General features: G+C 69.5%; 43 protein-coding genes and 8 pseudogenes. 21 read left to right on the forward strand and 30 right to left on the reverse strand.

Translation table 11 applies throughout. The features are described from left to right. Window positions 1-168 precede the first annotated feature (168 nt). Window positions 169-1,257, reverse strand: a complete 1,089-nt coding sequence (locus ABZ934_RS30360) for an alcohol dehydrogenase catalytic domain-containing protein (RefSeq protein ID WP_361319246.1) — start codon at window positions 1,255-1,257, stop codon at window positions 169-171. Window positions 1,258-1,669: 412 nt separating this feature from the next. On the opposite strand from ABZ934_RS30360, the gene ABZ934_RS30365 reads away from it, so the two are divergent. Both ABZ934_RS30365 and ABZ934_RS30370 read left to right on the forward strand, forming a co-directional pair. After that, window positions 1,670-1,975 (forward strand): chaplin, encoded by a 306-nt coding sequence (locus tag ABZ934_RS30365; RefSeq protein ID WP_361319248.1) that lies wholly within the window; start codon window positions 1,670-1,672, stop codon window positions 1,973-1,975. An 839-nt stretch (window positions 1,976-2,814) separates the two neighbouring features. Beyond that, on the forward strand, window positions 2,815-3,048 hold the full coding sequence (locus ABZ934_RS30370) for a hypothetical protein (protein ID WP_361319250.1): 234 nt from the start codon (window positions 2,815-2,817) through the stop codon (window positions 3,046-3,048). A 136-nt stretch (window positions 3,049-3,184) separates the two neighbouring features. Here ABZ934_RS30370 and ABZ934_RS30375 read toward each other — a convergent pair whose 3' ends face one another. Both ABZ934_RS30375 and ABZ934_RS30380 read right to left on the reverse strand, forming a co-directional pair. Beyond that, window positions 3,185-3,409 carry a hypothetical protein gene (locus ABZ934_RS30375; RefSeq protein ID WP_361319252.1) on the reverse strand — a complete coding sequence of 75 codons (225 nt, stop codon included), beginning with the start codon at window positions 3,407-3,409 and terminating at the stop codon, window positions 3,185-3,187. 441 nt (window positions 3,410-3,850) lie between these two features. Further along, complete coding sequence (locus ABZ934_RS30380; RefSeq protein WP_361319254.1) at window positions 3,851-4,288, reverse strand: hypothetical protein; 438 nt, start codon at window positions 4,286-4,288, stop codon at window positions 3,851-3,853. Between the two features lie 534 nt (window positions 4,289-4,822). On the opposite strand from ABZ934_RS30380, the gene ABZ934_RS30385 reads away from it, so the two are divergent. Further along, window positions 4,823-6,022 (forward strand): protein kinase, encoded by a 1,200-nt coding sequence (locus tag ABZ934_RS30385; RefSeq protein ID WP_361319256.1) that lies wholly within the window; start codon window positions 4,823-4,825, stop codon window positions 6,020-6,022. A 283-nt stretch (window positions 6,023-6,305) separates the two neighbouring features. Here ABZ934_RS30385 and ABZ934_RS30390 read toward each other — a convergent pair whose 3' ends face one another. From ABZ934_RS30390 to ABZ934_RS30400, 3 genes and pseudogenes are all read right to left on the reverse strand, one after another. After that, a complete protein-coding gene (locus ABZ934_RS30390; RefSeq protein WP_361319258.1) occupies window positions 6,306-6,509 on the reverse strand; it encodes a cold-shock protein in 204 nt (67 codons plus the stop codon). A gap of 222 nt (window positions 6,510-6,731) precedes the next feature. After that, window positions 6,732-6,929: pseudogene (locus ABZ934_RS30395) on the reverse strand (IS5/IS1182 family transposase); the annotation flags it as partial. A gap of 311 nt (window positions 6,930-7,240) precedes the next feature. Next, window positions 7,241-7,438 (reverse strand): annotated as a pseudogene (locus ABZ934_RS30400) (response regulator); the annotation flags it as partial. Between the two features lie 150 nt (window positions 7,439-7,588). On the opposite strand from ABZ934_RS30400, the gene ABZ934_RS30405 reads away from it, so the two are divergent. Then, a complete protein-coding gene (locus ABZ934_RS30405) occupies window positions 7,589-7,960 on the forward strand; it encodes a hypothetical protein (protein ID WP_361319260.1) in 372 nt (123 codons plus the stop codon). Window positions 7,961-8,190: 230 nt separating this feature from the next. Here the strand turns inward: ABZ934_RS30405 and ABZ934_RS30410 are convergent. Then, a pseudogene (locus tag ABZ934_RS30410) lies at window positions 8,191-8,810 on the reverse strand (transposase); the annotation flags it as partial. Window positions 8,811-9,444: 634 nt separating this feature from the next. Here ABZ934_RS30410 and ABZ934_RS30415 point away from each other — a divergent pair. Next, entirely contained in the window at window positions 9,445-11,223 is a 1,779-nt protein-coding gene (locus ABZ934_RS30415; RefSeq protein ID WP_361319326.1) for a phosphatidylglycerol lysyltransferase domain-containing protein, read from the forward strand. Between the two features lie 483 nt (window positions 11,224-11,706). On the opposite strand, the pseudogene ABZ934_RS30420 reads toward ABZ934_RS30415, so the two are convergent. The 7 genes and pseudogenes from ABZ934_RS30420 to ABZ934_RS30450 all read right to left on the reverse strand — a co-directional run. After that, window positions 11,707-12,129, reverse strand: a pseudogene (locus ABZ934_RS30420) (hypothetical protein); the annotation flags it as partial. Beyond that, window positions 12,126-14,783, reverse strand: a complete 2,658-nt coding sequence (locus ABZ934_RS30425) for an FtsX-like permease family protein (protein ID WP_361319262.1) — start codon at window positions 14,781-14,783, stop codon at window positions 12,126-12,128. The pseudogene ABZ934_RS30420 and the gene ABZ934_RS30425, both read right to left, overlap by 4 nt. Next, the gene (locus ABZ934_RS30430; RefSeq protein ID WP_361319264.1) at window positions 14,780-15,490 is read right to left on the reverse strand and encodes an ABC transporter ATP-binding protein; all 711 of its coding nucleotides are present in this window, start codon (window positions 15,488-15,490) and stop codon (window positions 14,780-14,782) included. The genes ABZ934_RS30425 and ABZ934_RS30430 overlap by 4 nt, the downstream gene beginning before the upstream one ends. Beyond that, complete coding sequence (locus ABZ934_RS30435; protein WP_361319266.1) at window positions 15,487-16,167, reverse strand: ATP-binding cassette domain-containing protein; 681 nt, start codon at window positions 16,165-16,167, stop codon at window positions 15,487-15,489. Before ABZ934_RS30435 ends, ABZ934_RS30430 begins: the two co-directional genes overlap by 4 nt. Then, window positions 16,167-16,772, reverse strand: a complete 606-nt coding sequence (locus ABZ934_RS30440) for a hypothetical protein (protein WP_361319268.1) — start codon at window positions 16,770-16,772, stop codon at window positions 16,167-16,169. The genes ABZ934_RS30435 and ABZ934_RS30440 overlap by 1 nt, the downstream gene beginning before the upstream one ends. Window positions 16,773-16,958: 186 nt before the next feature. Next, entirely contained in the window at window positions 16,959-17,144 is a 186-nt protein-coding gene (locus tag ABZ934_RS30445; RefSeq protein ID WP_361319270.1) for a hypothetical protein, read from the reverse strand. A gap of 348 nt (window positions 17,145-17,492) precedes the next feature. Next, entirely contained in the window at window positions 17,493-18,428 is a 936-nt protein-coding gene (locus tag ABZ934_RS30450) for an SDR family oxidoreductase (RefSeq protein WP_361319272.1), read from the reverse strand. A 600-nt stretch (window positions 18,429-19,028) separates the two neighbouring features. Here ABZ934_RS30450 and ABZ934_RS30455 point away from each other — a divergent pair. After that, window positions 19,029-19,215: pseudogene (locus ABZ934_RS30455) on the forward strand (gamma carbonic anhydrase family protein); the annotation flags it as partial. A 154-nt stretch (window positions 19,216-19,369) separates the two neighbouring features. Here the strand turns inward: ABZ934_RS30455 and ABZ934_RS30460 are convergent. After that, window positions 19,370-19,741, reverse strand: coding sequence for a hypothetical protein (locus ABZ934_RS30460; RefSeq protein ID WP_361319274.1), 372 nt, complete (start codon window positions 19,739-19,741; stop codon window positions 19,370-19,372). 225 nt (window positions 19,742-19,966) lie between these two features. Here ABZ934_RS30460 and ABZ934_RS30465 point away from each other — a divergent pair, with 225 nt between their 5' ends. Together ABZ934_RS30465 and ABZ934_RS30470 are read left to right on the forward strand one after the other, a co-directional pair. After that, window positions 19,967-20,902, forward strand: coding sequence for a hypothetical protein (locus ABZ934_RS30465; protein ID WP_361319275.1), 936 nt, complete (start codon window positions 19,967-19,969; stop codon window positions 20,900-20,902). Window positions 20,903-21,360: 458 nt separating this feature from the next. Then, window positions 21,361-21,576, forward strand: a complete 216-nt coding sequence (locus tag ABZ934_RS30470) for a transposase (RefSeq protein WP_361319276.1) — start codon at window positions 21,361-21,363, stop codon at window positions 21,574-21,576. A gap of 139 nt (window positions 21,577-21,715) precedes the next feature. Here the strand turns inward: ABZ934_RS30470 and ABZ934_RS30475 are convergent, their stop codons facing one another. Beyond that, window positions 21,716-22,735 (reverse strand): Ku protein, encoded by a 1,020-nt coding sequence (locus tag ABZ934_RS30475; RefSeq protein WP_361319278.1) that lies wholly within the window; start codon window positions 22,733-22,735, stop codon window positions 21,716-21,718. Between ABZ934_RS30475 and ABZ934_RS30480 the strand changes: the two genes are divergently transcribed. Further along, window positions 22,718-23,152, forward strand: a complete 435-nt coding sequence (locus tag ABZ934_RS30480) for a tyrosine-type recombinase/integrase (protein ID WP_361319280.1) — start codon at window positions 22,718-22,720, stop codon at window positions 23,150-23,152. The genes ABZ934_RS30475 and ABZ934_RS30480 overlap by 18 nt on opposite strands. A 15-nt stretch (window positions 23,153-23,167) precedes the next feature. Then, entirely contained in the window at window positions 23,168-23,446 is a 279-nt protein-coding gene (locus ABZ934_RS30485; protein ID WP_361319282.1) for a hypothetical protein, read from the forward strand. A gap of 36 nt (window positions 23,447-23,482) precedes the next feature. Here ABZ934_RS30485 and ABZ934_RS30490 read toward each other — a convergent pair whose 3' ends face one another. Next, window positions 23,483-23,878: a hypothetical protein gene (locus ABZ934_RS30490; protein ID WP_361319284.1), complete on the reverse strand. Its 396-nt coding sequence runs from the start codon at window positions 23,876-23,878 to the stop codon at window positions 23,483-23,485. Between the two features lie 350 nt (window positions 23,879-24,228). Here ABZ934_RS30490 and ABZ934_RS30495 point away from each other — a divergent pair, with 350 nt between their 5' ends. Continuing rightward, window positions 24,229-24,768 (forward strand): YrhB domain-containing protein, encoded by a 540-nt coding sequence (locus tag ABZ934_RS30495; RefSeq protein WP_361319286.1) that lies wholly within the window; start codon window positions 24,229-24,231, stop codon window positions 24,766-24,768. Between the two features lie 69 nt (window positions 24,769-24,837). On the opposite strand, the gene ABZ934_RS30500 is transcribed toward ABZ934_RS30495, so the two are convergent. Further along, entirely contained in the window at window positions 24,838-25,425 is a 588-nt protein-coding gene (locus ABZ934_RS30500) for a hypothetical protein (protein ID WP_361319288.1), read from the reverse strand. 258 nt (window positions 25,426-25,683) lie between these two features. Here ABZ934_RS30500 and ABZ934_RS30505 point away from each other — a divergent pair. From ABZ934_RS30505 to ABZ934_RS30525, 5 genes and pseudogenes are all read left to right on the forward strand, one after another. Then, window positions 25,684-26,201: pseudogene (locus tag ABZ934_RS30505) on the forward strand (IS5 family transposase); the annotation flags it as partial. A gap of 117 nt (window positions 26,202-26,318) precedes the next feature. After that, complete coding sequence (locus tag ABZ934_RS30510) at window positions 26,319-26,837, forward strand: MarR family transcriptional regulator (protein ID WP_361319290.1); 519 nt, start codon at window positions 26,319-26,321, stop codon at window positions 26,835-26,837. A gap of 146 nt (window positions 26,838-26,983) precedes the next feature. After that, a complete protein-coding gene (locus ABZ934_RS30515; RefSeq protein ID WP_361319292.1) occupies window positions 26,984-27,448 on the forward strand; it encodes a hypothetical protein in 465 nt (154 codons plus the stop codon). A 113-nt stretch (window positions 27,449-27,561) separates the two neighbouring features. Continuing rightward, a complete protein-coding gene (locus ABZ934_RS30520) occupies window positions 27,562-28,416 on the forward strand; it encodes an NmrA family NAD(P)-binding protein (protein ID WP_361319294.1) in 855 nt (284 codons plus the stop codon). A 486-nt stretch (window positions 28,417-28,902) separates the two neighbouring features. Then, window positions 28,903-29,220 (forward strand): hypothetical protein, encoded by a 318-nt coding sequence (locus ABZ934_RS30525; RefSeq protein WP_361319296.1) that lies wholly within the window; start codon window positions 28,903-28,905, stop codon window positions 29,218-29,220. Window positions 29,221-29,467: 247 nt separating this feature from the next. On the opposite strand, the gene ABZ934_RS30530 is transcribed toward ABZ934_RS30525, so the two are convergent. The 3 genes from ABZ934_RS30530 to ABZ934_RS30540 all read right to left on the reverse strand — a co-directional run bounded on the left by ABZ934_RS30530 (window position 29,468) and on the right by ABZ934_RS30540 (window position 32,335). Beyond that, window positions 29,468-29,662 carry a hypothetical protein gene (locus ABZ934_RS30530; protein WP_361319298.1) on the reverse strand — a complete coding sequence of 65 codons (195 nt, stop codon included), beginning with the start codon at window positions 29,660-29,662 and terminating at the stop codon, window positions 29,468-29,470. Between the two features lie 474 nt (window positions 29,663-30,136). Further along, on the reverse strand, window positions 30,137-31,549 hold the full coding sequence (lpdA, locus tag ABZ934_RS30535; RefSeq protein ID WP_361319300.1) for a dihydrolipoyl dehydrogenase: 1,413 nt from the start codon (window positions 31,547-31,549) through the stop codon (window positions 30,137-30,139). A 210-nt stretch (window positions 31,550-31,759) separates the two neighbouring features. After that, entirely contained in the window at window positions 31,760-32,335 is a 576-nt protein-coding gene (locus ABZ934_RS30540; protein ID WP_361319302.1) for a hypothetical protein, read from the reverse strand. A 465-nt stretch (window positions 32,336-32,800) separates the two neighbouring features. On the opposite strand from ABZ934_RS30540, the gene ABZ934_RS30545 reads away from it, so the two are divergent. Then, the gene (locus tag ABZ934_RS30545) at window positions 32,801-33,229 is read left to right on the forward strand and encodes a hypothetical protein (RefSeq protein WP_361319304.1); all 429 of its coding nucleotides are present in this window, start codon (window positions 32,801-32,803) and stop codon (window positions 33,227-33,229) included. Window positions 33,230-33,870: 641 nt separating this feature from the next. Further along, on the forward strand, window positions 33,871-34,224 hold the full coding sequence (locus tag ABZ934_RS30550; RefSeq protein WP_361319306.1) for a DUF5958 family protein: 354 nt from the start codon (window positions 33,871-33,873) through the stop codon (window positions 34,222-34,224). On the opposite strand, the gene ABZ934_RS30555 is transcribed toward ABZ934_RS30550, so the two are convergent. From ABZ934_RS30555 to ABZ934_RS30580, 6 genes are all read right to left on the reverse strand, one after another. Then, a complete protein-coding gene (locus tag ABZ934_RS30555; protein WP_361319328.1) occupies window positions 34,106-34,537 on the reverse strand; it encodes a CAP domain-containing protein in 432 nt (143 codons plus the stop codon). The genes ABZ934_RS30550 and ABZ934_RS30555 overlap by 119 nt on opposite strands. A gap of 406 nt (window positions 34,538-34,943) precedes the next feature. Then, window positions 34,944-35,207, reverse strand: a complete 264-nt coding sequence (locus tag ABZ934_RS30560; protein WP_361319308.1) for a hypothetical protein — start codon at window positions 35,205-35,207, stop codon at window positions 34,944-34,946. Between the two features lie 37 nt (window positions 35,208-35,244). Next, window positions 35,245-35,694 carry a hypothetical protein gene (locus tag ABZ934_RS30565; protein ID WP_361319310.1) on the reverse strand — a complete coding sequence of 150 codons (450 nt, stop codon included), beginning with the start codon at window positions 35,692-35,694 and terminating at the stop codon, window positions 35,245-35,247. Window positions 35,695-36,141: 447 nt separating this feature from the next. Beyond that, complete coding sequence (locus tag ABZ934_RS30570; RefSeq protein WP_361319312.1) at window positions 36,142-36,285, reverse strand: hypothetical protein; 144 nt, start codon at window positions 36,283-36,285, stop codon at window positions 36,142-36,144. A gap of 385 nt (window positions 36,286-36,670) precedes the next feature. Continuing rightward, window positions 36,671-37,195, reverse strand: a complete 525-nt coding sequence (locus ABZ934_RS30575; protein WP_361319330.1) for a peptidylprolyl isomerase — start codon at window positions 37,193-37,195, stop codon at window positions 36,671-36,673. An 859-nt stretch (window positions 37,196-38,054) separates the two neighbouring features. Then, window positions 38,055-38,636: a TetR/AcrR family transcriptional regulator gene (locus tag ABZ934_RS30580; RefSeq protein ID WP_361319314.1), complete on the reverse strand. Its 582-nt coding sequence runs from the start codon at window positions 38,634-38,636 to the stop codon at window positions 38,055-38,057. A gap of 57 nt (window positions 38,637-38,693) precedes the next feature. Between ABZ934_RS30580 and ABZ934_RS30585 the strand changes: the two genes are divergently transcribed. Next, window positions 38,694-39,173, forward strand: coding sequence for an SRPBCC family protein (locus tag ABZ934_RS30585; protein ID WP_361319316.1), 480 nt, complete (start codon window positions 38,694-38,696; stop codon window positions 39,171-39,173). A 628-nt stretch (window positions 39,174-39,801) separates the two neighbouring features. Then, window positions 39,802-40,066, forward strand: a pseudogene (locus tag ABZ934_RS30590) (NAD(P)-dependent oxidoreductase); the annotation flags it as partial. Here ABZ934_RS30590 and ABZ934_RS30595 read toward each other — a convergent pair. Then, complete coding sequence (locus ABZ934_RS30595) at window positions 40,063-41,583, reverse strand: serine hydrolase (RefSeq protein WP_361319318.1); 1,521 nt, start codon at window positions 41,581-41,583, stop codon at window positions 40,063-40,065. The pseudogene ABZ934_RS30590 and the gene ABZ934_RS30595 overlap by 4 nt on opposite strands. A 163-nt stretch (window positions 41,584-41,746) precedes the next feature. On the opposite strand from ABZ934_RS30595, the pseudogene ABZ934_RS30600 reads away from it, so the two are divergent. Beyond that, window positions 41,747-42,629, forward strand: a pseudogene (locus ABZ934_RS30600) (helix-turn-helix domain-containing protein). A 153-nt stretch (window positions 42,630-42,782) separates the two neighbouring features. Here the strand turns inward: ABZ934_RS30600 and ABZ934_RS30605 are convergent. Together ABZ934_RS30605 and ABZ934_RS30610 are read right to left on the reverse strand one after the other, a co-directional pair. Further along, window positions 42,783-42,959 carry a hypothetical protein gene (locus ABZ934_RS30605; protein ID WP_361319320.1) on the reverse strand — a complete coding sequence of 59 codons (177 nt, stop codon included), beginning with the start codon at window positions 42,957-42,959 and terminating at the stop codon, window positions 42,783-42,785. A 167-nt stretch (window positions 42,960-43,126) separates the two neighbouring features. Next, the coding region (locus ABZ934_RS30610) for a tetratricopeptide repeat protein (RefSeq protein WP_361319322.1) at window positions 43,127-43,787 on the reverse strand (661 nt) is incomplete at its 5' end.

The raw sequence follows: 43,787 nt of genomic DNA on the forward strand, positions 1-43,787 counted from the left end.
GGCACGGGCCCGCTCAGGGCGACTGACGGGATGAGCCTCGCCGGCCGGCCCCGTAAGGTCTGGTTGCTCTTCGCGGGCAACGGCACCTACCACGGCACCGGCCCCACGCCCCGCCGCCGCGCCCGACGGCCACCGGAGCCCGTTCAGAACCGGTCCCGGGAATGCCCCTCACGTCCGCTGGGTTCTCGATGGGTTCGATACCGCCAGATCGTCGTGCCGCGACTCACCCAGCACGACCTTCAGCGCGCCCGTCTCCCCCGCGTGGGAAAACACCTCATAAGCTTCTTGCATCTGACGCAGCTCGAAGCGATGGGTGAGCAGCGACGATGTCGGCAGCCGGCCCGCTGCCAGCATGCGCAGCAGCATCGGTGTGGAGTAGGTGTCCACCAGCCCGGTGGTGAGGGTGATGTCCTTGGCCCACAGGTCCTCGAGGTGCAGGGTTGCCGGTTTGCCGTGGACGCCGATGTTCGCGATCCGTCCGCCCGGGCGGACCATGCGCGTGCACATCTCAAATGCCTCCGGCAAGCCCACGGCCTCCATGACGACATCCGCACCGAGGTCGTCGGTCAGGTCGTCCACCAGCCGTTCCGGCTCCTCGGCGGCGCTCACGGTCGCTTCTGCACCGAACTCGCGGGCCTTCGCCAGACGGGACGGCCCGAGGTCCACGGCGATGATGCGGGCCGGCGAGAAGAGCCGGGCCGTGGCGATGGCCGCGAGCCCGACGGGGCCGGCGCCGACCACGACGACGGTGTCCCCGGGCCGCACGTTGCCGTTCAGTACTCCCACTTCGTAGGCGGTGGGAAAGATGTCCGCCAGCAGGACGGCGTCGGCACTGTCGACCGTGCTCGGCAACGGGTACACGGAAAGGTCGGCGAACGGTACCCGGACGTATTCGGCCTGGGTGCCGTCGATGCTGTGGCCGAGCACCCAGCCGCCGCCCCCGCGGCACTGGCCGTAGCGGCGCTCGCGGCAGAACCGGCACCGGCCGCACGACGAGATGCAAGAGATCAGCACCCGGTCGCCCGACCGCACCGAGCGGACGTCACCGCCGCTCTCCACCACTGTGCCCACGGCCTCGTGACCAAGCACCCGACCCGGAACGACTTCCGGTAGGTCACCCTTGACGATGTGCAGGTCCGTACCGCAAATGGTCGTAGCGTCCACGCGCACGATCACGTCGGCGGGATCCCTGATCGCAGGATCCGGCACGTCCCGCCACATAGTGCGCCCCGGCCCCTGGAAAACGAGTGCCTTCATGACGCCACCTCTTCTTGTTGTCCCGGGCTCCGGCAAGGGTCAGCTCATGCTGCCTCCATCGCGGGGTTCGCAGACAGGGCCGGACGGTCCCCGGCATGGGCCTGACAGACCCGTCCATGCCTGCCGCGAAAGTGTGATGGGGGATGCCGGGGGCCTCTCTCGGCGACGGTTGAACTCGGTTCAGGCACGAATTCGGTGAAGTGGATCGTGCTGCCGTGCGCCGGTGACGCTCCGTCATTCTGGGCGCCATTCTTTGACCGTGCCCGGGCTGCGCCTGGCCCGCTGAGACCGGAGAGGTGGTCCGGGTCACCGATCCGGCCCAACCGTCGTAACCGGCTACCTGCCCGTGCTGTTTGAAGGGTCGCACGTGCCGTACTCCCTGCGGCAGGTCCACAATCATGAGGAGATCTTGATGTCGCGTATCGCAAAGGCCGTAGCGGTTACCGCCTCAGCCGCCGCCATCCTCGCCGGCGGCGCCGGCCTGGCGGCCGCGGACGCCACGGCCGACGGCGCTGCCATTGGCTCCCCCGGCGTCCTGTCCGGCAACATCGTCCAGGTGCCCATCCACATCCCGATCAACATCTGCGGCAACACCGTCAACGTCGTCGGTGCTCTCAACCCGGCCTTCGGCAACGTCTGCATCAACAAGAGCGGCGATGACAAGGAAGACCACTACAAGGCCGAGCACCACCACAAGGACCAGCACGGCGAGTACTGAGCACCACAGGCCCCCGACCCGCCGGCAGCCACAGCGCCGGAGCCGACAGAGCACACGATCCTCCGAACCAGCCGCACAGCACACCCCCTGAGCGCTCCGGCCTCCCCCACATCCTGGGAAGGCCGGACCGCCACCCCACACGGCGCACACTCGACACCCCAGAAGGGGGACTCTCCCCGCAACATGCCACGGTGACCCCGACGGCGTCACCACGGTCGGCGGGCACGCGTACCGCTCTCGGGGACGGAATGGGGCGAGAGAAGCCCGACATGCCAAGACCGGCCATGGGTCATCGAGGCGAAGCTGCGCGTACCCGCCCCCGCTGGCGGCCACCCGCACCGGCACCCCTGTGGGAACGGTGATCTTGTCGTGGGCCAGGAGCCAGGCGACCACCGCGCGCCGGTCGAACTCCGGATGCACGTCCGTACCACCCACCGCGTCGGGAAGTCCGGGTGCCGGCGCGCCAGCACGCCCACCGCCGCCCGACCCACCCGAGCGATCCGCCCCACCCCCGCCAGCACCGTGTCCCGGCCCCCGGCGGGCGATTGGCGGCGAGTGGCGAGGGTCTGGGTGACGTTGTTGGCGAGCCGGTCCCACCGAGTCACAGGTAAGTGCCTCACGGGGATGGTAGGGGTGCGGCGGTGCGCGGGGGTGGGTTGAGGAAGGTGGGAGGTGGGCAGGCCCAGTCCAGGGTCCTGTTGTGCACCGCCTTGTAGAACTCGGCCCGGTCCGATGGGCATGGCCTCGACGGCGTCAACGCGGGCGTGGGGAACGCGGTGTCGGCGGTGCTGTGGGCCGGTGGGGCGACCGGATGGCACTCGGCCTCGTACGCCCCGCCCGTGCACTCGACGGTCGATTCGCCACCGCATGCCGATACACCGATCATCAGCAACGCCGTCACCACGACCGTGGCGGTACACGCCCGTTCGGTGCACGACGTAGAACGACTCCTCATGACCTTCTGTCCCCCTCTTCTCCTGCCCCTGGTGCAGGCCCTTCCCGAGCAGGCCACCGAATGTCTGAAGTCAATACGGCAGGCGCAAGCAGAGGGCTGCCCGGACCGCCTCGGGTGAGCGGATACATCCTGCAGAAAGGAGCCCGGTTCGCCTCCGCCAACGCAGGTTGCCTCACTCGGGGTGACACATCATGAGCGGTACACACCTGTACCGCGGGCCCCGAACGTGTTGGATACGCGGGCGGCTCCCGACGTTATGCCGCCTTCGTGGGCCAGCGTGTCCCGGCCTGCTTGACCTTACGGTCGCCGACAGCGAACGAGGCGTACACGTCGTCTTTCACCTGCAAGGTGAACTGCAGGCCGTCGTCAGCACGGATCCTCATCAGGTAGTCGGTGCGCATGCCGGTGGTCAGCGTGACGCGCTGGACCGAAAGGGCGATCACCTCACCGGCGAACTGGCTGTCCACCTGCTGGTTCACTTGTCCAGCGAAGATCCACAGGAGCAGAGCGACGGGCCGCGTACCCAGCACCAAGAAGATCCACATTGCTCTCCCGCCTGCCGCCCGCGGCGGGGACGACCGCCGCGCTTGTTGAGCGTAACGCCGATATGCAGCGCCGCCCAGGGTAGGGACTGCTTTCAACCGCGCGCCCACCGCGAAGTAATCGTGCCCATGTACAGCCACCTCGACAAGACAAAGACCGTGCCCGCCAGCCGAAGAAGGCCAACAAGTCCCGCAGCAAGGCCAGGTGTCAGGTGTGGCTGACTCTGCGGGACAGCCCGTACGCCGGCATTTTCCGCACGACCTTCACGGAGCCGCGTCGGGCACGAGCACCACCCGACAGAGGCCGGGCTCGACTTCGAGCGGACGCGATCGGGTGAGAAGTTCATCCGTCCCCTGACCGTCGATCAGGGCTTGAGGCTAAGCCTCTCCGGGGGTAGCGGGACGGCAGGCGCGGGCGATGCCGTCCAGCTCGGCGTCGATCCGGGCCCGCTCGCCACCCGAGCCGGCCCGCTCGGCCGGCAGCGCACAGGCGTCCTGCGCCGAACAGGCTTCGGCCCGCACGACCGCCCACCCCCGACGCCCCGCAGGGCCCGGGAGCTCGACCACCCGGTGGTCGAGAGAGCCCGTGATCATCACCGCCAACAGGCTCAGATACTCACGCTGAAGATCACCGGCAAACCCGTCTTCACCAGGCACCTCCAAGAGCGCCCGGTAACCGTCGGCCAGCCGAGCGCAGGTCTGCTGCACGGCACGGACCACCAACGCGAAATGATCACCCTCCATGCGCGCTCTCAACGCCCGCAGATAGACGGCCAACACATCCCCCGCCTCATCTCCGCCGTGATCAGCGCTCATGCCCCCAACCCTCACCCACCGGCGCCTTACGCATACCCGGCGTAGGCAGCACCGCCGTCTTCCACCCCGACTACCCGAGCGACCGCCGTGACGAACCGATGCCCTGACGGCCGAGGACGCGGTTGGTCTGACGACGGTTACCGGGCGCTGCCTTCGCTTCGGTCGGGCGCGGTCTTCTTGCAAGGTGGAGGGCGTCGTCGACCGCGACGGCGCCCCCCTCCGTTCTCTCTGCGGTCTCTGCACCTTCACAGTTCGTCACCCTCGACATCACCCTCGCCGACCATGTCCTCTTCACGGTGGCGCTTGGTCTCCTCATCCAGGCTGCGGGAGACCTTTTCCGGCTGCTGGGGACGGTGCGACGGCCCGGCGGCCTGGTGCCCCTGGCCTCTCCTCGGGGCTCTTGCCCGGCTGACCCGGCTGCTGGCGCCTGTCCTGCGTACCGCCCGGGCTGCTTGCCCCTCGCATCAACGGGCTCCGCTGGGACAATTGGCGGACTTCGCCTGCGCGTAGGCGGCTTGTGCCGTGATCGGCCCTGTGGGGGACACTTTAGGGCCCGGAGCGACGCTGGCCGGTGGCCGCTACCGGATCGATGCGAAGCTCGGCAGCGGCGGCATGGCCGAGGTTTTTCGGGCCTACGACACGAAGTTGGCCCGGATGGTCGCACTCAAGGCGATGCGGACCGGGCTGTCGTTCGATGACGGGTATCCGGCCCGGTTCCGGCGTGAGGCGCAGGCCATGGCCGCCATCAGTCATCCGCATGTGGTGGCGGTCCACGATGTGGGGGACGAGCCCGTCCCGCACATCGTGATGGAACTCGTCGACGGCCGCAGCCTCGCCGATCTGCTGCGGGCACGGCGCGCCCTGCCGGTGACGCAGGCTCTCGATCTCGCCTCGCAGGTGCTGGCCGGGCTCGCCGTGGCACACGCGCACGGGCTGGTCCACCGCGACATCAAGCCGGGGAACGTGCTGCTGACGGCGGACGGGACGGCGAAGGTGGCGGACTTCGGCATCGCGCGGGCCGCCGAGGGGAGCGGGACCGCCCTCACGCGAACCGGCCTGCTGATCGGGACCCCGCACTTCATGTCACCGGAGCAGGTGCTGGGTCGCTCCGATATCGACGGCCGCTCCGATCTCTACTCGGTCGCTGTGATGCTGTTCCAGATGCTCGCCGGGCGGCTCCCCTTCGAGGCGGACTCCGGCTATGCGATCGGCTACCTCCACCTCACCGCTCCGCCGCCCACCCTTGCCTCCCTGGGCATCGCGGCAGGCCCAGCCGTGGAGGCCGTATTGGCCCGCGCCCTGGCGAAAGACCCCGCCCTGCGCTATCCGGACGCGGAATCGATGCGTGCGGCGTTGCAAGAACCCGCCCCGACGACACCGGCGCAGCAGCCCGCCTTCGTGCCCCCGCGACCACCTCGGCCCCCGCTGGCCGTAGGTGGTCGGCTGTCGCACGTGCGCCGGTTGCTCGCGGCCCAGGCGCTCGGCCTGCTCACATGGCTGCTAGGGGCTCAGATGGAAGACACGGGCCGGCTGGCGGTGCTCGGGGGCCTGGGGTCCTTCGTCGTCGGGGTCCCGGGACTGTGGCTGTCATGCTCGGCCGCTGCCCGGCGTCACGGGTCACCGAGCAGGGCAGTCAAGATCGAGACGGCTGTCGGAATGGTCTTTCACGGAGCAGTGGTGCTTTTCTTCCTGACGGCCATTGTGGTTTCGCTGGTAGCTCCAGCCGGGCTGTGACCGCCTACGTTCGCAGGGTCGTTCAGGCCGCGTTCTTCTGGGGCCGGACCCCACAGCGGATGCCCTTCCCGCTGCGGATGGGGGCGCGTTCGCGACCTTCGGCGGCCGGGTCTCGGGCACGAACAGCCTCCGGTCGACCGCGGCCGACGCATGATCCAAGGCCAGGTGCCGTGCCCGCACGGCGCACCGACCGAGGGGCCCGACGGCCACAGCCCCCGGCCGCCTCGCGGCCGCGGGCTGTTCAGCCGCTGATGTCATACGCGGGTGGCGCGCTGGTCGTCCGCTACGAAGGGACGACGTTCTCCGCCTGGGGCCCCTTGGGGCCCTGGGTGACGTCGAAGGTCACCTTCTGGCCCTCTTGCAGCTCGCGGAAACCACTGGCGGAGATGGCGGAGTAGTGGACGAACACGTCCGGGCCACCACCGTCCTGCTCGATGAATCCGAAGCCCTTCTCCGAGTTGAACCACTTCACGGTGCCGCTTGCCATCAGTTCATATCCCTTGCCATGTTCCGCGATGCGACCACGCCGCACCGGCCAGGACCATCCACTTACGACCCCAGCACCTCCACTATGTCCGCAGCGGCCACCACTCGAACCCCTGCACCGGCAGGAGCACCAAGAGGTCACTCACGTGGCCTCACCTGCGTACGCCCCACGCCGTCCTGGCCAGCATCCCCGCCGGAGAGCAGAATCGGCTCGTCGTCCACCCTCAGGTCGGGTTCTTGGCCTGCCGAGTCCGCCCCGCGGGATCCGAATTCCGGTTATGACCGCTTCTCAAGGCGGCGCGTCACCTGGCCGGCCTGCGGTGACGTGGAAGGACGGAGGCCGTGCCCGGCTCTCGCTGGCCAGGTGGACTTTCGTGCCGAGGCCACTGCGGGAGCGTCCGAGTGCGTGGTCCTCGGGCTCAGACCGGCCGGGAGCCCCGGCCCACTGCTCCAGCTTCCGGAGCGTGGCGAAAGCCCAGCCGCGCTCGTCGAGGGATTGCCATACCCGGGCGACGTCCATGCACAGCGGCCGCGCCTCTCCGCGCGCGCCGACGTTGATCTTGGCCGCGTAGTTGATGGCCTGCTCGTCCTCGCGGAGCGCGTGGTGGACGCTGATCCTGAAGCCCGGCGCCTGAACCTTGGAGACAACGCCGGGGATGTAGAGGCGCTGGCCCTGCGCCTTGTGGCGTGTGGCGAGGTCCTCGGCTTCGCCGAGGAACTCTTGGCCCCCCGGAGCCGTTTGAGGACCTCGTATCCGGACAGTCCGGGCAGCATGATGTCGAGGATGATGACGTCGTGCGGCTCGTGGGTGGCGCTCCAGAGTCCGTCCACGCCGTTGTGGGCCGCGTCGACCGTAAAGCCCTCCTCGGCGAGCCCGCGGGCGATCGCCGCCGCGAGGCCGCGTTCGTCCTCGATCACCAGCACGCCCATGGCCGCCTCTTCTCCTACGGTACGCCGCACCGTAGGAGCCGCCTGCTGAGAGGAGGTGGGAGCACGCTCTCTCAGTGTCCTCTCAGCGGCCCGGTCGCAGGCTGATGTTTGTCCACCAGGACCTACCAATCCAAGCCAAGGGAAAGCACCATGACCATCATCCGACGCAGGATCGCCCTGATCGCGGGAGCGGCGCTGCTGGCGGGCGGAGCGGCGAGCGGAATCGCGATGGCGAGTTCCACCACCGCTGCGCCTGTCGCCACGCCGTCCGTCTCCGCGAACGCCCATACCCCCGACCCGGACGAGAACGCCACCGGGCCGGACCGGGACAACATCCAGCAGGGCGACCAGACCACGCCCGACACCAACAAGTCCGGCGATGCCGTCGACCGTGAGGGCGCCGGCGACGCCCAGGAGCAGGAGCGGGCCGGCGAGGCGCCGGAGAACGGGGTCTCCGACGGCCCCGGCGGGCACGCCGACGCCAACAGCTCCGTCGACCACCAGTTCACCGGGAAGGAGTGACCGGCCGGGCGGTGGTGCCGTTCCGTGCGGCTGGCCAGAGCGGGAACGGCACCACCGTCCGTCGCCTCGGTTTCTCACGCCGGCCTCTGTGTCCACGGCAGGCCCGAAAAATCCGTCCCGCCGGCTCGGCGCCAGGCGGATGCGAGCGGGCCGAGCGGTGACAGGGGCACCGTAGACGCGGGAAAGGACACAGCCACCCACACCTCATCGGGACTAACTGATCGTTTCAGAATGAGGCTGCAGGCCAGTTCGAGCAGACCCTGGTGAAGATCGGCGCGTCGCTCGTCGCGGATGCGGAGTCGCTTGAATTGGTGCAGCCAGGCGAACGCGCAATCGACCACCCAGCGGACCTTGCCCAGTCCAGAGCCGTGGGCGACGCCGCGCCGGGCGATCATGGGTTTGATGCCGCGCTTCCACAATAGGCGGCGGTACTTGTCGAAGTCGTAGCCCCGGTCCGCGTACAGGCGCCGGGGCTTGCGGCGGGGCCGTCCTCGCAGGCCCCGGATCGGTGGGACCGAGTCCAGCAGCGGCATGAGCTGGGTGATCCCCTTTGAGAGCCCGGACGTGTGACCCGTCCACGGGACAGTCGTCCAAGTCCAGCAGGTCGGCGCTTCGCAACTCGGCCAGCAAGGCCGCGTGCAGACGCGGCCGGACGCCGACCTCTGTCCAGTCCCGCAGCGGCGCCACGCCGTCACCCCGGAGCAGCCCACGGTCTCCGTCGGGACGTCGCGCCATGCGACACCGGTCCGCAGCACCTACAAGACGCCGCGAGGGCCACCCGGTGGGGAACACGCAATCGCCCGAGATAGCGGTAACTGCGCTCGGGAGCACCCGGCAACAGCGGAGCCACAGCCGGGTGGGGACCTGAAACAGCAGCTACGTCCCGCGAACCCTCCCGGACAGCCGGAGCCGCTGCGGCACACCACCCTCATCGCGAAGGAAGCGATCCCGTGGCCGGCGGGGGCCGCGTCGCCCATCCGGGCCCTGTCGCAACAGTCGTGAAAGGCATGGCCGCCATGGCCGCTATCCGACTCGCCAACGCCCCTGCCACCCCTGCCGCCGCCGAGCCGATCAGCTGGTGTGCCGGCGGCGCTTCCGGCACTTCTGGCACTGAAGAAGCCATCGCATCCACCGAGGTGCGGGGAGAACCGCTGCCAGGGTCGACGCCGATTGCGGCAGACGCAGTGCTGCGGGCCGCGGCGCCGGAGGACACCGGGGCCCTCGGGCCGCCTCGCGTCGCTCCACCGATGACGCGACAAGGGTGACCACACCATCGGTCTACAGTACTGTAGACGTCAGAGGCGGGGCGGCAGGGGTACGTAGCGCTGCGCGGGCCGCGCTGCGCGCCTGCCGGTGACCTGCCGTGTGGCGTTTTGTGCCTGCCGGCCCTCCTTGCGTGTCCTGCCGCCCACTTGAGAAGGTGACGCGTTCTCGTGTCCGTAAACCGTTCTGGCCCCCAGAGTCCACCCGTGAACAAGGCGCCGATGCGCAGTGAGTCCCGGTCTACGGCGGCTGTCCGGTGGCGGAGGGGGGCGGCGGGCGGTTCCGTCTGGTACCTGCGGCTGGTCGCCGCGCTGAACCTGGTGGCGGTCCTGTCGGTGCCCTTTCGGGCCCAGGTGCGCATCCACAATGCCGACGGCCGGTACTTCACCCCGTACCTGGCGACGGCGGGCCTGGTGTCGGTGGTCCTGTCACTGTTCCTCTCGGTGGTGATGCGGCGACACAAGCGGGCCGCGTGGATCTTCAACCTGGGGCTGGCCGGACTGACACTCCTGTTGATGATCCTTCTCCTGGTGGTGTCCGAGCCCGGCGACAGCTACCGCCGCCACCCGTTCAACTACTTCTCCGCCGCTGTGACCGGCCTGTTCCTGCTGATGCTGCTGGTGGGTCGCAAGGAGTTCGTCGCCAAGGGCGACCGTTCGAACATCGCGCTCGCGACGGCCGTGGCCACCGGAGGTGTGGCCGCCAGCGGCGGCATCGGGACCGGCCTGGTGACCTGGGCCAATACGGTGGCGGGTGCGTCCTGGTGGGACCGGTTGGGCTACACCCTGGCGCGAATGGTCACGCTGGAGCCCTCGGAGCGGGCGCAGGAAATGATCTCGGTCCCGCGCTGGGTGGACGCCTCGATCAACGTGATGAGTGCGCTGACCCTGCTGTTGGTGCTGTACGTGTGTTTCCGTGCCCCGCGCGGCAGGGAGTGGCTGGGTGAAGCGGACGAGCAGCGGTTGCGGGAGCTGCTGCGCAGGCAGGGTGAGCGCGATTCGCTGGGGTACTTCGCGCTGCGGCGCGACAAGTCGGTGATCTGGTCCCCGAGCGGGAAGGCCGCCATTGTCTACCGGGTGGTCGGCGGTGTCACGCTCGCCTCGGGTGATCCGATCGGCGACCCGGAGGCGTGGCCCGGCGCGATCGAGCGGTGGCTGGCGGAGGCCCGGGAGCACGGGTGGGCGCCCGCCGTGATGGGCGCCTCCGAGGAGGCGGGCGGAATCTACGCCCGCCACGGCCTGAACGCTCTGGAGCTGGGTGACGAGGCGATCGTCGAGCGGGCCGATTTCACCCTGGAGGGGCGGGCGATGCGCGGGCTGCGCCAGGCATGCAACAGGGTGCAGCGCGCCGGATACACCGTCCGCGTCCGCCACCACGAGGACATTCCCGAGGGTGAGATGGCCGCTCTCGTGGACAAGGCCGACCAGTGGCGCGACGGCGCCACCGAGCGCGGCTTCTCGATGGCCCTGGGCCGGCTCGGTGACCCGCAGGACGGCCGCTGCGTGATGGTGGAGTGCTACGACGGAGACGGGGAACTGCGGGCGCTGCTGAGCTTCGTACCGTGGGGCGAACGCGGGTTGTCGCTCGACCTGATGCGACGCGACCGGAGTTCCGAGAACGGCCTGCTGGAGTACATGGTCACCGAGGTAATGGCGCGCTCCAGGGAGATTGGCATCGAGCGGGTCTCACTGAACTTCGCGATGTTCAGGTCCGTCTTCGAGCGAGGATCCCGGCTGGGCGCGGGCCCGGTGCTGCGGCTGTGGCGCTCGATCCTGGGCTTCTTCTCCCGCTGGTGGCAGATCGAATCCCTGTACCGGGCGAACGCCAAGTACCGGCCGATCTGGGAACCCCGCTACCTGCTGTTCGCCAAGAGCAGCGAACTGCCCCGGATCGCCCTCGCCAGTGCACGAGCCGAGGGATTCGTCAACGCTCCACGTCTGCCTGACCTCTTCCGCCGCCGCCACACGGGTGGCGAGCCGAAGACCGGGTCCCGGCCTTGAGGATGCAAGGCCGGCGAGGTGCCCCGACCGCAGCGGGGGTTGTGCGTCAGGTGCCTTCACACGAGGGCCGGGAAACCCCAGGGCGGTCATCCGGCGCAGGCTCGCACTGATCGCCGGTACGGCGCGGCCGGCGGGCAGAACGGCCGGCCGCTCCGAACGAGCGGTGAGGCCCGCTTCTTGTGGGCGCATCGTCACGTCTAGGGTGGCGGACCGTCGTGAGAGTGTCGGTGCCGTCCGTGACCGGTTCCGGCGCCGGTGCCTTTGCGCCGTGGGCCGGTGAACGGCCGGTGTCCGCCGGTGAGGGATCCGTGGAGTGCGGCAGTGTCGTGCGGTGGTGTCCACGGTGAGGTCGCCGATGCGGAGGGGGCCTTCTGGTTCTTCGGGGGCGGCAGCCTGGCGGCGCAGGTGGGTGCGGAGGGGGGCCGGGAGCACGGTGAGGGTGAAGGGTTTGATGAGGTAGTCGTCGGCTCCGGCGTCGAGGCCGGCGATGACGTCGATCTCATTGCCGCGGGCGGTGAGGATGACGATGAGCAGGCCGGGGAATTGCCCGCGCAGAGTGCGGGCGAGGTCGATGCCGTCGGCGTCGGGCAGGCCGAGGTCCAGGAAAGCGACGTGTAGCCGCCGGTGCGGGCTTCGGCCAGTGCGCTGGGGCCGGTGCGGCACCAGGTGGTGCGGTAGCCGTTGCCGCGCAGGCCGGCATCGAGGTGCCGGCCGATTGTGTCGTCGCCCTCGACGACCAAGACGTGGGTCCCTCCCGGGGTGCGGGCGTGCGCATGGCTCGTAGCGTAGGGGCCGTCCGGTGCGAGGGCGGCCGACGCCACTGGTGGCGGCGCGGAGGGGCCGGGGCGGCGCCGCTGGGGGGGGGATAGCGGTGCCCGCCCCGGTCGTTTGGGGGCCGGTCGTCACAGTTCGCGGAGTTCTTCGACGGCCGGACGGGAGGAGCCGCGGGCGGAGTTCAGGGCCGCGGCGGCGATCGCGACGACGGCTGCCAGGGCGGTGAGGGCGAGGTAGGCCCAGGGTACGGCGATGGCGGCCGGGGGTGGGTCGAAGACGCCGGTGAGGACCTTGACGAGCATCTGGGACAGGGCCCAGCCGATGAACGCGCCGCCGGCCAGGCCGCCGGCGGTCATGACGGCCGCTTCGCTGAGGACCAGTCCGCGCAGCTGGCGGCGGGTGGCACCGAGGACGGTGGTGATGGCGAAGGTGCGCCGGCGCTCGGCCAGGCCCAGGGCGAGGACGATGCCGCCGGAGGCGGCGGCGAGCAGGACGGCGAAGCCGAGTTCGATGCGGGTGAGTCCGGCGAGGTCGACCGAGGTGAGGCTGGAGCCGACCTTGGAGCGGCTCTGGGTGACGTCGGTGACCGTTGCCGCGGTGCCCACCTGCCCGCGCAGTGTCGCGGCGACGCTCTTCTGGTGGGTGGCGCCGGTGTCGATGAGGAACGCGCCGACCGCGTTGCTTCCGGTGCTCTTGGCGATGTATGCGGCGTTGGCGACGAAGAAGCTGTCCTTGGGGGCGGTGGGGAACTCCTTGGCGATGCCCGCGTAGTGGAACCGAACGCTGGTCAGGGCCTTGGTGCGGCTGTCCTGCAGGCGCAGGTTCACGGTGTCGCCGGGGGTGAGCTGGAAGTCCTTGACGGTCTCCTGGCTGACCAGGAGGGAGTCGGGGCGGGCGGCCAGCTTGTTCATGAGGCTCTTGGCGGTGCCGCCGGCGAAGTAGGCGTCCTGAAGGGAGGTGGCGGCGGTGATGGTGGCGGGCTGGACTCCGTAGAGGTCCTGGAGGTCGGCGCCGATGTAGGCGAAGCGGTGTTGGAGGGGCTCGACGTGCCGTACGCCGGGGACCTTGAGGGCGCTTCCGGCGTCGGGGCCGACGCTGACGCCTGGGGACTGGGTGACCGTGACGTCGGCGCCGTTGGTGAGCTGGGCGTCGACTTCGGCCTGCTGCTTGTAGGTGGCGTTGAAGGTGGCGGTTGAGGCCGCGAAGGACACCGCGAGGGCGAGGAGGACGATGGCGCGGGCCAGCGGGCGGCGCCGGCGGGACATGCTCGCCGCCGTGGTGGCGGCGAGGGTTCCTGTCAGGGGGCGGGCAAGGCGTGCCAGGAGCCTGCGTCCGTGGGCCAGGACCAGGGTGGCCAGGCGCCACAGCAGCAGGGCTGCGCCGATCCAGAGCAGCGCCGGTCCGAGGAAGGCCCAGTACGACACGGAGATGCTCGCCACTCCTTCCGGGGCCAGGACCAGCGCGTACTGGTTGCCGCTGGATGCGCGGAAGATGAGGAGGGAGGCGGCGAGGAGGATGAAGTCCACGCCGAAGCGCATCCACCGCGGGGAGCGGGCGCGTCCGACGACCTTGCGGGCGGCGGCGACCGTGCCGGTGCGCAAGTCGCGCAGCGCGGGCACCAGGACCGCGGCAGCGGCGACGACCAGGCCCATGATGAGGGCGAGGGCGAACCAGAGGGCGGCCGAAGTGGTGCTAGCGCCGAACGAGGCGGTTCCGAACGCGGCTTGGCCGGCCAGGGCGGCGATGCCCACCCCGAGGAGACCGCCTGCGACGCCGACCACGGCCGCCTCCGCACCAGCCATCGCGGTGACCTGGCCGGGCCGCAGGCCTCGGGTACGGAGCAAGGCCTGCTCGCGGCGCCTGCGGTCGGCGCCCGCTCCGGCCACGGCAGCGGTCAGGAGGGCTGCGAGCACAGCGCCGGGGACGCCAAGGAACAGGAAGAGGATCTGGGCGTACAGGGCGTCCTTGCGGGCGGCGTCGAGTGCGGCGCCGAGGTTGTCGCCGACGACAGCTCCGCCGGAGGTGCGGGCCTCCAGGTTGCGGGCTGCGGCGGTGACCGAGGTGTAGGCGGCCGCGGGGTCGAGGGGAAGGGGTGCGTTTCGGGCGGTGTGGATCTGGGTGGTGACGGCGGCCGGGTCGACGGCCCGGACTGGTGCGGCCAGCGTGTCGAACAGGTCCGAGGGGAGCAGGATGACGTTGTCGGGCGGAGCGGCGGGCTGGGACTGGGGCGGCGCGCCGACCTTCTGGAACAGGGAGTCGGCCTGCGGAAGGTCGACCACCCCGGCCACCGTCACCTTCGCCGGCCCGGTGCCGGGCAGGGTGATGGTGACCGTGTCCCCGGCGGCCACGTGTAGGTTCGCGGCGGTCTGCTGGGCGATCAGGACACCGGAGGAGGCGCCGGTCAGCTGCCGGATCTCGAGGGGGAACGTCGCCCGGTAGGTGTCGGGCAGGCCGAGGACGACGCCAGGGCCGGTGCTCTGGGTGCTGCCGGCGACGGTGGCCTGGAAGCCGGTGCTGCGGGCGAAGCCGACGCTCTCGGCGCTCTTGGTGCCGCTCGCGGCCCGTACGGCGCTCAGGACCGCGGCGGGGTCGGTGCCCTGCTGGACCTGGACCTGCCAGTCCACCGCGACCGAGCGCACCGCCCGGCTGGTCATGGTCGACTTCGACGCGGTCAGGAACGAGCCGAGGGATGCCACGAGGGCGACGGCGAGGGCGATGCCGAACGCGGTGGCGATCAGCCGTCCGGTGCGTCGGCGGAGCAGTCCCCCGATCCAGGTGATGATCATGACATGTCTCCCTGGGGCGCCGGCGCGCTCCGCCGGCGGGTACCGGGTGCGGGTTGCAGACGGCCTTCGTGCATGGCCCACTGCTCGGCGAGGCGGCGGGCGACGGTGGGGTCGTGTGTGGTGACCACAAGGGCAGCGCCGATCGAGTCGGCGGTCGCCAGGAGGATGTCGATGATGTGCTGGCCGGTGGCGCGGTCGAGCTGTCCGGTGGGTTCATCCGCCAAGACCAGGCGGGGAGCCAGAGCCAGTACGCGGGCGATGGCCACCCGCTGGGCCTGGCCACCGGAGAGCTCCTCGGGCAGCTTGTCCGCCAGGTCGCCGGCTGCGACCAGGGCGAGGGCGTCCAGGGCCCGGCGGCGGGCCCGTTCCTCCGGGATACCGGCCAGGACCAGGGGCAGTGCGGCGTTCTCCGCCACGTCCAGCGCGGGGATGAGACTGGGTCCCTGGAAGACGACCCCGACCTGTGCCGCCACCGGCCCTTCGGCCAGGCCGGGCCAGGTCACCTCGCCGGTGGTGGGCTCCTCGAGTGCGGCCATCAAGTGCAGCAGGGTCGACTTCCCGGAACCCGATGGTCCGGTGATCGCGATCCGGTCTCCGGCGCGGACCTGGCAGGTCGCACCGTGCACCGCGACGACCGCGGCGGGCCCCGAGCTGTAGGTGCGGGCGACGTCCTGGCAGCAGACGAGCACCTCTCGTTCGGTGATCATGACCCGATCCTTCCGTCACGGAGGGTGATGACCCGGTCGGCGATCTTGACGGCTTCGGGGCTGTGGGTGACGAGCAGCACCCCGCCGCCCGCCTGCGCGCGCTCGCGCAGCAGCGCCAGGATCCGCTGCTCGGTGACGCCGTCCAGTTCACCGGTCGGCTCATCGGCGAGGAGGATGTCCGGGTCGTTGGCCAGGGCGACGGCCAGGCCCGCGCGGGCGAGTTCACCTCCGGCGAGCTCCTGGGGAAGGGCGCGGGCCCGGTGTTCGAGCCCGACCTGCTCCAGCAGCTCCGAGATGGACTGCTTGCCGGCTCCGGATGCTGCGGTGCGGGCGAGGCGGATGTTGGCGCCGATGTCCAGATGGGCGATGAGGTTCCCGGACTGCAGAAGGACACCGATGCGGCGGGCGCGGACGCGGGCCCGCTCTGCCTCGGGGCGGTGGCTGATGCGCTCGCCGCCGACGTGGACGGTGCCGCCATCGGGTTCGTCCAGCCCGGCCAGGCAGGACAGCAGCGTGGACTTGCCCGACCCGGACGGCCCGATCACCGCGACACTCTCGCCGCGCCGCACCTCGAGGGCGACCCCGCGCAGGGCGAGAGTCTCCTCCTCGCCCGCCCGGTAGAACCGGTACAGATCCCGCGCTCTCAGCGCGTCGGTGCCCGGCTGGGTAGGTGTCATCACTGCCACCTGAAGGATTCGGTGACGATGCGCCACGGGTCCACGTTGTCGGCGCCGACCGGCCCGGACAGCGTCAGATCGACCTGCCGGCCGCCCTGGAAGAAGCTGTACCGCTCGAACGCGGAGTGAACGATCTTGCCGGTCACCGCATCGGGCGCACTGTCACCCCGGTAGGTGAGCAGGACGGCCTGCCCGGCCGGCCGGGAAACGACAGTCGCCTTGCCCATCGCGAACTTGGGCACCTGCTGTTGCAGGACAGGGACCACGGTGGAGTTCACTGACTGCACGGTGGGGGCTGTGGCGGCGCTGGCGGAGTCGATCTCGATCCGGTTCAGCTTGTCGGTGAAGTTGACCGCGTTGCCGCTCTCGGTGCGGGACCATCCCTCGGGCACCTTGACCGTGAACCCCCCCTGGGCGGGCTGGTAGGCGACATAAGCCTGGTTGTCGGGGATGTCACCGGCAGGGTTGGATTCCGCGGGCACCGGCTTCGTACTGGTGGTCGTGGCGCCGTTGGGCGGTGCGGAAGTACTGCCGCTGCCGCATCCCGCCACCACGCCTGCGGTCAGCGCGAGACCGGCAAGGGAGAGAACAAGTGTGCGTCGCATGATCGTGGCGCCCTTCAGGAGTAAGGCGAACTGCCCTACCCGCGACGCTAGGCAGCAGCAGGTAAAAACCCGGGCCGAGCACGGTTAGACGACGGCAAATCCGCACCCCCGACATCTGCCTCACGCCGAACTGGCCGAGGTGGGGAGAATTGGGCGACCGCCGCCATCCCAAGTCGGGCGGTCGGATCAGGGAGCCCAGGGCAGTCGTACGGCGGCCTCGATCTCCGAGTCGTTGAGGAGGGCCTCGACGAGCGGCGCCGGGCCGGCGACCTTGGTTGCCCACAAGTCGTGATCCGTACACAGGACCCAGGAGCGGTCGCGGGCCCAGAGGTTGGACGGGGTCCAGAACTCCACCTCGGGGCGGTCATACAAGGCCTTGGCGTCCGTGAGCCGGCCGGCGGGGCTGAGCGTCGGAGGTGGCGGACAGCGGCACGACCCGGGCGCGCGGCAGCCGGATCGCGCCCCCATGCTCCGCCGCGGCCTCCTGTTCGATTGCCACCCGTACACCCCTTCCGACTCTGCCGCAGCAATTGCGTACGCCTCGCCCCGAGCCGCGATCTTGCTGCGGGATCGAAGGGTCGCAGCAGGGGTGCCGAGGGGAAGGTTTCGGCGACGAGTCGTGACACCGCGCCCAGCCGCCCGGACCGACCGATAGCCCGCTCCCGGGCCGGGACGTTGAGCTGCTACTGCTGTTAACGCCCGGCCCTTGAGGGGTGCCCGTCACCGATACCCGGTCGCGTCCGCCGGCTTGCCGGCGTTGTCGACCTCGACCAGGTAACGCCAGCAGTCCGGGCGCGAGCCGTCGAGGTCGGTGAAGCCGTATTCCTGTGCGAGTTGCCCGCTGGACAGCGACTGGCCGTTCCAGCGCACGACGTCGGCATCGCCGGCCAGCGCCGCGACCGCGCGTCCGACGTACGACGGGCTCTCCGAAATGCAGAAATGCGGCACTGTGGCCAGCGCGTCGCGCCAGTTGTTCTCGGTGACGCCGAACGTGTCGAGCATCATCTCCGAACGCAACCAGCCCGGGGTGAGCGCCACCGCCGTCCCGCCATGCGGCTTCATCTCGTATGCGAGCACGAACGCCATGCGCAACACGCAGTTCTTGACCAGGTCGTAGAAGTACGAGTTGCGGTAGTGCATTCCGTTGTATGCGGACGTCCCGTCGGTCATCTCGATCACGAGCCCGCCCGGTTGACGCACGAGCAGCGGCAGCACGAAGTGGCTGGTGATCGCGTGGGTCTCCACGCCCAGCCGGAGCAGCCGCAGTCCGTTGTCGAGGTCGTGTTCCCACACCGGCTTGTCGAACGCGAACAGCTGCTCTCCGCCCCAGACATCGTTGACCAGCACGTCGAGCCGCCCCTGCTCGGCGTCGATGCCCTCGGCCAGTGCACTGACCTGCTCGGGCACCAAGTGGTCGGTCGGCACCGCGATGCCGGTTCCGCCGGCGGCGGTGACGAGCTCCGCGGTCTCCTCGATCGTCTCGGGCCGGTCGTACTCCGAGCGCCGTTCCCGCGTCGTGCGGCCGGTGACGTAGACCGTCGCCCCCGCCGCGCCGAGCTGGACGGCGATGCCGCGCCCGGCTCCCCGCGTGGCCCCCGCGACCAGCGCGATCTTTCCGTGGAGGTCCGGTGCCGATGTGTCGGGCATTGATCCCATTGAGTTCCTTATCTATCCACACGGCTTGGTCTACGTCCGTCATCGACGCCGACCGGTGACACCATGCTCGATCCAGAACCCGAGACTCCTGTGTCGCATTTTTTCGCCCGTCTCACGGATGCCACAGAAGTGACCAAGCCGATGCCTCACAGCAACAAAACGGTCTCACCAGGCCCAATCGCTACCCTGCCCGCCACCTCCGACGCCCAACCCGCCAGCTCACACGCTCATCCGCCATTTGAAGCGCGCAGCCACAACACCCCGAGGCCAGATCATACGAGCACCTCGCGCCGATATTCGAACACATGTTTTACTAAGTGCGTCCGCCAGTAGCTGAGGCAGCTGGGCCGGCAGAACGCGCGGGAGTTCGGTCGGCCGCTATCGGCGGCGGGTCCTACCGTGTGTGCACCTCGTTGGTGGCTTGGAGCTGCCGCCAGGATCGCGGATCCGTCAGGCGGAGGCCGGAGAACCGGGGCGTCGGGCTCGGGCTTGGTGGCGGTGAACAGCCGAGTGTGCAGCAGCGCGCCGAGCGGCTTGCCCGAGATCCCCAGAGGTCGAACCGGCTGATCGCGAGAGTGGCGAGGTAGCTCGCCTGGGGCGGCGGCGCTGTACGGCTGCACGATCGAGGACGGCGTGCTGGTCGGGGTGGGCGCCCTGGGCTCAACGGCGCGCGGGTGGGCGCTGGTTCGCTGAAGCGGCCGGCGCGGTGGTGGCGCAGGGCATGCAGATCCCGCCCGGTTCGCTGGTGGCGGGCGTCCCGGCCAAGGTCAGGCGCGAGCTGACGGAGGCGGGAGCGCCTGGGCATCAAGGCTAACGGCGATATCTGCTGCTCGCCCAGGCGCACTCGGAGCTGTTCGCGGAGGGCGGCGAAGCGGATCTCGACTGAGCGGACTCTTTGTGGGTCAGTGCCAGTAGGAGGGCGAAGACGATCCGGAGCCGTTCTAGGAGATGATCAGTAGAATGACGATGATCGCCAACGGAACGGCGACGAGCAGGGCGCACCCGATGTCACCGGGCAGGTTCTTCCTGCGAAGGCGCTGATCGAGCAGCTTGGCCTCGGGGGTGTCGTTCCGCCAGTGCGGCCGGAGCTCCGCGGTGCCGTCGGCGATGGCTCCGGCCACCCGGGCGACGTCCGCGGGGTGGTACGTGCGCCACTTGCTCTCGCCCCAAGTGGAGTGCGATACATAGAGGTTTTTGCGGACTCCGTTGGCATTCGCGGTGGCGTCCAGGCAGGTCGCCCGGATGGTCGGCCAGGCTCGGGCCAGCTGCCTCTCGGACAACCAGGCGACGTGCTCCGGTTCGGCTGCTGCCACGGGCGCACCTACTCTCGGCTCGCAAGCAGTCTCTCCCCGCTCCGGCCGGATAGGCAACACCCTCTTCTCGTAATCGGCTTGGCTCCTCGCGTCGTGGTGGTCTTTCGGTACTCAGTTGCCGCCCGTCGCCTCCCCCGGGTGGGGGAGGCGGATGCGTCCGGCGGGGGATGTGGCCGGGCGGGTAAGGCCGGAGGCTGGGTTTCTGCTGAATGAAGGGGAGTTTGGGTGGAGCGCTGGGATCGGATCGGGCCGCGCGCGGCGTATGGGGCGGCTCTGGCGATGTCGCCGTACTTGCTGATCAAAGTCTCGTGGGTGGTCGGCGCGTTGATGGGCGTGCTGCCGATCGGTGATGGGTTCGGCTTGGCGGAGTGGGTGGTGCTCAACACCGTCACGGTCGGTATGGCGGTGATCGGGATCGCTTTGGCGCTCGCTTTGGTGCGGCCGTGGGGGATGCGGATACCGGGGGCGCTGGTCGCGTTCTGTTCCTGGGTGGGATCGGGGTTCCTCGTCTCGGTGCTGCCTTTCGTTCTGTTCAGTGCGCTCCTGGGTGGCGGCTCGCAGGAGGGTGGGGGCGGCGACGATCCGGCCATGCCGGTCTGGGAGGGGGTGCTGGTCCAGTTCAGCTTCGTGGGGATGGGGCTGGGGTTGGCTCTCGCGGTCCCGGTGTATCTGCGGCGCCGCTGGCCGGACGCGTTCATCGGGCGCGTCGGTGACGGGCCGCGTATGGCGCGGCCGTGGGCAGCTGTAGTCGGTGCCGCGGTCGGACTGGTTTGGATCTACTGGGCGGTCGGCGGCACGGTGGGAATTGCCCACCCGGCCGAGCGGAACACCGACTGGTACGTTTTGGCAGCTGTTTGGGGGTTCTGGGCACTCGCCGGAGCGGCCGCCATCTGGGTGGTCGCCGGGGCACGTCCTGCCCGGTGGCCGCGCTGGCTCCCACTCGCGTTCGGGTGGGTCGGGTCGGGCTCACTGTTCGCGTGGAGCGCCTGGAAGCTGCCCCTCATGCTGTACGTAGCCTTGACGGATCCAGCCGATGTCACACCGCCGGAGAGCCCCACCGTCGTGGTGGCGGTCCATCTGTGCGCTGTGGTGGCAGGCGCGGCGATGATGCGGACCCTCGGGCGGCGAGCAGGGGAGGGAAGCGGGGCAAACCGCGCCTGACCAGCCCAACAGCCTTGGGGCGGCCCGGTGGTACTACCCCCAGCGAACGCAGGCACCGGGCCCGACCCGCACACGCCCCATCGGGACGGGCTGCACCCGAGACCAACCGCGGCCACCCCCACACCCGGCGCCAGTCACACAAATTGTGGCTACCGCGCGGCCACTCGGGAGGAGCCACCGGTGGCGACCGGCCACCAGGCCAGGCGTGCGGGTTCTGACGCCTGAACCAACACCGCCGCGCGCGGTGACGCCGCCCCCCGTGCCAGGCCTGGCAGGGGCGGCACCTGTCAGGTGTCAGCACGAGGGCCCCGCCCGGAGCTCGGGGCGCCTGGGGAGGGGTGTGCATCCCAGCCTTTTGCACGAGCCGCAGCAGAACCGGTTCCGCACCCGTCTGGCTGCGAGTCGGGCCGGCGGCTGGCCGGGACGTGCCCGGCAGGAAGGAAAACCGCTAAAGCGGTATGAACCAATCCGACGACCTCAATGACCGGGAATGGGACGCGGTCTGCGCCCTTCTGCCCCGCTGCGGGCCCGGCGGGGTAGGCCCCCGGGCCATCGTCAACGGCATCCTGTGGGAACAAAGAGGCGGCCGACGCCGGCGCGACCTGCCCACCCGCTACGGACCCTGGCACCGCTGCGCGGAGCGCCTGCGCCTGTGGAACACCGACGGCACCTGACAGAAGATTCTCCCCCTCCTCGTCACCGGCCGCCCCCTCCCCCGCGCCGCCGACGCCGAACGCCCCACAAACACGGGCAAACGTGCGCAGACGACTGGAACACTCCATGGCTCACATAGGCATCGAGCAGCAGGGGCTTTCAGGCGCTGCGGGGCTTGCGGCCGGTCGTCTTCTTCGCCGTCGTGGTCTTGGCGGTGATCTTCTTGGCCGCCGTCTTCTTTCCGGATTTCGCGGTGGGCAGGTCGTGGACGGTGGCGTCACGGTCGCCGCTGCGGGAGGCCTTGGCCTCGCTGACGGACTTCTCCAGCATCGCCATCAGGTCCACCACCTCCGCCGGGGCCGGTGCGTGAGTCTCGACGGGTTCGGGTCGGGTGCCGGCGGCCTTGGCCTCGATCAGCTTCTCCAGCGCGTGGTGGTACGCGTCATGCATCTCGCTGATGTCCCGGCCCGAGAGGGTGTCCGCGAGCGCGACCGCGGCGTCCACCTCCTCCTCGGGTACCTCCACGTCCGGGACCTCGACTTGCCCGGGGTCCCGGATCTCGTCCGGCCACCGCATCCCGTGCAAAACGATCACATCGTCCAGCACCCTCAGCACGCCCAGCCGCTCACGGTCGCGCATCGCGAACTTGGCGACCGCGACCTTGCTGCCGCGCTCCAGCGCTTGGCGCAGCAGCTCGTACGGTTTGGCGGCGACGCCCTCGGCGGCCAGATAGTAGCTCGCGCCGATCCGGATCGGGTCGATGCTCTCGGCCGGCACGAACGCCACGCTCTCAATGGCTTTCGCCGTCGGCAGGGGCAGCGCGTCCAGGTCCTCGTCGGTGACGGGGATCAGGGTGCCGGTGGCTGTCTCGTCCCCTCGGATGATCTCCGACTGATCCAACTCCCGGCCATCGGCCTCACACACCTTGCGGTAACGGATCCGCCCCCCGGCCGCGGTGTGGAACTGGTGGAGCGAAATCGAATGCGACTCCGTCGCCGGAAATCCTTTGCCCCGTCCAAGACCGATGCGGAGCGTCTGCTGCTGGTCTCCCCGGAGCTGGGGGAGGTACTGACCGCGGTCATCTTCCGGGTCCGGGCCGGGAACGCCGCCCTGCCGCTGGTGTCGGCCTACGGCGTGTTCGAGCAGACCTGGAGCCCGCCCATGCCGTTCCTGTTCCAACGCCGGTACGGCACCGAGGATCGGCCGCTGACCCGCAGCTACATCCGCGAGTGCCTGCTCGCGACCTCGCAGTCCGCCCAGATCACCGTGGCCGGTGACCCGCTCGAATGGCGACCTCACGACTTCAGAAGGATCTTCGTGACCGACGCCATTCGCTTCGGACTGCCCCCACACATCGCTGCGAAGATCTGCGGCCACGCCGCTTTGGACACGACCATGGGGGTATGCCGCGATCTACCCGGAGGACGTGATCTCCCATCACCGGGCCTTCACCGCCCGCCGCGAAACCGAGCGGCCCAGCGAGGAGTACCGCGAGCTCACTGCCACCGAGTGGGACGAGTTCCTGGCCCACTTCGAACTGCGCAAGGTCGCCCTGGGGACCTGCGGCCGCGACTACGCGACCCCGTGCCAGCATGAAAACGCCTGTGTCAGATGTCCCTACTGCTGGTGGACCCGGCCCAGATGCCACGCCTCCAGGAGATCCACGCCAACCTCGTCGACCGGCTCCAAGAGGCCAGGAAGGAGGGCTGGCTCGGCGAGGTGGCCGCCATCGAGACCACCATGGCCGCCGCAGCGCAGAAGCTGGAGGCCATGCGCGAACGTGCGGCCCAGCCGTCCACCATCCACCTGGGCATGCCCGACTTCCGCCGGAACGCCGGACGAAGCAGCGGAGAACCCGAAGCCCCACCGACCTCGGCAGGCCCGTTGTGAGTCGACCGCGCGATCCAGACGGATGCCGCCGGGCGATCAAGTTTTCGGCAGGAAGTCCTGCCAGAACGAGACGGTCGCCCGCGGTCGCCAATCGTCTGGGGTGTGGGCGTCGAAATCGTCGAACTCGTGGTTCACGTAGTCGACGAGGTCAGCGCCGTAACAGATGATGTCGGTGCTCCACACTGAGAGAACGGGGTGGCCGTGGGAGCCGTGGCCGGCAGGCAGGAACCGATGTCCGTAGACGGGGACGAGGTTGGGGACCCGGGCAAGCAGCCCCTGGGCTTGCTGAAGGGCCTCGTCGGCATCCTCCGGCCGTTGCCCCCAGGTCGGATGCCAGTAGCCGCGTCGGACTGACAGGGCGATGCCCTCCACGGGCCACTCAAGTCGCTCTCGGAGCCCTTGGGGGTCGCCGTGGCGCGCCAGTCCGGCCACGGGTTCTCCCACGTGTCCCCCTCTTCGGGCGGCTGGCTGACCGGTAGACCCGACGCCAGGAAGGCCCGGTGGTCGTCGGCAAACTCGAAGCCGTACTCCTGCTCAATACGCTGGAGCTCCATCTCGCTCAGCCCCGGAGCTATCTCGCAGCAGTCCGCAAGAGCGAGAAGGCGCGCTGCTTCGATCCCCAACTTCATCCCATCCGGCTTCGTCACGCTGGAACACTACTGGTCCCACCCAGCTAAAACTCAGACAGTTTTCAAGGATGACCAGGCTGCGGGCGATGCCCGCCGGACGAGCGGAGCGAAAACTGCTGTCCACGTGCGGCAGCGTGCGAGATGCTGCCAGGCATGATCGATCGCGAGTTCGCCGTCCGGGCGGCCCAGGAAGACCTGGACCGCCGATACTCAGGACAGCTGGTGGTGTCCGGGACCGAGGAACACGAACTCGTCTGGATCGTCTACTACCAAAGCGCGGAGTACCTGCGCACTGGGGACTTGAGCCACATGCTGGGTGGCAACGGGCCCTACCTGGTCGACCTCGTCGACGGTGGCCTGCACCAGATCCGACCGGTCTCCTACGTCACCGGCGCCTGGGAGGTCGACTACCGCAGCCGTATCCGGAAGATGGTCACCCGGACCTCCGTGGACGACTTGCACGACGAGATCCGCCAGACCGCGGTGGCCCAGGGACGGATCATCGCCATGCACCTGCTGCGACAGCTCGTTCCAGAACTGGCACACGGCGAAGTCATCGAATACGTGACTGCCCTGCAGACCGGCCCCGCACCACCTCGACTTGTGGACGCTGCCACCAGGGCCCTCGTCCCCGCTCTTGATCCAATTCTCGCCGTGCGCACAATCCGCTCCGGGCAGAGCACTGAGCGCTGAAACCCGGGCAACCAACCCGTGGTCCGGAGAGGCCGTGCCGGACCGCGCACCCGTCACCACGAGATGAGTTCAGGCACGCGGTGGCAGGACCTCGATCACGGTGGCCGTTCCGGCAACAGGTCGGGCTTCGTGCATGGTGATCACAGCACCGCACTTCAGATGCCTCCACTGCTCAGGGCTCAGAGGAGCAAGCCGAACGTCGGCGGTTTCTCCCGGGCCGAGCTCATACTCCACCCATAGCCGGGCGATGTTCAGTTCTCGCTCCCCGTCGGCGGTGCGGTTGCCGATGTCCCACATCGGCCGGAGCTGTCCGTCTCCGGAAAAGGCAGTCCGGCGTCGGCCCTCCTCCGCACCCACCAGGCTCAGGGTGGCCCGCACGGTGCCGTGCCGGACTTCCCAGCCCCGCCACTCGCACCAGCGGCGGCTGCGGTCGAGCATCATCTGCCGAGCAGCCTCGGCGAGGAGCTGCCAGAAGTCCATGGACACGGGGTGGATATCCCCGATCTCGATGAGAACGCCGAGCACCATCTCCCACTCCTGGCGCCAGATGTCCTCACGCACATCCCCGACCGTCTGGCCGTTCTCGGCTACTGCGTCCTCAGGCAGCAGGTCGACGGCCTGCCGAAGGAGTGTGAACGCGTCATCCATGTGCTGCATTCTCCCGTCCCGGGACGGGATGAAGGTCGACCAGGCCGGAGTTCGCGGCGCGACACGCCCGAACTCTCCCGGGCACCGAGATTGGCGCCCACTACTTTGAGCAACTCGACTGCGATCCGGGCCGTCTGGGCTAGTTCGGATAAGCCTGCGTCCGCTGCTCCTACGGCGGTCCGCTCGTGGTCGTCCCCCACATCGACGGAGCACCACTCACCGGGCTGATCGACGAGTTCGAGATCGCGGCTGGGAGGCAGCCACCTCGACCTCTCCCAAGCCGTCCTCGACTCCGCCCACGCCAGGGCCAAAAAGGGGGCGAACTCACAGGTCCGAGCCCCGTGGACCGGGGCAAGCCCGGCTCGAAAATGCACGTCCTGTCGGACGCGGCAGGACTGCCCCTCCTCGTCGGCCTCTCGGCCGCCAACACCCACGACATCCAAGCGCTGAAGCCCATGGTGCGCGGTCACCAAACGAGACACGACCCCCACCGCGGCCGCCACTTCAAACCCCAACGCCTGCATGCCGACAAGGCTTACGACATCCTCACCTGCGGAAATGGCTTCGCGGCAAGCGGATCGGCGTACGCATCGCCCGCAAGGGCGTCGAGTCATCAGGGCGACTCGGGCGACGCCGGTGAGTGATTGAGCGGACCATGTCCTGGCTGACCCGGCTACCGCCGACTCAACCACCGCCACGAACGAAACCCCCGCCACTACCTGGCCTTTCTCGGCCTCGCCGCCGCCCTCTGCTGCTACAAACGACTCATCCGCCTCACCACATAGGACACGGTCTTCGGGGAACCGGCGCCAGTTGAATAGGAGAGCCCACCAGCAACAAGTACCACGGCGGGAGCTCGGGGTGTCTTGACAGCCCAAGTGGTTAGCCGCCATATTATCTGCATGACGAGGGATGGCATCGATGGTGAGGCGCCCACGCTGGATCAGGCCAGGCGGCAGGTCGAGCACTACGGCCTGGAGGTCGATCCGCAGGCGGTGCTGGTCGCGGTGCGGCTGATCTCGGCGGGCGCGAGGGTCGGCCGGGCGGCCGAGGCGCACTTTGCCAGGTTCGGCCTGTCGACGGGGCGCTACCGCCTGCTCGCCGACCTCGAAGACCACGGCGGGGAGAAGTCTCCCTCGCGCCTTGCTGTCGACCTCGATGTCTCCAGGGCCACGGTCACCGGCCTGCTGGATGGCCTTGAGCGCGAGGGCCTGATCGCCCGCCGCCCGTCCACGGAGGACGGACGGGGCACGGTGGCCGTCCTGACCGCGCGCGGGGCGCAGCGCCTGCGCGACATGGCGTCCGAGCACTTCGGGCGGCTGGAGGCGATGGTGGGTGGGCTTTCGGTCGAGGAGCGCGCGGTGTTCTTGGATCTGCTCGCCCGCGTCGTACGCGGCAGTGCGGTCCTGGCCGCTGACTGACCCGGCTCTCAGTTGATTTGGCCCCGCCCTCGGGTAGGGCTCTTTTCACGGGGCAATAGTTAGCTGCCTAATTATATTGGCGGAGTAAGCCTGACGCCCCCGCCGCAACCCTTCGCTTCCCTCACACGAACGAGAAAGAAGCCAGCATGCCTACAACGAAGGACAGAACCAGTCGAAACCGGGCAGCCTCCCGGCCGTTCGCCCTGTGGCGCGAGGTGCTGACCGCCTACGCCGCCCCCGCGTTGATGGCCGGTACCGCCGGAGTCGTCACCGGGCAGCAGAACCTGGCCGTGGCCGCCTGCACCTCCATCGCCGGCACCTCCGCCGTGGTGGCGTTCCTGGTCGGCACCTGGCTGCGGCACGGCGGGCAGCCCCGACGGTGGACCACCACCACTCCGCGCCTCGCCTTGACCGCCGCACTCGTCATCACTACCGCCGGCGCGGCGGCCCTGCTGGGATGGTTCGCCGCCCAATGGCTGCCCGCCCACACCACGATCCCCGCCATCCCGTGGCTGGAGCGGCTGCGCATCGACCTGCCCCTCTCCGCAGCCCTCGCCACCACCATCGTCACCCTGCGCTGGCGCAGCACCACCACGGCATCCCCGACATAGCCCACCCTGGCACCAGGCCCACCCGCCCCACGAGCCCAGGCCCGACCGAGCCCACCCCGGCAGCACCCGCCGCCGGGAAGTCACCAAAGAATGAGCACACGATGATCGTTGTCATGGGAGCGACCGGAGCAACCGGGAACGCCCTGCTCCACAGCCTCCTCACACTCGGCACACCCGTCCGCGCACTGACCCGCACCCCGCACAGACCGATCCCCGGCATAACCGGCGCACACCAACCGCCCGTCGAGGTTCAGTACGCCGACGCCACCGACCCCCACTCCCTGCGCACCGCCTTCAAGGGCGCCAGCCAGCTCTTCCTCACCATGGCCAACAGCCCCGCACAGGTCGAACTCGAAACCCGCGTCATCGACATCGCCGCCCACACCAGCATCGGACACATCGTCAAGATTTCCGCACCCGCCGCCGAACCCGAATCCCCGGTCGCCATCTCCCGCGGACACCACGCTGTCGAGGAACACCTGCGCGCGAGCGGCCTCACCCACACCATCCTGCGCCCCTACGCGTTCATGCAGAACCTCCTGCGCCTGGCCCCCACCGTCGCCCAGGGCGTCATTCTCGGCACGACGGGCGACGCACCCTGCAACTACATCGACTGCCGCGACATCGGCGACGTCGTCGCCGCCGCCCTCACCAGGCCCGACATCGCCGGCGGCACCTACACCCTGACCGGACCCGAAACCGTCTCCTACCCCGAACTCGCTTCACGACTGACCACCCTGACCGGGGATCTGATCCGCTACGTCGACCTCACCCCGGACGAACTGCGCGACAACCTCATCCACAACGCCCACATGCCCACCTGGCTCGCCGACCACGTGACGGAGATCCAGCAACTCGCCATTACCCGACCCGAAACCCCCACCACCACCGTCATCGACATCCTCGGCCGCCCGCCCCGCACCCTCGACGCCTTCCTGCACGAACACCACGCCCACTTCCGCCGATAAGACGCCGCCTCAAGCCTGGTCACGAAACTGCGAACCGTCCCGCCGCACAAGGCAGATGATCAGTCATCGGCTCGGCGTGGGCGAAGCGGGTGAATCTCCGCCCGGCCGGGCACACGTGGAGCCGATACCCCGCTGGAGATCACACACGGTCACCGGCCGGTTGGGTTCCGTGGGGAACTGGTGACAGTTGATTACGAGAGTCCACCAGTACCAAGGCCCTGATCTCATTGCTCTCGGTGCCGGGCCCGCAGCAGCGCCGTACTCGCTGCGCTCGCCTTCCTGCGCTGGGCGAGCGTCCGCTGAGGAACCGCCGGGCGGCCCGGGGTGCCGGTGCCACCGTCAGATGGCGCCGGCCCTCCGGTACAACCGCTGGACCAAGACGCACTGCGCCCGCACGGCGTTTGTCTGCACCTCCGGGCCTGCCCGTATGGGGGCATCCTCGGTAAGCCGGAGTGTCTCCGGCAGAGGAAAGATCGTTGGAACGGCATGAACAACACTGCCAAGCACACCCTCGCCACCACCCTCACGACCGTCTGCATCCTCGGTCTCACCGTCACCACCGCAGCGGCGGCACCCACCAACCCCGGCGCCCGCATCGCGGCCCCCTCCGACGGCGTCGTCGAACGCGTCGTCGACGACCTCCTCAGCACCCACAACAACAACGGCGTCTTCAGCAACGGCCCCAGCCGCGGCAGCAACGGCATCCTCGGCGGCCTCCTCGGCGGCGGCAACGGCGGAAACGGCGGCGGCCTCCTCGGCGGTTTCCTCGGCGGCGGCAGCAGCGGCTCGCTGGGAATCCTGTAACAGCGGCCTCGACGGGCTGTCGCCGCAACAATTGCGCCCGGCCCTGCCGACCGCTCACCCAGCGGCTGCAGCCCGCCCTCACCGACCAGCAGCACGAACGCCCGGCCACCCTCGGCATCGACCGGGTCCGGTAGGACGGCAGGGGGCCTGTCCGGGTCCGGCCGGACCCTTCCGCCCGAGCCGGGCCCCCACGACCCGTATTCGCTGCGCTCTGGTCATCACGGATGAGACGAGGACCGGCGTCCTGTCAGCTCGTCCGCGCGGTGCGCAGTCGTCGCACATCCCGTACAAGCGTGTACACGGTGATGAGGACGAGCGCGGCTCCGGCCGCGATCCAAAGAGCCGATGCCCCGGAGAGGTACTCGCGAACGGCAACGCCGAGCAGCAGCATGCTGACAAGCACGCCGCCGGCCGAGATCAGAGCACTGGTGCGGTCAATCACCTGGACATCATCAACGACAATCTCCGGCGCCGGGAGTGATCCGTACGATCATGTCCATGAACAGTCCGCGCCGGCCCCTGGGTCATGGCCCACAGCCGCAGCACGACCACGCAGCCCAGGCACCCGAGGCCCCCGGCCATCGTGTCCGCGCGGCCGAGACCGACATCACCGCCCCTCCCCTGCACAGCCCCGGAAACGTGGACGAGCTGGAACGGCTGCGGAAGCGCGAAGTCCTGGGCGTCCCTCCCCGGCCCGGGAAGGTGACTTGTTATCCCTGCCCCTGCCGCTCGACCGGGTCGGAGCCGCCTGTTCTGCCGCGGTCCTCGGGCCGGGAAGGCCCACCCCCTGATGGAGTGGGCCTCTCAACATTCAGACGGCGACCCTCGGTCAGCCGACGCCGTCCGCCGAACCATCGGCGCCGGGCCCCGCGACCCGCGCCCGGCCGTCCGGGTGAACGGTCCCGTCCCCGGCGCCTCACATGTTGATCATATGTCCGGCAAGGCCGTGCACGGCCTCCTTGACGGCCTCGCTCAGGGTGGGGTGGGCGTGGACGTTGCGGGCGACCTCGTGCACGGTGAGGTCCCACTGCTGGGCCAGGGTCAGCTCGGGCAGCAGCTCGGTGACATCGGGGCCGATGAGGTGGCCGCCGAGCAGCTCGCCGTACCTGGCGTCGCTGATCAGCTTGACGAAACCGGTGGTGTCACCGAGACCGTGCGACTTGCCGTTGGCGGTGAAGGGGAACTTGGCGACCCTGACGTCGTGTCCGAGGTCGCGGGCCTGGGCCTCGGTGTAGCCGAAGCTGGCGATCTGGGGCTGACAGAAGGTGGCGCGCGGAATCATTGCGTAGTCGAGTTCCATGGTTTCCGCGCCGGCGAGGGTCTCGGCGGCGATGATTCCCATGGACTCGGCCGCGTGCGCGAGCATCAGCTTGGCGGTGACGTCGCCGATGGCGTAGATGTGCGGGACGGAGGTGCGGCAGCGACCGTCCACGTCGACGGCGCCGCGCTCGGTGACCGTCACGCCGGTGTTCTCCAGGCCGTACCCGGTGACGTTCGGGGCGAAGCCGATGGCCTGGAGGACCTTGTCGGCCTCAAGGACCTGCTGGGAGCCGTCCTTGCCGGTGACCGTGACCCGGACCTGCGGGCCGGACTCGTCGATGGACTCGACACGGGTCGAGGTGAGCACGTCGATGCCCAGTCGCCGGTACTGCTTGGCCAGTTCGGCGGAGACCTCGGCGTCCTCCAGCGGCGCCATCCGGTCCAGGAACTCGACGATGGTGACCTTCACGCCGTAGTTGTGCAGGACGTAGGCGAACTCGATGCCGATCGCGCCGGCCCCCGCGATGACGATGGACTGCGGCAGCTCCTCGGCGAGGATCTGCTCCTCGTACGTCACCACCCGGGCGCTGCGCTTGGTGCCGGGCAACAGCCGGGGCGTGGCGCCGGTGGCGATGACGCAGTGCTCGAAACCGATGGTGCGGGTCTCCCCGTCGTAATCGGTCACCTGGAGCGTGTGCGGGTCGAGGAAGGTTCCGCGGCCGTCGTACTCGGTGATCTTGTTCTTCTTCATCAGGAAGTGGACTCCCTTGACGCGGCCGTCGGCGACCTTGCGGCTGCGACGGTAGGCCTCGCCGTAGTCGAAGGAGACCTGTCCGTCGACCTTGATCCCGAACGTCTTCGCCTCACGGGTGAAGATGTGCGCGAGTTCGGCGTTGCGCAGGAGGGCCTTGGTCGGGATGCAGCCCACGTTCAGGCAGACGCCGCCCCAGTACTTCTCCTCCACGACGGCGACGCGTTTTCCCAGCTGGGCGGCGCGCACTGCGGCGACATAGCCGCCGGGGCCGGCGCCGAGTACGACGACATCGAAGCGCTCGTCCTGCTCCACCATGGGGCGTTCCTCTTCCTCGGTTGCGTTACCCGTTCCGTGGTGGATTGTTCCGCTCCGCCGCGCCCGCCGCCACAGAGATCATGCGGTGTGTCCGAGATCGCAGTGGGAAGGGGCCCGTCCGCTACGGCTCCGTCGAGCCCCTTCCCAGGTGCGGCTACTACTCCGTCGCCGTCGGCCTACGCGAGACGGCCATCGCCCGCGTGACGCGCCTCAGCGGCGCAGCCGGTAGCTGTAGGCGTAGTGACGGTCGGCGAACAGCTTGTACTCGTATGGGTGTGCGCGCCCCAGCTGTTGCCGCCACCGCCGTACGCGAACACGGTCACCCACTACAACCAAGCCCTGCCACCACACCACCCATTCACAACGATCCAGGACGGTTGATGAGGTACCCGTCGCGGGAGTTCTCACGTATGGAGCGCGCGCCGGCTCGGAGACATGTCGTGCCTGGGTGGCGGACAACCGGCGCACCTCCCACAGCAGGGCCGCAGCATCCACGGTCTCCGGGCCCGGAGACCGTGGCACCTCGCGCAGAAGAACGCCCGTCAGTGCGGCCAGTTCGGAGACGTCGATCCCCAGCAGAGCCGCGAAGTCCGTCACCAAGCGGGGGTCGAATCCTTGCACTTCGGTCAGTGCCCAGTCCCGCTTGCCGCGCTCACCGGCGAGGAACACGGAGAGATCACGCACGATGGCAAGTGCGGTTTCGTTGGTGGCATCGCTGCGAAGCAGCGTTCCGGCACGCCGAGATCGCTCACGCGAACGGATCACGAAGTCGGCGAAAGCCTCCACCGCGGATGCAGGGGGTCGGGGACCGCAAGGATGCGGCGTTGTCGGCGGCCGGCCGCGAGCCGCTCGGCCTGGTCGGTGGCCATGGCCAGACCGCGACTGGTGAAAGAAGGTCTCCAAAGCACGGGCGAGGGAGCCCATCGAGCGGCCCGGGCGGCGGAGCGTTCGAGTACGGACTGGGGGAGGTTGGGCTGGCCGTCCCGAAGAAGCCTCCCGAGGGAAGTGATCAGCGTGCAAGCCCGGCCGATGGAGTACTTGGCGGCGAGATCTGTCGTGAAGTCCTGCAGCCAGTCGGGCGGATTGTCGAGTTCGGCGATGAGGTCATCGGCTCCGCCCGATGATCCTGCGTCAGTAACACTCCGCGACGACTCCCCGAGATCTGTGCCAGAACCCAGTTTTGAAGCAGCAGCGGTTGCCGTGTCTGCTGGCGTCCGGCCGTTGTCAGTGCCTGCTGGCAGGATCGCCGGCATGACACCGTTGCTTCTCACCGACGTCGAACGAGCCGTTCGCAGCAGCTGGAGTACCGAGACGTGCACTCCTGAGTTCCGATCGCGCTGGACCAAGGACAACCCGGCCCGGGACCAGTGCGGAGTGACCGCCATGGTGCTCAATGACCTGCTGGGAGGCGAGTTGATCCGGGGAGAGGTCCACGTCAACGGAGAACGTGTGGACTACCACTGGTGGAACCGCCTGGGCATGGGCATCGAGATCGACCTCACCCGCGAACAGTTCGGGCCGGAGGAGATCGTCACCGAAGGCATCGTGATTCCCCGCCCGCCCCTGACCGAATGGCGCAGGCTCCGTGAGGAGTACGAGCTCCTCCGCGACCGCGTCTTGGAGAAGCTCAATCGGCAGCAGGCGACGGCCTCTGCGGCCGTGTCTCGTCAGCCGGCCTGACCATGTTCGGCTCGCACGCGAGTGGTAGCCAGGCCGTCAGGCCGGTCAGGCGGTCAGGCGGTCAGGCGGTCGACGATGGCCGCGCAGAGCCGGGGGTCGGTGAAGGAGGCGTCGGCGCATCGGCTCCGTTCATCGCTCGACTGAAAGGAGCGGCGGCCGTCCTGGCGTCGGTACGCCCACGGGTCAGCTCCATGCAACGGATGCCGTCTCCGGGTGCCACTCCATGACCGGCGAGGCCTGCGTCCCGTGCTCCGGGCACCAGCCCACGGGCACGAGGCCGCCGCGGTCGTGCCGCGCGCAGACGCAGTTCTCTCCCGGGCCGGCGTACGTCACCCCGTGCCCGATCACGCCGCCGCACCGAACCCTCCGCGGCCGCGCCCCGCAGGCCGCCCGCCCCCGATCGGAACCGCTCGACCACCCGCGTCTGGCCGAGCACCGCCAACGGGGCCGTACCCGGCGCGGTCAGCCGGCCCACCGAAGCCCGGGACTCCCCCGCCGTCAGGGCGGCCAGCGCATCGGCGTCATCATCGCTGGACCAGCCGGACAACCGGTCCTCCCCCTCCGCATCGTCGGCCAGGACCAGGTGCTGGTCATCGAGCCGGAACCGGGATGTACGGTGCCCGGCCCGCCGTGCACGACCAGTGAGGCCGCCGGCATGGCCACGAGCACCTCGATCTTGTCGCGGGCAAGCAGCCAAGGCCTTCCGCGTCCTCGTCTCCGTGTTCGCCGTCGCCGACACACGGCGCAGGGAGACGTCCTGCAAAGGCACCTGCGGACACCCATGGCACAACCTGTCAGCCACAGCCAAGCAGCCGCTGCCAGCACACCACGCATTCACAACCGGATTTGTCAGAGGACTGCCGTGGGAGCAGGACGTCACCGCTGGCACCGCCCGAACGTCACCACGTAGGTCGCGGCGCCGCTCGCGCCGGCTCCGGCCCGGTCCGCGGAGCCGGCCAACGCCGCGCTGCCGATTTCGCGCAGCGTCCCGTTGAGGATGTTCGCGCGGTGTCCCGGGCTGTTCATCCACCATCTGACGGCGGCGCTCGGCGTGCCCGAGGTGCCCCAGCCGGTGTACGTGATCTCAGCGACCTGCCACGACCGGGGGTTCGGGCAGTAGCCAGCCCCCATGATGCGGCTCTGCGGTGTCGAGCCCGTCTGTGGGTTGGTGTGCGAGTCCTGGCCCGGCCCCCACCACTTCAGCTGCACGGCCGCAGCGGCATGCTGCCGGGCCGCGGTGTTCAGGGCGGCGTTGACGGTTAGCGCCGGAAGCCCGCGCTGCGTACGCTGCGCGTTGATCAAGCCCACAACATCCCCGGGCTGGGCAGCTGCGTCCGAGGACGCGGCAGCGGGTACCAGCGTGGCCGCCAGGATGGCGGCAACGGCCGGACCGATGAGCCTCCGGGTCCGTGAAGCAGTGCAATTCACGAGGTACACCTCCCGCGACGAACAGTGGTTTCGAGCACTTGGGTGAGGCGACCAGTCGCTTTCGCTTCGACGTCTTTTCCAGGCTGCCATCCGGACCACCCGGTCGCCATCGGAGGCCGGTCCGGCCGCTGCCGGGGGAGGAACGGCCCTTCGGGAATACGAATGGGCCAGCGTCCCGGAACGCTTCGCGGAAAACTCGCCGCCGCGCGGGCCTACTACGAGCAGCACGGGACCCTCCCCGCGCCGCGGCACGCGACCGCCCTGGACCGGGCGAGCGGGCAGTGGCTCACCAATGATCCAGGCCGCGGCAAGGGTCCACGCCGGGGCGGTGCCGTGTTCGCGGTACCCGGCCGGCGAGGTCGGCGGGGCGGTGCTCGGAGTTCCCCCACCGTGCCCAGTGCAGGACCTCGGCGGTGAACTCGGCGAAGGTCAGCGGCACCGGCTCGTCGGGGTCGGGCTTCTTCTTGACGGCCCAGGGCTTGTGCGTGAGGGTGTAGTCGGGCAGGACCGCGAAGAGCATGCGGTCCGCGCACCGGTTGAGGTTCTCCACCGTGCCCTTCAGATGGGTGCTGTATGCAGGCAGATCCTCAGCCTTGGAGTTCAGGACGCCGAAGACGCCCAGGACCGTCTTCGACAGGAAATCGCGGCCGGTCGACCCGCACGTGCTCAGGGATGCCGCCCGCGGGCCCGTAGGGGCCGGTGCGCAGCACGGCCGCGCGCAGGGCCGCCAGGATCGACGTCCGGGACGGATGGCCAGGGGTGACCGCGGTGCCCATGATGGTCTTCGCCGCAACGTCGATGAACCACGTCACCCACGGGCGCACCAGCTCCCCGTAGGCGTCGACCACAAGCGGCGCCTGGACGTAGTCAGCCTCCCGGGTGTGGTTCCGCCAGAGTCTCGGGCGACGCCCGAACACATCGTGGGCCCGGGCTGCCTCCGGCCCCCGGGCCAGACCCGCGCGCTCGCCCGCGGTCAGGTCTTGGCGCACCGCGCGCAGGAACGTCGACAACGACGGCACCGGATCCAGAAAGGGCACCGCCTCCATCGGTGCTCGGCCCGGAACCGCGATGGCCGGCTCGCCGGCCGCCGTCCGGGCGCGGGCCGCTGCCGGTAGACCGCCGAGGCGTTGCTCCGCCAGTACGCGAGCAGCACCCGTACCTCCGGCGTCACCTCGAACGCGTCACCTCGAACCGGCCCACCGATCCGGCACCCGGACCGGCCCCTTCGCCGGGATCGGCTTCGGCCTGCGCGAGCCACCGCCACACCGTCCGCTCCGACACCCCCAGACACTCCCCCGCAAGGCGCACATGCCCCGCGACAGTCGCGCCTGGGCGCGTAGTCGCAGCAGCTGCTGAACCGCCGGTCCGCGCAGCGAGCGCCGGACCCTGGAGCACAGCCGCCGGCGCTGGCGCGTCGAACGGTGCCGAATCTCCCGTCCCGGATGAACTGATCATGAACCGGCTCCCTGCCGCCTCGTCTTGGTCTACTGCTCGTCATCCAGAGTGAACCCGTCCTGCCGCGGCACCGGCTCCAACCGGCCTTCCCGCGCCTCCGCCAGCCACTTCCACACCGTCCGGACGGTCACACCGGCGGCCTCGGCCATCACGCGCACATGCAGCGACGACACCGACCGGCCCCTGGTCGACCGCCAACAACCGACGCACCACCACACCCCGCGCCAATCGGCCATCCGCGTCCATACCGACCAGCACAGCCCTGCCCTGGCCAGCCGCACACAGGAACGGGCAACCCCATGACAGCCAGCAACCCTCCTGCTATGCAGCATGTGGCAGCAGCCTGGTCACCCCATGAAAGCCAAGATCGCAACTCACACCAGGGAGAGACCAGGCACAACCCACCCGATCCCCGCTGACGACCAACCTGTGCCACCAGGACACCCGTTCACACCCTCCGCTTCCGCACCGAGACGCTTCACCCGGCCGGCATAGTCCGCCTGGGGCGGCCACAGGCGCAAGGCACGATCATCGAGGACGTGGCGACGCCGCGGTGCGTCAATGCCGGCAGGACGGCCGGACGCGGAGCAGCTCGGTCCGCAACACGGGTGTGCCGTCGACCGGTGCCGGGTCCTCCGCGGTCGGCTCGATACCTCCGGCGGCGACTGTGTCGAGTGTCGTCAGGCCGTCGGCGGCGACCGTGCCGAACACCGTGTAGTTCGGTCGCAGCGCGGAGTCGCCGTAAACGACGAAGAACTGTGAACCGTTCGTGTCCGGACCGGCGTTGGCCATCGCCAGCAGGCCGCGCCCATAGAGACGGCGCACGCCGGTCGGATCGGTCGGTGCCGGCGGCAGGTCCACCGGCAGCTCGTCCTTGTACTTGTACCCGGGCCCGCCCTCACCGGTACCGGTCGGGTCGCCGCACTGCAGGACCTTCAGCGTCGGATACGCCGTCAGACGGTGGCACACCGTTCGGTCGTAGAACCCATGCCGTGCCAGATGCAGGAAACTCTGGACCGTGCACGGCGCCTTGGCCCGGTCCAAGTGCAGCGGGAGCGGGCCCTGGCTGGTCGGAACAGCCATATCAACCGTGCCTCGACTGGGGGTGCGCCGCGGGTCAGGCGGCAGCGGAACAGAGCGCGCCGGCGGCTCGTCCGGGGTCTGTGCGTACTGGCAAGGACCGTGCGTGGTGCGCGACGGAGCTCCGTCGGAAGCGGTGGCGACACTCCCCCCGGCCACGACTAACGCCACGGCCGCGAATGCGCTGATCAGTGCCCGTTTCATCTCGCACGCCCTCCCGATGATCGCCAAGTCCTGGAGCGGTCGCAGTCTAGAACGTGGGTTTGGTCCGCGGGAATGGTTAGCGGCAGGAGGCTCGCGCGGCCGACCCCGAGGTCCTCGCCCTCCAGCTGACGTCCCTGCTCGAGGAAGCCACTGGCGGTGCAGGCGTCGGCCGCACCACAGGCTCCAGACGGCCCTCACTCGGCTCCGCCAGCAGCTTCCATACCGTCCGAACCGTCACACCGGCAGCCTCCGCCATCACCCGCACATGCAGCGACGACACCGACCCCGCACCCTGATCCACCGCCAACAACCGACGCACCACCACACCCCGCGGCCAAAGCCACACACAGGAATAGGCAAACCCATGACAGCCACCCACCACCGTGCAAGCCACCTCATGGCAGCAGCCTGGTCACCCCACGACAGCCAAGATCACAACCCACCCCAGGGAGAGACCAGGCACAACCCACCCGATCCCCGCTGACGACCCCAGTGCCACCAGGACACCCGTTCACAGCCGGCGTGCCGCGCACTGCGCCGGGCATGGACGGTGGGCAGCTCCGAACGGGAGCGTCTCCACCCACATCGATTCAGTCCGCGGCGCAACCCCCCACCCCTACAGACAGAATGCCCCGAACCGAGCGTTCCGCAGCACCCTTCAGCCGAGCAGGGCGGCCGCGCACTCCTCGGCAAGGTCCTCGGCGTGCGCGGGCAGCGGCTGGCCTGCCCGCAGAGGGCGGCGGACGACCCCGAGCGGCAGGTCGATCAGGGCCAAGACGATCCGGTCACGGCCCTCGGGTCCGGTCAAACCCAAGGCCGCGCCGACCATGCCGAGGCAGGCGAACACCCGTTCGTTGCCTCGATCCGCGCGTTCCCGGTGCTCCTGGGACCATCCGGCCCGGCCGAACTCCTCGGCGCCGTAGAGGAGCAGCGCCGCCTCCCTCGGGTGGACCCGGCTCCAGGCGACGACGTGTCGGGCGCCGGCGCGGGCGGCCGCGCGGGGGTCGGCGTCGCCGTCGAGGGCGGCGAGGTAGCCCTCCTGGAAGCCCTCGACGGTACGCAGCCACACCTCGGCGAGCAGCGCAGGGCGCCCCGGGAAGCGGTGGTATACGGATCCGCTGGGCGCGCCGACGGCCTGCGCGACGGCGGACATGGCGACTGCGGCCGGGCCGCCAGTGGCCGCGAGGACGACAGCGGCGTCGAGGAGATCGTCGGCGTCGAAGCGGGGTGGTCTCGGCATGAATCAGAGAGTACTCTCCACTTCAATTAGAGGTCACTCTCCAATTGAAGGAGCACCATGCCTGTCCATAATGTCCATGAACGTCTGCTGCCGATGAAGGCGGCCGAGGTCGGCGCCCTCCTCGACTCCCTCTCCGACGGGCCCGCCGACCAGCTCTGGCCGCACCGGACCTGGTCTCCCATGCAGTTCGACCGCCCGCTGTCCGCAGGCGCGAAGGGCGGGCACGGCCCTGTCCGCTACACGGTCGCCGCGTACATCCCAGGAACCTGGGTCCGTTTCACCTTCAGCGGCCCTCGCGGCTTCCACGGCTTCCACGAGTACGCCGTGCTGCCTGTCGACGACGAGCGCACGGCGCTGCGGCACACCCTGTCGATGCGGGTCACCGGAATCGCCCGGCTGAGCTGGCCGCTGGCCTATCGCTGGCTCCACGACGCACTACTGGAGGACAGCCTCGACCGCGCCGAACACCCGGCCCGGCGCGCCCGCTGGTCCCCGTACGTCCGCCTGCTCATGGCCATCGCCCCCAAGGAACACTGACGGAGCTCGGCCCTCGTTCCCAGCAGGGTCCGAGAGACACGACCCGGTGCAGCGACCGTCAACACACCGGAAGATATCCGGGCGGTTCCCCGCTCGGAGGACGCTCGCCGGTACCCATACCTTCGAACCCGGGAAAGGCCCTGGGCAAGGGCAATGATCAAGCTGCGGAGTTGCGGAGCCACAGGCAAGATCACCGAAGTGCCCAGCCATGCCTCACACCCCGGCTGGGTATTTTCGTCCCGCCCCACCCAACCGACCGCGCCGACAGCTCGGTCCCGCTGCGCCGCCGGACCGAATCGACGCCCCCTCGGCGCGCCGCGCTCGCGACCTCGGCCCCCGCTGGACCGGTACGCGCCGACAACCGATGGCAACCATTGCCGCAAGGACACAGCTGATCCTCGTCTGCCCGCCGCGGCGATGCGGGCACGAACGACATTGGGATTCGCCTCACAGCACAGCAGCTAGCGCGAGGACCTGCCGCACGCGGCTCAGTTGTCCGGACCGCAAACGGCGCCGCCGGGCCCTGACGGGAGTACCGGACGATGGCTTCCTGCGAGGTCAATGACGCGCTGCCGTCGGCGGGGGTGAGCGTGTAGAAGGCGATGATCGAACCCTCGGTGACGGCGTCCACCTGGTCAACACCTCCCGGGCGGCCCGTCGACCCGGACGCGTTCCTCGAGGCCCTGCGCGAAAGCCGCAACGCCGGCGCCGCCCTCGACGTCTTCGACACCGAGCCGCTGCCGGGGGACCACCCCCTGCGCACCGCCCCGAGGCTCCTGGCGACCCCGCACCTCGGCTACATCACACGGGCCAACTGCACCACGTACTACGGCGAAGCCGTCGAGGACATCGCTGCCTTCCTGGACGGCTCACCCGCACGGGTCCTGCCCTAGCTGCCCTCCTCGAAGGTGCCGAGGCCGTTGGCGTCCAGGTACTCCACCCGCATCCTGCCGTCGGTGAAGGTCACCCCGGTGCGGCCGATGGCGTTCTCGCCGACGGTCTCGAAGCTGAAGGTGTCCCCGTCGTAGTGGGTCAGGGGGAAGGCCATCGGCTTCGGTCCCAGGCGCAGCACCAGCCCGCCGCCCGGGCCGGCCGTGACGGTGGCCCGCCCGTAGAACGGGTTGGTGTACGTACCGGTGTACGCGCTGTCCGCGCGGGCCGGCTTCGGGTCCGCGGGCGACTTGGCGAAGTCCGTCTTCGAGCGGCCCTCGCCGAGCTGCTGCTTGTAGGCCTCGGCCACCACGGGCAGCCAGTCCCGGCTGGGCTTGCCGTACTCGGCGGTGTCGAAGAAATTGAGGGCGACGGTGTCGGGGAGACCCGTTGGGGCGCCGTTGGTGAGCACCACGATGGCGAGCTTCTCGGCTGGGACCAGGGTGACGTTGGTGTTGGTGCCGAGTGCGAAGGCGCCGGCGTGGCTCAGGCGCAGGCGGCCGTGGTCGTCGTAGCGCACGTTCCAGCCCAGGCCGTAGTAGCCGGGCTGGGTGTTCGGTTCGGCGGGCGGCTGGCTGATGCTGTGCGGGAGGTGGGTCTCGGCCAGGCCGGCGCTGTTGATGACCTGCTTGCCGTCGATCTTTCCGCCGCCCAGCTGGAGGCGTAGCCAGCGGGCCATGTCCCGTGCGCTGGAGCTGACGCCGCCGGCCGCGGTCTGCGCGTCGGCGTCGCGGACGTAGCGCGGCTTCCAGGTGCCGTCGTCGGTCTTGACGTGGGTGAGGGCGCGATCGGCCGCCTTCTCGTAATCGCTGAAACGGGAGCTGGTGTGCGTCATCCCGGCGGGCTTGTAAAGCAGGTCTTCGGAGAGCTTGTCCCAGGGCACGCCCTTGGCCTTGGAGACGGCCTCGGCGGCCGCGGTGAAGCCGAAGTTGGTGTACGCGTAGCTGGTGCGGAACGGGCTGAGGGGCTCGTAGCGCAGGTGCGACAGGATGTACGCCTGGTCGTAGCCCAGGTCCTCAAGGAGGTCGCCCGAGTGATCCGGTAGGCCCGAGCGGTGCGAGAGCAGGTCGGCCGCGGTGACGTGCGAGCTGACCCAGGGGTCCTTGAGGGTGACGCCCTTGAGCGGGTCGTCGAAGCCGTCGGCGCCGAGGGCCTGTGCCAGCACGGTGGAGGCCACCGGCTTGGACACCGAGGCGAGCTGGAAGACGGTGTCCGGGCCGACCTCGTCGCCCGGGGCATCGGTGCTGCGGACACCGAAGCCCTTGAGGTAGACGACCTTGTCGTCGTGGACCACGGCCACGGAGACGCCGGGCACCCCGGTGCGCCGCATGCCGTCCTGCACCTGCGAGTCCAGCGTGTCCAGGGCCCTCGCCACGTCGAAGCCACCGGGGGTCGGCGACGGTGCGGCGGCGACGGTCCCGGCCGCCAGGGCGAGCCCAGCGACCACGGTCAGCCCCCTCCGCTTGCTGTTGCGTCGCATACGCCCATTTAACGCCGGTCCCGCGTCGGGCGCCCGGAGAGAGCCGGGGCACGGAAAGCGGCGGCGGGGCCGCGCTCGCGGCCCCGCCCGGCGTGGTGGACTGGGGCCTGATCCGGAAAACAGGTCCTAATGACCTGAGTCGGAGGTTTGTCGTTGGTTCGGTATGAGTCGTCCGGGTCCGAAGATTCCGCCGTTGTCGGTGACCGGCCCAGCGGGCTGTGCTGGAGGGTTGGTTACGTCGTCGCTCGACGGCGCGGGCTTTGGCTCAGCGGTCGCGGATCGTGCTGGAGTGCGCGGAGGGCCACTCGGTCATGGAGGTGTCGCGGCGGCTACATGTTGCTCCGGACACGGTCCGCACCTGGCGGCGACGTTTCCTGGAGCACGGTCTGGACGGGCTGGGCGACGGCCTCGGCCGCGTGTCCCGCGGAAGATCACCGACGCGGATGTCGAGCGGGTGATCGTCAAGACGCTGGAGGAGAAGCCGAAGAACGCGACGCACTGGTCGACCCGGTCGATGGCCGCGGCGACCGGGATGTCACAGTCGACGGTCTCAAGGATCTGGCGGGCGTTCGCTCTGGCCCCGCACCGGTCGCAAACCTTCAAGTTGTCGACGGATCCACTGTTCATCGAGGTCATCGGCTCCCTGCACCGCCGACACCGTGCCGCCGAGTTCAAGAAGTTCCTGGCCAAGATCGACAAAGAGGTCCCGGCGGACCTGCAGGTGCACCTGATCCTCGACAACTACGCGACCCACAAGACACCCGACGTGAAGAAGTGGCTGCTGGCGCACCCGCGCTTTCAGCTGCACTTCACGCCCACCAGTGCGTCGTGGCTCAACCTGGTGGAGCGATGGTTCGCCGAGCTCACCCAGAAGAAGCTCAAAAACGCGGCGTCCACCGCTCCGTCCAGCCACTCGAACGCGACATCCGGGCCTGGCTGGCCGACTGGAACGAGCAGCCGCGGCCTTCGTCTGGACGAAGACAGCCGACGAAATCCTCGACAAAGTCGCCGCCTACGGCCAACGAATCTCTGACTCAGCACACTAGGCTCCGCAGGCATCGGGAAGACCATGGACGCTGTCCCCTTGCCACCGCGGCGGTCGGCCTCCCCCTGGCCTACGACCAGAAGGCCGTGGCCGCCACCTTCAAAGGGGCCGGGGGCAACGGCAGCGTCGGCGCGGAGGAAGTCTCGGTCGTGCGTCAGCTCACCGAGATGTTCAGGAGCGCGAGGTCCGGGCTCAGCAGCAGATTACTGGCGGCGTTGACGATGGACGCGTCGCTGATGTGGTCCGCCTTCAGCCGCATGTACCAGGTCTGCGCGCTGGCCGTCGCGTCCCCCTGAACGGGGGCCGGCTCGGCCAGGGCGTTCAGGAGCAAAGCCGCGTCCACCTCGGTGCATGCGGGACGGGCAAGGCGAAGCCTTCCCGGACTCCCCGACCGGCCGCGGTTCCCCTGTTCGGAACTGCGGCCGGTCGCGGTGTACCGCTTCGGAGACGGTGTACGGCTTGGGCGTCCGCGGCTGCTGAGGCGCACGCCTGGCCTCACTACCGGTCGTCGGAGAGCACCGGGTCTTGGACCTTGCGGCGGCGTCCCCAGCGCTTGTTCTCCATCTGGAGGTCTGCCTGCGCCGACGACGGCTCGTCCGCGGGTGAGAGCGCGAGGATCTCCGTCTTCGCGGGCCGCTCCGGGGACGAGGAGGCAGCGGTAGCCACGGCCGTGGATGCCGAGGGGACATCCATGACGAGCGGCACCAGACGCTCGCCGGAAACCTTGGCGTCACTCTTGGCATCGCTCTTGGCGTCGCTCTGGCCCTTGGCCTCGCTCTGGCTCTTGCCCTTGCGTGCCCGCCACAGCCCCCGGGACTGCAGGGCGGTGCCGAGGTTGTTCAGGACCTGGCTCTCGTTGTCGCCCATCTCGGTGAACCGGGCGGCGGCCTGCTGATGCGCGTCGATGGCCTCGTCGAACCGCCGCACCTGCTGCAAAGCCATGCCCAGATTGTTCAGGGCCCGGCCCTCACCCTCGTGGTCGCCGAGTTCCGTGAACCGGGCGGCGGCCTGCTGATGCGCGTCGATGGCCTCCTCGAACCGCCGCACCTGCTGCAAAGCCGTACCCAGATTGTTCAGGGCCCGGCCCTCACCCTCGTGGTCGCCGAGTTCCGTGAACCGGGCGGCGGCCTGCTGATGCGCGTCGATGGCCTCCTCGAAC

The sequence above is a fragment of the Streptomyces sp. NPDC046557 genome (assembly GCF_040645975.1).
Lineage (GTDB): Bacteria > Actinomycetota > Actinomycetes > Streptomycetales > Streptomycetaceae > Streptomyces.

Coding starts and splice junctions, on each gene's coding strand:
- ABZ934_RS30360 (WP_361319246.1), bottom strand. CDS start 1,257: ATGAAGGCACTCGTTTTCCAGGGGCCGGGGCGCACTATGTGGCGGGAC.
- ABZ934_RS30365 (WP_361319248.1), top strand. CDS start 1,670: ATGTCGCGTATCGCAAAGGCCGTAGCGGTTACCGCCTCAGCCGCCGCC.
- ABZ934_RS30380 (WP_361319254.1), bottom strand. CDS start 4,288: ATGAGCGCTGATCACGGCGGAGATGAGGCGGGGGATGTGTTGGCCGTC.
- ABZ934_RS30390 (WP_361319258.1), bottom strand. CDS start 6,509: ATGGCAAGCGGCACCGTGAAGTGGTTCAACTCGGAGAAGGGCTTCGGA.
- ABZ934_RS30405 (WP_361319260.1), top strand. CDS start 7,589: ATGACCATCATCCGACGCAGGATCGCCCTGATCGCGGGAGCGGCGCTG.
- ABZ934_RS30415 (WP_361319326.1), top strand. CDS start 9,445: ATGCGCAGTGAGTCCCGGTCTACGGCGGCTGTCCGGTGGCGGAGGGGG.
- ABZ934_RS30425 (WP_361319262.1), bottom strand. CDS start 14,783: ATGATCATCACCTGGATCGGGGGACTGCTCCGCCGACGCACCGGACGG.
- ABZ934_RS30430 (WP_361319264.1), bottom strand. CDS start 15,490: ATGATCACCGAACGAGAGGTGCTCGTCTGCTGCCAGGACGTCGCCCGC.
- ABZ934_RS30435 (WP_361319266.1), bottom strand. CDS start 16,167: ATGACACCTACCCAGCCGGGCACCGACGCGCTGAGAGCGCGGGATCTG.
- ABZ934_RS30440 (WP_361319268.1), bottom strand. CDS start 16,772: ATGCGACGCACACTTGTTCTCTCCCTTGCCGGTCTCGCGCTGACCGCA.
- ABZ934_RS30450 (WP_361319272.1), bottom strand. CDS start 18,428: ATGGGATCAATGCCCGACACATCGGCACCGGACCTCCACGGAAAGATC.
- ABZ934_RS30470 (WP_361319276.1), top strand. CDS start 21,361: ATGAACCAATCCGACGACCTCAATGACCGGGAATGGGACGCGGTCTGC.
- ABZ934_RS30480 (WP_361319280.1), top strand. CDS start 22,718: ATGCCGTTCCTGTTCCAACGCCGGTACGGCACCGAGGATCGGCCGCTG.
- ABZ934_RS30485 (WP_361319282.1), top strand. CDS start 23,168: ATGTCCCTACTGCTGGTGGACCCGGCCCAGATGCCACGCCTCCAGGAG.
- ABZ934_RS30495 (WP_361319286.1), top strand. CDS start 24,229: ATGATCGATCGCGAGTTCGCCGTCCGGGCGGCCCAGGAAGACCTGGAC.
- ABZ934_RS30500 (WP_361319288.1), bottom strand. CDS start 25,425: ATGCAGCACATGGATGACGCGTTCACACTCCTTCGGCAGGCCGTCGAC.
- ABZ934_RS30510 (WP_361319290.1), top strand. CDS start 26,319: ATGACGAGGGATGGCATCGATGGTGAGGCGCCCACGCTGGATCAGGCC.
- ABZ934_RS30515 (WP_361319292.1), top strand. CDS start 26,984: ATGCCTACAACGAAGGACAGAACCAGTCGAAACCGGGCAGCCTCCCGG.
- ABZ934_RS30520 (WP_361319294.1), top strand. CDS start 27,562: ATGGGAGCGACCGGAGCAACCGGGAACGCCCTGCTCCACAGCCTCCTC.
- ABZ934_RS30525 (WP_361319296.1), top strand. CDS start 28,903: ATGAACAACACTGCCAAGCACACCCTCGCCACCACCCTCACGACCGTC.
- lpdA (WP_361319300.1), bottom strand. CDS start 31,549: ATGGTGGAGCAGGACGAGCGCTTCGATGTCGTCGTACTCGGCGCCGGC.
- ABZ934_RS30545 (WP_361319304.1), top strand. CDS start 32,801: ATGACACCGTTGCTTCTCACCGACGTCGAACGAGCCGTTCGCAGCAGC.
- ABZ934_RS30575 (WP_361319330.1), bottom strand. CDS start 37,195: ATGGCTGTTCCGACCAGCCAGGGCCCGCTCCCGCTGCACTTGGACCGG.
- ABZ934_RS30580 (WP_361319314.1), bottom strand. CDS start 38,636: ATGCCGAGACCACCCCGCTTCGACGCCGACGATCTCCTCGACGCCGCT.
- ABZ934_RS30585 (WP_361319316.1), top strand. CDS start 38,694: ATGCCTGTCCATAATGTCCATGAACGTCTGCTGCCGATGAAGGCGGCC.
- ABZ934_RS30595 (WP_361319318.1), bottom strand. CDS start 41,583: ATGCGACGCAACAGCAAGCGGAGGGGGCTGACCGTGGTCGCTGGGCTC.